Raw genomic sequence first — 54,567 nt, forward strand, 5'->3', positions numbered from 1 at the left:
AATCCGCGAGGCGCTCTCGATGGCCGGCGCGATGGAGTTCGTCACCGAATTACCGGAGGAAATCGACACGATGGTCGGCGAACGCGGCGTGAAACTCTCGGGCGGGCAGCGCCAGCGTGTCGCCATCGCGAGAGCGATCCTCGAAGATCCGGAGATCCTGATTCTCGACGAGGCGACCTCCCACGTCGACAACGAGACCGAGGTCCTGATCCAGCGCTCCCTGGAGACGCTGACGGCCGACCGAACGACCTTCGCCATCGCTCACCGCCTCTCGACGGTCCGGGACGCCGACACCATCCTCGTGATGGACGAGGGGCGGGTCGTCGAGCGCGGGACACACGAGGACCTCCTCGCCGCCGATGGGCTCTATGCCAACCTCTGGAGTGTCCAGGTCGGCGAGATGGAGGCCCTCCCCGAGGAGTTCATCGAGCGCACGGCCGAGCGCGAACGGGCGGGGACCGGCGATGACGACTGAGACGGAGTGCTTGTTTAGATGTTCGAGTTCGGGCGAATCGAAGCCGCACTATTGGTTTGGTATGTATCGGTGAAAGCCCTCGGCTGCGTGCCGGCAAGCCGGCACGCCCAATCGAGACCGGTGAACCGGCCTCGCGGCTCGCGCACGCTCAGCAGGATATCCTCGCTCGCTCTGCTCGCTCGGATAGGGCCTGCGTGGGCGGCAATCGCCGCCCACGTTATAGGCGGTCGGCACCGCCGACCGCCCTGCTGAGATTCACACGACCGGCCCTCATCTTTTCGATCCGCCAGGCGAATATCGTGCATAGACAGCTATACAACCGAATGCCTGGTGGAATGAAAGGGCGAATCCGCTTCGCGCGTCGCTGCATGACCCCTATCTGAGCGAGCAGAGCGAGCGAAGATATGTCAGGCAGCGGCCGCGAACGGGTGAGGGCTTTCTACCGCTTTTTCGATACTGGTGTTGATCCTGATGAATATGGGCGCGTAGACAGATCTAAGCGGAGTGCTTTCCGAAATCCGTTCTGACCGGCTACTGGTCAGCCGTCGAGTGCTCGGAGACGACCGTCTCGTGTTCGATCTCGACCGCCGATTCCGCGAGACCGAGACGGCCGAACTGGGTCCGGACGTGCTCCTCGGCGGCCGCGATGGCGCGGTCTCGATCCGCGAACCCGCGGGGGGCGGGCGACTCGAAAGCGACATTGATGTCCTTGCCGTCGACATGCTGGACGGTTCCGCCGCTCTCGACCGCGTAGAAGGCATCACACACCCAGACGAACGGCGCGTCGGCGTCGGGCGCGCCCTCGTAGCTCGGGGACTCCTCGCCAGGTTCGTACAGCGTCCCCGTCAGCGCCGTCCCGCCGGCCCGTCCACGGATGAGTCGCATACCGATCGTAGGTGATCAGCGAGTAAAAACGAGTCGGCCGGCGAGGATGGAGAAACGACACTGTCGCAGAAAGGCAGTCTCTGTCGTTCAGCGCGATCGGGTACCGCGCTCGTCAGTGCTCGAGGAACACGAGGTGACCCTGCTCGTCCTCGTGAACGCGCTTTGCATGTTCGGCCATCTCGCGCTTGGGCATCGGTCGTTCCCACTCACAGTCCTGGCAGACAGCCACGTACTCGGTCATACCGATACTACTGGTTCAACGCGGATAATACTGAGTCCCGCCATTGACAGCCGCCCACGGCTGAACCCCGCTCCTCGGTCTGCTGGTGGCGACCCCGATACGAACGCCGCGATCTCCAGAGCGTCACAGCGTGATGGGATTCGACCCGCTACCCCTCACCCGGACCGAGTTCGACCAGCACCGGCAGATGATCGGAGGGGAACCGGCCGTCGTCGTAGACGTCGCTGCAGACGCCGTGAGTGCCGACAGTCACGTCGGGCGTCGTGAAGACGTGGTCGATCTTGCGATTCGGCACCAGATTCTCGAAGTCCGTCACGGATGTCGGCGGGCCGTGAGCGGGTTCGGCCGATCGTTCTTGTTCGCCACTGAGGGCGAGCGGGCTGTCCTCGCCGGTCAGAATCTCGTAGGGCTCTTCGCCCGCCACGCAGTTGAAATCGCCCGTGAGAACCACGGGCTCGTCATCCCGCAGGTCAGCGAGTCGGTCGAGCAAGAGATGGGCGCTCTTCCGGCGGGCCCGCGGGCCGTCGTGCGAGAAGTGCGTGTTCGCGAACAGCAGGGTGGCGTCGGTCCGGCGGTCACGCAGGCGCGCCCAGGTCACGATTCGGGGATAGCGGGCGTCCCAGCCGACAGATCCAGGCTCCTCAGGGGCCTCCGAGAGCCAGAAGGTGTCGCCATCGACGTATTCGATCCGGTCGGTCCGGTAGCCGATCGGGGTGTGTTCACCTTCCGATTCGCCGTCGACGCGGCCACTACCGATCCACTCGAAACTGGGGAGGCGATCGGCGACGTCTGCGAGTTGGTGATCGAGTGGTTCCTGAAGGCCGACGACATCGGGCGCGTGAAACCGGATCGTGCTCGAAACAGCCTCGCGACGGTTCGCCCAGCGGTGCTCGCCGTCCTCGGGGTTGTCGTAGCGGACGTTGTACGTCATGGCGCGAGGCCACGCGGTCATCGGGAGTGGCTTCGGATGCCAGGGTAAGGACGTTTGGGGTCGAACTCATACGGGCCGATGCTCGGGGGAAACCGGTTTGTCCGTCGGCCCACACTGGACGGATATGTCCGACCTCGGGGATTTCACGGAGTTCGATAACGACGACGCCGGCGAGCAGGCGTCCGAGGGGAGTGACGCCCCCGAACGAGCGTCGACCGACGACTTCGAGCCGGTCGAAACCACGCCGACCGGCGAGGAGCGCGGCATCGGCGTCCTCTCGGCGGCGGAGGGCCTGACCATCAGCGAGGACGGCGAGGACACCCGACTGCGAGCGTACGTCACCGTCGGCAACCGCGCCGACGTTCGGATCGGCACCTATCTCCTCGCGCCGTATCCCGACAGCACGACCGAGGAGCGTCTCTTCTGTCGGATCACCGCCCTGGAGTACGTCCGGGAGTTCCGGGCCGACGACGCGACCGAGATCCACGCCCGCCGGGCGATGCGCGCCGAAGGTATCGACGAACAGGACTTCAAGTTCATGGCGACGCTGGAGCCGGTCGCCATCTTGTATAATGATGATGGCGAGCTCCAGCGCCGGATGACCGACCGCGTCCCCAAGCCCGAGACGCCCGTCAGCCACGCCGACGAGCGGTCGGCGATCAAGACCGGGCTGAAGATCCCCGAGGACGGTGTCTTCCTCGGTCACCTCTCGGTCGGGGGCGAAAAGGTCCGGACGGCGGCCCAGCCCCCCACCATCGACTACCGGCTGAAGGACGCTTACGACGCCGGCGACCCGCTGGTCTTCCGGCACACGCTCGTCGCCGGCGGGACGGGTTCCGGGAAGACTCATCTCGCGAAGAACGTCCTCCGGCAGTTCCTCGCCGAGGAGCGGTCCTACCCCGTCGAGACCGGCAGCGACCGCACGGTTAGCCCCGCCGTCGTCCAGTTCGACCCCCAGGACGAGTACGCCCAGATGCACGACGACGGCGATCTCTCGGCGGACTTTCGGCGGCGGTGTGAACGCGAGGGCATCGCCTGCGGTGGTCACGAGGACACCGTCGCGTTCGTCCCCGAGGTCGGCGGCGCGACGTACTCCGCCGAGCACCATCGCGCCGAGCAGGTCGCCTTCACCATCCCGTTCTCGCTGGTCTACGACAACCCGTGGCTGATCGCCGGCAGCGGCCTCAACGACAACCAGTACAACGCGCTGGTGAGCGTCCTCCTCAAGCGGTTCAAAAAGCAGTACGGCCGCGAGGGCACCTACGATCAGTTCACATCCTTCCTCGACGATCCCGCGCTGAAGGAAGAACTCGACGAGACCGGCCGGGTCCATGAAGCGACCTACGACGCCGTCAAGCGTCGGGCGCTGGGCTTTGGCAACGTCTTCGATCAGGACGCCCGCCCGATCACGGACCTCGTCCACGAGTTCGTCCGTCCGGGCGGGCTGACCGTCGTCCCGACGTACCACGTCAACGACTCGCGAGCGACTGAGACGGTCGTGCTCGCGCTGTCGTCGCTGCTCGTCGACGAGAAACTCTCGAACGACCCGACCTACGAGCGCATCGGGGAGACGCCGCTGGTCGTCGGCATGGACGAGGCCCACAACTTCCTGACCGACGCCGACAGCGTCCAGGCCCGAAAGGTCATCGGGAAGTTCACCGACGCCGCCAAGCAGGGCCGCAAGGAGCGACTCGGCCTCTTTCTCATCACCCAGGACCCCCAGGACATCGCCGACCCCGTCTTCAAGCAGATCAATACGACGGTCGTCCTGAATCTCGGCGACGAGGACGCCATCTCGGCGGTGAATATTCCGAGCCATCTAGAGGCGAAAGTGCCCTACATGGAGCAGGGCCAGCTGGTCGTCTACTCGCCGGACAACTCCGAGCCCGTCGAACTGATCGGCCTCCCGGAGTGTGTGACGAGACACGGGCGTGACTGAGAGCGGCCAAACGACTACCGGGAACCGATTGTGTGTACCAGTACGAGTTATCAGATGCTATCCTGACACTCACACACCCACTTCGTATGACACGAAAGATAACCGGGACACACAGTCACCTTCTGACACGCACAGTCATAGCAATATGCTCCACAGGGACCCCCAACTCCATTCGCAATTGTCTCAGTCTCCCCGTCGGCGGAGTGAACCACCGCGAAGGCCTTCTCTTCTTCGGGATGGGCCTGGATCGAGAGCGTCTTCTCACCAAGATCCTTCCGCGCGGTGACCGCCGCAACCTGTCCATCGGTCCCCGCCACTGGCGCGGCGAACACCTCTGTATCAGCAAGATTGCTGACTTCGTCCTCGGAAAGGCCAGTCTTCTCCGCGATGTCAGCCACCAGTCCGTCCTGGTTCTGCAGTACCTCACTGACGGTTGCTGCATCCTCGTGCCGCTTGGCGATCTTGTACGCCTTGTCCCACCTGCGAGAGGCACTGACACTGCCAGCAATACCACTCAAGCCGAGCGTTGCGGCGGCCGCTGTGGCCACCCCTTTCAGGAATCCGCGACGATCGGATTGGCCGGCCACCGTTTCGTGTGCTGACGCACTCGCATCCTTTGCGATCTCTGTACGACGCACTGAACTGTCAGAATCTTCGGACATTACAACTAGGAATATATGCAACTTTCATTTAAATATTTTCAATTTCAATTGTGAGATGGGTATAGCACCATCAATATTAGCAGCGTCAATATCTGACCCTTGGATTGGGGGCGCAAATGGCTATGGTCCGGAAGCCAAGCTTGCCAATCACGTCGGAGAAACCGACTTGGCGTGAAAAGTTGTCGGAGTGGTTCTGTCGATTGCGTTGGAGGGATGCAGTTCCCTCAGCGGAGCCTGCAGCGGCTTTGTTTAGCAGAGCCAATCAACCCAGCAGCCGTCATAGCATTTACACTTTATTCCCTCATGGCAACAGGTCGATCTATGACTACAATTACAAACAGTTGCTTCGCGACACCGACAGTCATCACAATCCAATTCGCAGCCAGGACCGATTATGTCTACGTCAGAAGTCTCCACTAACTCGGATTCCCCGTCAGCCGACTGGATCAGCGCAAAAGCCTCGTTTTCTTCGGGATGAGTCTGGATCAAGAGCGACTCGTCACCGATATCCTTTTTTGCGGTTACCGCCGCCACGTGACCGTCGGCACTTTCCATTGACGCAGCAGACACCACTGCACTATCGAGATCGGTGACCTCATTTTCGGAAAGACCCGTCTCCTCCGCAATGTCAGCCACCAGTTCGTCCTGGTTCTGCAGTACCCCAGTGACGGTGGCTGTACTTTCGTGCTGTTTGGCGACCTTGTACGCCTGGCCCCAGCTGCGGGAGGCACTGACGCTGCCAGCGATGCTCCCCAGCCCGAGCGTTGCGGCGGCCGCCGCAGCCACACCCTTCAGGAACCCACGACGATCGGATTGGCCGGCCACCGTTTCGTGTGCTGACGCACTCGCATCCTTTGCGATCTCTGTACGACTCACCGAATTGTCGGAATCGGCTGACATTGCAAACTGACATATTTACCACTTTCACTTAAATATATCTAATTACATTAATAGAATTGCTATCTAAAAATCAAAATGGGGAGGGTGGTGGTGTGATTTCAACATGAGCCGTCGAAATGAGCGCTCCACCCCACAGTTTCCGATCACGCAGTGGGAGCGCTACATAAGGGGTGCATCGACGGCCCTACGGTCCGAGACGGAGAGGTACGACGAATCGAAACGGCGTGGTCGGTGGGAGAGTTGCCAGACAGCTTCGTTCGTGTCTACGATGCGACTTCGAGAATATCCGTCTGACACTCCTCACAGCCGAGCACCGTCACGGTCGCCGTCGAACAACAGGACTCGACCGACTCCTGAGTCACTGATATCGGAGTCTCACACGCCGGGCAATGCTCGACGAACGAACGGAACGAAGCCAGGATAGCAAACTGCTCTGAGACATCTTCAGCGTGAAAATTATCGGCCCGGCGCTCCAAAATAGGGAGTGCGGCTAGCTCAACCTGGAGCGCCAGGCGTGATTCCCGACGGAGGAGTGGCTCGCCATCGCCGAGGACGATACACGCCCCGGGTGCCTCGTCGATCTCGATCGAGTCGACCTGGAACACGTTCCGAAGCCGTTCTTTCTCCGTGGTATCGGTCAGGGAATCGAACTCCGACTGGAACTCATCGCGGACCGTATCGGTTAGCGACAGATCGTTCTCACCAGGTTTCTCTTCAACGACATCCAGTTCCGTGAGAACGGAGACACCATCAACACCAGCTTTCCCGAAGAGTGCCAAAAGCGAGTCCGGAAAGTATCGCTTGGTCAGCGTGGGCGTTCCGGGAATGAGATACCCGCGGAAGTATATCATCGCAATACTGACCAGAAACGCGAAAGCCCCAACGGGGAGGGAGATGGTGGCCAGCGCACTGGCAACAGCTACTGCCAGAACGGTGTTAACTGCGGTACACCGACTACAGCGGTTTGGGCCCGTATACGCCGGTTGACGGAGTCTATCGAGGAGTGACCGGTACGTATTTCCCATATTGCTCATACGGATTAGATGATACGTAGATAAGTTAAAAATTTTGAATCGAGCGTCTCGGTACTGACCGGTAGATCCAGTGGAACCGAAGACAGGAGAAGACTCAAGTCCACATGTGTGGTAACAGTAAGCATGGGAAAGCGCATTCTGGTGCCGGTCGACGGCAGCGACCAGTCGAAGGCGGCGATCGAGTTCGCCATCGCGGAGTTCCCCGACGCGGAGTTACAGTTGCTGCACGTCATCAACCCGGCCGATGCGGGCTACAGCGTCCAGGCGTCGATGCCGACGTTCTCCGAGGAGTGGTACAGCCGCCAGAAGGAGCAAGCCAAAAGCCTCTTCAGCGAGATCGAATCCGGCGCTGGCGACTTCGACGGCCGCTTCGAGGAGTTCATCAAGGTCGGCAAGCCGACGCATACGATCGTCCAGCACGCCGAAGAGCACGACGTCGATCAGATCGTGATGGGGAGCCACGGCCGTTCGGGCGTCACACGCATCCTGCTCGGCAGCGTCGCCGAGACCGTCGTCCGGCGCTCGCCCGTCCCGATCACGGTCGTCCGGTGACCCGTCGCGGCTGTTGTCGCTATCAGGCGACAGCGTCGACGGCTTCTTTGACGGTCTCGCGGACCTCTTCGAGCAGCGCCGTCGCGTCGTCGCTCTCGGCGTAGACCCGGATGTACGGTTCCGTGCCGCTCGGCCGGACGAGGAACCACGACCCGTCGGGGAGTTCGATCCGGACGCCGTATTCCAGCGAGACCGTCCCGTCCGGGAACTGCTCGGGCAGCGCGGTCGCCAGGCGCTCCATCGCGTCGGCCTTTGCCCCCTCCGGGCAGTCGACCGGCTTTTTCTCCAGCGGGCGCTCGGTGACGGGTTCGAGCAGCGAATCGAGTCCGTCGGCGGCGATGAGTCGCGTCAGGACGCCGGCGCTCGCGATGCCGTCAGTCCAGATCCCCAGGTCGGGGTGGATGCACTTCCAGGGTTCACCCGCGAAGGCGATCGTCGTCTCGTCGTCGCCGGCTTCGAGGACGTCGGCGATGCCCTCGTGGAGCAGTCCAAGTGCGGTGCGTTCGACACGACCGCCGGCCGTCCGGACCGCCTCGTCGACGCGACCGGAGACGTTCGGCGTGGTCACGACGACCGGGTCGTCCACGTCGGCCTGCTCAACGAAGTACGACGAGAGCACGGCCAGGATCGTGTCCTCGTGGACGATCATGCCGTCTTCGTCGACGACGACGATTCGGTCGGCGTCGCCGTCGTGGGCGATACCCAGATCGACGGCGTCGCGCTCGCGAACGTACTGGGTTAGATCGGTGATATTCTCCGGCGTGGGTTTACTCGGCCGGCCGGGGAAGTGGCCGGTGACGTTGGCGTGCAGCGTGTGGACGCTCGCACCGAGTCGCCGGAGGACTTCGGGCGTGCCCAGCGCGGCGACGCCGTTGCCGGCGTCGACCGCGATCGTCATGCCGTCGAGTGGGTTACCGTGCTCGCGGGCATATTCGACCACGGCGTCCAGATAGGCGTCGAGTGGTTCCTCGCTCCGCTGTCGGCCCCACTCGTCCCAGGTGGCCGGCTGGGCGTCGTTCGCGACCCGTTCCTCGATGCGTTCCTCGTCGGCGGTCGTGTACTCCTCGCCGTCGACGAAGAACTTGATACCGTTGTCGGGCGAGGGGTTGTGGCTGGCGGTGATCATCACGCCGTGACGGCCGTAGGAGGCAAACCCGAGCGCCGGGGTCGGCAACATCCCGGCTCGGACGACGTCCGCGCCGGCGCTTTCGAGTCCCGCTTCGAGTGCGGCGGCGATAGCGACCCCGGTCTCCCGGCCGTCGCGAGCGATCACGAACTCCGCGCCGTACTGGCCGGCCGCGCGGCCGACCGACAGCGCGAGTTCGGGGGTGACTTTTGTCGCGACCGGCCCTCTGATTCCCGTCGTCCCGAATAGATCCATGGTCATAGGTTTGGCTCGTGTCCGAAATACCCTACAGTTCCAGGCCCGGATGCCAGTGGTCGACCCCGGCCTCGGCCTTCACTTCGTCCATGCGCGCGAGGAGCTTCGTGGCGAGGGAAGCGACCTCGCTGGCGCGCTGATCGCTCTCGGTCCGGAACTCGCCGGTCACGCGGTTGGCATAGACGGCACAGACCGCGCCGGCCCGCAGGCCGTAGACGTTGGCGATCGTCAGGATGGCGCTCGCCTCCATCTCGATGTTGGTGACGTTGACCTCCTGAAGGTCCTCGACGAGTGTGTCGCTCCCGGGGGCCTCGAAGCCCTCGAACCCGGGACGACCCTGCCCGGAGTAGAAGCTGTCGGCGCTCATCGTGGTTCCGAGGTGATACTCGTAGTCCAGACGCTCGGCCGCGGCCGTGAGCGCGGAGACGACCTCGTGGTCGGCGGTCGCGGGGTAGTCCTCCCGGACGTACTCCTTGCTGGTGCCCTCCTGGCGGACCGCGCCGGTCGTGATCACGAGGTCGCCGACCGAGACCCCCTCGCGGATCGACCCACACGAGCCGACCCGGATGAACGTGTCAGAACCTGCCCGGGCGAGTTCCTCGACCGCGATAGCCGCGCCGGGCCCGCCGATCCCGGTCGACGTCACCGAGATGGGCGTCCCGTCGTAGGTGCCGGAGACGGTCCGGTACTCCCGGTGGTGGGCCTTCTCCTCACTCTCGTCCCAGAAGCGGGTGATCTTCTCGATACGCTCGGGGTTGCCGGGGAGCAAGACGATGTCAGCGACATCCTCGGGTGTCACGGCGAGGTGATACTGTTCGTCTTCGTTGGGGTCCTCACTGTCTCCGGGCATGTACGTGGTGTTTTCACGGAACCGATTTAGTTCCCTTCCCGTCCACTCGACGGGGACGAACACGGCGGATCACGCGGGCGGGTGGTCACGGGAGAGCTATGACCGGTCCTGTAGGTTGCCGGGCTTCATCGCGGCGGGGAGGAGGTCACCCAACGTATAGTGGGTGATCTCGCCGTCGTCCTCCGTGAGGATTTCGAAGGAGTCGGCACAGAACTCCGCGAGCGTCTGGCGACACATCCCACAGGGAGTGAGGCCGTCGTGTTCGGCCGAGACGACCGCCACCCGCTCGAAGTCGCTCTCGCCGGCACGTAACGCGCCGGTAAGGGCGACCTCCTCGGCGTGGAGGCTGTTGGAATAGTTGACGACCTCGACGTTGAACCCGCGGTAGACCTCCCCCGCGGTCGTCTCGAGTGCGGCGCCGACCGGGTATTCGGAGTACGGGACGTAAGCGTCCTCGAGGGCGTCCGTTGCGGCGTCGAGGAGTGCACGTTCGTCCATACGGCCCCTGTGTCGGCGAGGCACTTACGTGTACGGCTGCGGCGGACGCGACTCCGCACGACCGCTCAGAGGCCCAGCGCATCCAGGAGGTTGACGCCGACCCCGAGGTGGTCGACGGCGCGATACCCGACGAAAATGCCGACGATCCCCATGATCCCCGCGGCGTTCGGCGGGGCGGGGATCGGGACGTCGAAGAACCCAAAGATCACACCGGCCACGAGGCCGGTCACCGTTGCGAGGACGATTACCTGGACGTTCATACCGGACGCACGGCCACTGTCGTCGAAACCGTTTCGGCTCCGGTGGGATTAATCCGATCACCGACCTACGGCCTCGCATGGACGACATCCTTTCGCGGATCGAACACACCGTCCTCGGCCCGGAAACGACACCGGCAGACGTCGAGGCTGTCCTCGACGACGCCAGCGAATACGGCCTGCGCGCGTGCATCCCGCCCTGTTATCTCGAACTCGCCGGCGAGTACGCGCCTGACGTCGAAGTAGCGACCGTAATCGGGTTCCCGCACGGCAACCACACCACGGCGGCGAAAGTCGCGGAAGCCGAGGACGCTGTCGAGGCCGGCGCGGACGAACTCGACATGGTCTGTAACGTCGGCCTCCTCAAGGCCGGTGAAGACGACGCCGTCCGCGAGGACATCGAGTCCGTGGTCGCTGCGACCCGCAAGCCGGTGAAAGTCATCATCGAGACGCCGCTTTTGACCGACGAGGAGAAGCACCGCGCCAGTCAACTGGTCGCCGACGCGGGCGCTGACTTCGTGAAGACAGCGACGGGCTTCGGCGGCGGCGGTGCCACGGTGCCTGACGTCGAACTCATGAGCGAGTACGCACCCGTGAAAGCCAGCGGCGGCGTCGGTTCCTGGGCGGACGCAAAAGCGATGTTCGACGCCGGTGCTGACCGAATCGGAGCCTCAAGCGGCGACGTGATCGCCGAAGAATATTTCGAAGCGCAGGAAGCCTGAAAGCGGCTTAAAAGATACTGGCCTGCTGGTAGACGTCGATGCCGTCGAGGGTGATCGCGTAGGGTTTCGTGGCGCGCGAGTGGTTGGCGTTGCGGATCTTCTGGATCTCGACGGCCAGGCGGGTCTCCTGGGTGTCCCCACGGACGTACTGGAGGACGAAGACGGCGTCCGTCAGGTACTCGATGATGCCGTGTCTGGAGGCGTATGGGTTGTCCTCGTTGGCCTCGCTGGTGAACATCGTCGTGACACCGGCCTCCTTCAGCGAGCGCGTGAAGTCAAAGACCTCCGTCCGGCGGCGGGCCTGGTCATCGTACATCATCTCCAGCAGCGACACCGAGTCGAGCACCAGTCGGTCGGCACCGAACTCCCTGACAAGTTGGGGGAACTCCCCCCGGATGTTCTCTAAACTGTTTGCCATCTCGACGGGATCGAGGTCGACGATCGCGAGTCGATCCTCGCGCTCGTAGCGGTCGAACTCCCAGCCGCGCTCGTCGGCGGTGTCGAGGATGCTCTCGCGGCTCTGCTCGAGCGTGATGAACACCGCGTTCTCGCCCTGCTGGAGTCCGTGATGGAGAAACTGGAGGCCGAACGTGGTCTTGCCGGTCCCCGGCGACCCGATGACAACCATCAAGTGGCGGCTGGGAACGCCGCCCTGAATCATCTCGTCGAGCCCCTCGATCCCGAGATCGATCCGCGGGATCTCAGATTCGAAGGAGTCGTCGTCGAATTCGGTTTCGGATGGATCGGACCCGCCACCTGCGTCGTCACCACCGGGTCCGCCGGCGGACTCCAGCGCACTCCCGAAGTCCTCGTCGAACAACGAGCCGCCGCTGTCCGCGGCCTCGAAGTCCGGCGCTTCCTCCGTGATGGCAGTCTCCGGTTCTCCATCTGGGGCGACCGTCCCGGTTTCTCCGTCCCGTGTGGCCGTTTCCGACTCTCCGCCCGGTGTGGCCGTCTCGGCTTCAGCCTCCGCGGACGTCGAAGATGTCGTCGACTGGTCAAAAGCGTCGGTCTCGTCGGATGGATCGACCGTTTGGGCCTCGGGAGTGTCCCGGTCGTCCTCGGTGGAATGCTCCTCGTCCCCCTCGAACCAATCGTCGGGCGTTTCCTCAGTCGGGGAGTCCTCGTCAGTCCGCGTGGGGAGACCGTCATCAACGTCACGGTCTCCGCTGATCGCCTGTTCGAACCAGTCCTCGTCTGATTCGTCGTCGCTCATTCAGAGGCTCCCCGACTGGACCGACCAGTCTGTCCTGTTTTTGGGTACACTCCTCAATAACTCTGTCCGTCGGCAAGCGAATAGTGGCGGGGGTCGAAACTCGCGTGGCGACAGGCGTGGGCCGACGGTTCGGGACAGTACCGGCAAGAGATGAGACGATTTTATCAGGGCCGGTGAGCAACGTCGAGTTATGGAACTCGGACTCGTCGGACAGAAGGACAATCCGCGTGCCCGATCGCTCGTCGAGGCGATCCGAATGGATCTGGAGGACGAAGACGTCTCGATCGTCGTCGACGAAGTGACGGCCGCGGCGCTCGCCGATGACCGCCACGACACCTACGGCGGCGTCGCCACGCCGGAGCTTGATCCGCCGGCGAGCGTATCGATCGAAGAGATCGACGATACCGACCTGATCGTCTCGATCGGCGGCGACGGGACGTTCCTGTACGCCGCACGCGGCGCCAACGGCACGCCGATCATGGGCGTCAACCTGGGCGAGGTCGGCTTTCTGAACGCCGTCTCCCCGAACGACGCGATCGACGCCATCCGTGATGTCGTCACAGACATCCAGGAAGACGGCGAGACACCGACCCGCGACCTCCCCCGCCTCCAGGTCAGCGGCGACGGGTGGGAACTTCCCCCGGCGCTGAACGAGGTTGTGATTCAGGGGCCCCAGCGTGGGCACGGCAACGGCGTGGGCACGACAGTCCGGATCGACGACGCACTCTACACCAGCGGCCACGCCGACGGCGTCCTGATCGCGACGCCGACCGGCTCCACGGCCTACAACTTAAGCGAGGACGGCCCGCTCGTCCACCCTGCCGTCCCGGTGTTCGTCGTCACGGAGATGGCCGCCGAGCGCCCGATGCCGCCGCTGGTTGTCGACGAGGACACCACGATCACCGTGCGCGTCGAGGACGCCGAGACGGCTTCGATCGTCAGCGACGGGCGGACCACCGAGGAGATCGAACCGCCCGCCCAGATCACGGTCGAGCAGGCCGATCAGCCGGTCCACGTCGCCGGCCCACCGCTGGAGTTCTTCACGGCCCTCGGGAAACTCGAGTAGGGAGCGGCGAAAACGGTCGGTCGGAGTTGGCCGCGAGAAGTCTGACTCAACTCGGCGTCGCCGACCGTTTGGCGGTCGTATACAGAACAGGTCCGGCCAGCAACAGCACTAGCCCGAAGAACTTGTACTGCATGACCGACCCGAGGAGACTGCCATCGCCGGGCTGGAGGGCACTCCCTGGCGTCATCACCAGAATGAGGCCGAAGCCGATTATCTGCGAGGCGAGCGCCTTCCGTGATCGCAATGCGAGCGCAGCAAGGATCGACAGACCCAGTAACAGCAACAGGACGTCCCCCACGTTGTAATTGAGGAGGACGCTGTCGACGAGTTGCAACGGCACCAGTGTCCCGGTCATTGCCAGATACTCGCCCCGACGCGGGCTTGAACGTTCCGCTACCATTCGTATTGGCCGCCACCGCGCGGCACCGCAGGTCATGCTTCGACCGCGTCGGTCCTTCTATATCCCCGTCATGTCAAGCGGGCGGACCCAGCCGTACCACAGAACGAACATCGTCGCGAGGTAGCCGCCACCCCAGACGAGCATCCCGAGCCGGTCGTAGCCCGCACTGGCGAGGGCGTGATCCGCCAGCCCGAAGCCGATGACGCCGCCGACCAGAATCGCCATGAACGTGAGTCTCCGGTCCATTCAATTACCCCATCCTTGGGTCGCCAGTGTCCTGAACCTCACGATTCCGGTACCCCAGTCGCCTACCAATCCTTGCAGGCTGCACAGACGAGGTCACCGTCCTGGTACCACCGGCGGTCGATACTCGCGCCACAGGCGTCACACTCGGCCCCGGCAGGTGCGAACTCGGAGGTCGTCGTCGCCGGCTCGACGGCCTCCTCGGACGCTTCGTCGGCGCGTTGAGTCTGGGTCGCCGCCTCGTCGTCGGCGGATTCGGACTCGGTCGCCGTCTCGGCGGGAAGCTCGGACCCACTCGCCGCCTCGTCGTCGGCGGATTCGGTCGCGGTCGCCGACTCCCCCTCGTCGCCCAGAAATTCGTTTAGGGAGGCATCGTCGCCCATACCGAAGCGAGTTCGCCGACGCTCTTAGCCCTGACGCCGCACGGGCCCTTCGCCGCCCCGCGGGGAGCCCCCGATAGATCGCCGCCGTCCAAGCACCCAAGTACCGGGCGTGTGAACTGCCACCATGATCGTCCTGTCACTCGTCTCGTTTCTGAACCGACTCGTCGGCAGTATCGGTGAGATGCCGTTTCGATTCGCCGACGTCGTGACGCACGACCCGATCAGCGCCGTGCTGGTCGGGATGGGCGCGCTGGTGATCGGGCTGACCGTCGGGGCCAGTGCGTATCTGACCCTCGGCGCAGTTGTCGATCTCGTCTCACCGGCGTAGCGCCGAAAAACGACGACAGCGGTACTTTTTCTGGCAGTTACGTCGCCGTCGCATCTTCGAGCGCCTCGGCCGCGAGCTCGATCGCCGTCTCCAGATCGGGGCCGAGCGGCGACGCGGCGACGAAGCTGTCGACATGGTTCATCGCCTCCTCGATCCGATCGGCGACTGTCGCTTTCGTCCCGGCGATCGCGAAGGCGTCGATCATCTCGGGCGTGACAGCCTCGAAAGCCGTCTCGAAGTCCCCGTGTTGCACGGCATTGCCGATCGCTTCGGCCCGATCGTGGTCCAGCCCGTGTCGATCCAACACCGGCGGCGCGGTGCTCCCGACGATGAACGCCACCGGCGGTCGAGCGGCCTCCCGGGCGCGGTCCTCGCTCTCGGCGACGCTGACACTCGCGTAGGCGGCAACGTCGAGATCGCCACGGTCGTCCGGTCGCTCGGATCGGCCCTCTTCGATCCGGTCGGCCGACCACGAGAGGTCCGCCGGGTGGGACGCGTTGACGAGGACGCCGTCGGCGTGTTTCCCGCTCATCCGGAGCATGTGTGGGCCCTGTGCACCCACGTATACCGGGATCTCGCCCACCGCGTAGTTCAGGCTGGCGTCCGTCGCCCGGAAGGTCCCGTCGTGATCGACGGTGTCGCCCGTCCAGAGCTGCTGGGCGACCTTGAACGTCTCGAGGACGCGCCGCAGGGGCGAGTCGCGCTCGACGCCGAGGTTGGCGAGCGTCGAGGCGTCACCGGCCCCGATCCCGAAGACGCCGCGGCCGTCGCTGGACTCGTCGAGGGTGGCCATCCGCGAGGCCAACCGGACGGGATGGGTCTCGTAGGGATTGACCACGCCGGGGCCAAGTTGAACCGAGTCCGTCGCCGCCGCGATCGACGAGAGGGTCTGGAACGGATCGCGGTTGTTGTAGTGATTGCTCGCGAAGATGGTGTCGAAGCCGGTGCGCTCGGCGCGCTCGGCCAGTCGTCGTACCTCTTCGACCGGGTGTTCGGGAGTGAGTTCGATGGCTTTCATTGGTCTGTGAATTGTGAGTGCCGTGCTGTGAGTTCGTCGTCAGTCGGTGTCGTCCCGTTTCTCATCTCCGGTCACGCGGGGTCGTACTCGAAGTCGGCGAGTGCCTGCCGGACGAGATCGCCATCACGATCCCGGAACAGATCGTCGTGGCTGTCGTGGTCGCCGAAGTCCCAGTCGCGGACGACCGCCACTGGCCGGCCGTCGTCGCCCTCGCCCGTGACGAGGTTGGTCGCCGCGGCGAGTTCGTCGACGACGGCCTCGACGGTCGCCGTGAGTTCGCGTCCTTCGCGGTCGTGTTCGCCCCGCCAGTCCCGCATTGCCGAAATTCCGGCCCAGCCAAGTGCGACGCCGCGCTGGCCCTGCCGAAAGGGGCGTCCCGACGTATCTGTCACGACGACGGGGACACCGAGCGCGTCGGACAGTCGCTGCGCGCTCGCCGATGGATCCTCGGGCAACAGGAGCAGGTCCGCGCCGGGGACGTTCGAGCGGTCGATGCCCGCGTTGACGGTGATGTGGCCAAAGTGAGTCACCGCGAGGATAAACGGGGCCTCCATGACGAGTTCCTCGCTCTCCTCGAGGACCGCCTGGGCGAACCGCGGATCCTTCCGTTCGCCGGCGATCTCGCTGATCCGCTCGGCGATGTCGTGGGCGCGCGCCCCGGGCTCGAAGTCCGACAGATCCGCCCCCCTGCCTTCGGCCTTCGAGACGACTGTACTGGCGACCGTGAGGACATCGCCCTCCCGTAGGTCGACGCGCTCGTCGATCAGCGCCGCCAGGTCGTCACCCGGCTCGATTTCCGGAATATCCGGGACCGCGAAGACCTCCATACCCCGAGTCGGCCCGGAACCGCCAAAAGTCGCCCGGTAGCGTCGCGTTCGTCCGGCGTCGAAAGCAATCGAGGAGGCGGTGTTTAGTTAAGCGATTCCTGGGTGAGATAGCCAGAAAGCCCCGAGTGGCTCCGGTTGAGGGCCTCGCTGCGCTCCTCACTCCGTTGCGGTGCTTACTTCGGCCGTCTTCCCGGAGCCACTCGCCCCTTTCAGTCCCGCCCATGCCGGCTGACCAACCGGCCTCGGGTGGGACTGAAAGGGGCCGCGTTCTCAGCAAGCCCCGACGACGCAAGCACCTGCCGGAGCGCAGCGAGTCGCGGCAGCTGAGAGCGCGGGGGCTTTCTGGCTGTTGCAAGCGATTCCCGCTAAACTAAACACGACCATCGAGGACGGCCGCCCCTACTCGGACTCGCGGTGGACAGTCACCGAGAGGTCGCCGTCGTTGACCGTCGCCGTCAGCATCGTGGCCTCGCTGGCCGGTGATGCCCCGGTGACGCTACCGGGATTGAGCAGCCGAACGCCATCGACGGTCGTATCCAGGCACTCGTGAGTGTGACCCGCGACGCCGACGGTCGGCCCCTCGCTCCCCTCCTCGGCGACGATGCTCGCGACACGCTGTTCGTAATCGTGGCGCGATCCCGTGCCGTGAGTCACGACGAACTCGACACCGCCGAGCGTGACGCGTTCGATCTCGGGCAGACCGAGCGCCCGTGGATCCATGTTCCCGGCGACGGCGGTGAGTCGACTCGCCGCGCCGCGGACGTCCGCCAGCGCCGCCGATGCGTCGAAGTCACCGGCGTGGATGACGTGATCGGCCGCGCGGATGCGGTCGAGCGCCCAGTCGGGGATCGCCGGTTCGCGTGACGGCACGTGTGAGTCGCTGATGATCGCGACGTCCATGCCAGGTGACAGGGACTCGATCGGTTTTGCATTGTCGGCTCGCCGCCCCCACGCTTCATTGGGTGGGGGTGCATACGTCGCGACATGGACGAGGTCGACATCGTCACCTGCTTCCTCCGGAACCGCGGCCAGGTCCTCCTCCTGCGCCGGAGCGACGCCGTCGGCTCGTACGCGGGGCGATGGGCGGCCGTGTCAGGGCACGCCGAGGGCGACCCCGACGCCATGGCGCGAGAAGAAATCGCCGAGGAGACCGGACTCGGCGACGCCGTGACGCTCCGACGGCAGGGCGATCCCTTCGATGTCGTCGACGCCGAGCGCGGAACGCGATGGGTCGTCCACCCCTTCCTCTTCGAAGCCCAGAGCAGAGGGGTCGAACCCAACGACGAGACGGCCGAGCACGAGTGGGTCCACCCGACGGCGATCCGCCGCCGGGAGACCGTCCCCGACCTCTGGCGATCTTACGATCGGGTGCGGCCGACCGTCAAGACCATCCGCGAAGATCGCGACCACGGCTCGGCGTGGCTGTCGCTCCGGGCACTGGAAGTGCTTCGCGACGAAGCGGGCGTCCGGGCGTGGGGTGGAGAAGACGAGGGCTGGGATGACCTCGCCGTCGTCGCCCGTGATCTTCGGGACGCCCGCCCCTCGATGCCCGTCGTCGCCAACCGGGTGAACCGGGTGCTGGCCCGCGCGGACCGATCGCCGGAGGGAGTCGAGGAGGTGGCTCGCGAGGAGATCGAAACCGCCATCTCGGCCGACGACGAGGCGGCCGAAACCGCTGCCGAGCGGCTCCCGGATCGGATCGCGACGCTCTCGCGCTCGGGAACCGTCTGCAAGGCGATCGAACGAGCCGATCCCGACGCAGTGTTGGTCGCCAAATCGCGACCGGGCGGTGAAGGGGTCGGTGTGGCCGAAGAGTTGGCCGAGGAGCGAGACGTGACCCTCGCCGGTGACGCCGATCTGGCGTGGGCGATCCACGAATGGGAGCCGAAAGCGGTCATCGTCGGGGCCGACGCGATCCGACCCGACGGCGCACTCGTGAACAAGGTCGGCACCCGCGGCGCGGCGCTGGCTGCAGCCCACGAGGGCGTGCCCGTCCTCGTCGCCGCGGCAGCCGACAAGGTGCGTGTCGATGCAGAGGCCGAGATCGAATCCGTCGATCCGGAGACGATCTACGACGGGCCGGCCGATCTGACCGTTCGATCACCGCTGTTCGACGTGACGCCGCCGAACCTGATCGACGCAATCTGTACGGACCAGGGCGTGCTTGAACCGGAGGACATCGGGGCGATCGCTGCTGAGCACCGGGCGAACGCCGAGTGGGCGGACTGAATGGCGAAACACACAGGTGGATGGACACCTGACAGAGAGACGGTGGCGATGATTATAGACATCGGTTACTGCAGTACTGATAAATTCAATTAGAATCCCTGTGTTGTGGCTATATGGGAAATCGAGACGAACCGTCCCGACGGTACGAACGGGCGCGAGAGAAACTTGATGACGATCACGAGAGCGGGGAACTAACAGACGATGAATACAGCCACATCACCGAATTTCTCGATGCAAAAGACCCCGACGTATTGAACGGTCACGGCGACACATTGTCGTATCAGACGTTGCGGGGCTATTGTCGTTTACTCGCCTGTGCAGCCCGACGGCTACCCGAAGATACCACACTGACGACAGCGACAGAAGACGACATCAATGGACTCATTTCCCGCTTTGCCAAGGGAAACCACCCCGCGGTCAAAGACGACGGTGTATCACACGCGACGCAACGACAGTATCAGGCAACGCTTCGAGCGTTCTACAACTACCACGAGGAGCTACCTGCCGATCCCGACGGGATCACACTGAAACAGATAGATGATTCACCCGTCGATGAGCGGGACATTTTCGACCATGATGATGTGGAAGCGATGCGTGAGGCCTGTTCAAATACCCGTGATCGGGCCATACTGGAATTGCTTTTGAACACGGGCCAACGCATTCGTGCGATTCAAACGCTCCGTGTGAAGGACGTGAACCTTGATGAAGGTGTGTTCTGGTTGAACGATGAGGCCGACGGACTCAAACACGCAGAGGGGAAACGACCGTTGCTCGGCGCGAAAGCCCCTGTCCGTCGGTGGTTGGATAATCACCCGGCACCCGAAAACCCGGATGCCTATCTTATCACTCATCTCCCGTCATACCGCAATACGGATGCGACGACGCCACTGAATCAAAACTCGATACGGAAGCGCCTTCGGAAGATCGGGAACGAGGCAGGGGTTGATAAGCCGACGAATCCTCACAACTTCCGACACTTCGCGGTGACGACGATGTACCGCGATTACGACATGGACGCGGACACGATTCGGTTCATCATTGGTCATGGCGAGGACAGCCGAATCATGGAAACGACATACCGTCACTTGACCGACGATGATTACATCAAGAAAGCTGAAATTGCGGCAGAGATTCGAGAACCCGACGACGATAGTCCGCTATCCCCCAACCGTTGTTTGACCTGTGACGAACCTCTTGCCAAAGACGCGAAGGCCTGTCCAAACTGTGGCCATGTGTATACGCCCGATGCGAAGGCGGTTCAGGATACGATTGGCGAGAGTATGAAAGAGTCCTACAAGGACACCGAACCGGGGAGTGACACCCAGGCGAAGGTCGAACAACTTGATGACTTGTTAGACGATCCGGATGTGAAGGCCGCGCTCTTGGAGAAATTGGCCGACGAGTGAGGCTATGTGTGGGTGGTCAGACGAGAGACTGGGTTGTCGTGATCACAGAGCGGGTGACTGTTTTGAATAATCACATTCTGTCTTTCTTGAAGCGACGTATGTAGGTCAGGTAGATAGAAACGTTATTAGTTGCAGACGTGGAATAATTGTATAGTCACGATGTTCGGGTTACGCATCCCGAATTTATCGTGATGATGGTGCGCGATGACGAGCAGTTACCCCCACTGAGTCCCTTCTGATGAGACGTTCACCCGAGCCACCATCTCACGAGACGGATACGGACTCGTGTCGCGGTCAGTGCTCGTGACGGCAGTTCGTCGCCGACCGCAAGGACTTATGAGCGACGGCCGCGAGCCCTCGGGTATGCAGTATTCGAATCCAGTGCTTCCGGGCATGCATCCCGATCCGACGATCGCGCGCGCCGGCGAGGACTTCTACCTCGCCATCTCCTCGTTCGAGTACTTCCCGGGCGTCCCGCTGTTTCACAGCACGGACCTGGTCTCCTGGGAGCGGGTCGGCCACTGTCTCACCCGCGACAGCCAGCTTGACCTCCGCGGTCGCGAGGCTTCCGACGGGATCTACGCCCCGACCTTGCGCCACCACGACGGCACCTTCTACATGGTCACGACCGACGTCGGCGGCGACAACGGTGGCCACTTCATCGTGACCGCCGACGATCCCGCCGGCGAGTGGTCCGATCCGCTGTACGTCGACGCGGGCGGGATCGATCCCGATCTCTTCTTCGACGACGATGGGACGGCCTACTTCCAGTACACCGACGGCGAGTCCTTGCCGGAGTACCGGGTCCGACAGGCCGAGATCGACCTCGACACCGGTGAACTCGGCGACGTCCGCCAGCTCTGGCGGGGCATCGAAGGCGGGTTCGCCGAAGCGCCCCACATCTACGAACGCGACGGGACCTACTACCTCATCACCGCCGAGGGCGGGACCCACACGGATCACATGGTCACCGTCGGCCGGAGCGACGACCCGACGGGCCCGTTCGAACCCCATCCCGACAACCCCGTGCTCTCCCATCGCGGTCGGCCGATGCACCCGCTCAGCGCGATGGGCCACGCCGACATGGTCCAGGCCCCGGACGGCTCGTGGTGGATGGTGTTCCTCGGGATCCGCCAGTACGGCCCGAACCCTGGCGTCCACCACCTGGGCCGGGAGACGTTCCTCGCACCCGTCACCTGGGAGGACGGCTGGCCGATCGTCAACGACGGCGAGCCGATCGACCCCGAGATGACCGTCGAGTCGCTGCCCGGCGATTCACCCGGCGGGCTGTCGAGTCCGGCCCGACCGTTCGAGACGACCTTCGACGGCGAACTCGACGACAGCTGGCAGTTCCGACGGAACCCGGACCCGGCGACGTATTCACTTTCGGACGACGGACTGTCACTCGTGGGCAAAACCGACAGCCTCGACGAGTTGGATGCGACGTTCGTCGGCCGCCCGCAGTCCCACTTCGATTGCCGAGCCGAGATCGATCTCGGGTTCGATCCCGACGACGGCGAGGAGGCCGGTCTCGCGCTCGTGATGAACGAGTCCCACCACTACGAGATCGGCGTGGGTCGTGAGGGTGGCGAGACGGTCGCCCGCGTCCGACTCCGGATCGGCGAGGTTGCTGACGAGGTCGCAGCTGTCCCCGTCGGGGGCGAGGACCACCGGCTGGTCGTCGACGCGACGACTGAGGAATACACGTTCCGCTACGCCGACGGCGACGGCGAACCGACCGAACTCGCCACGGCGGCCACACGGTACCTGTCGACGGAAGTCGCGGGCGGGTTCACCGGCGTCTATATCGGTCCGTACGCACTTGGAGCAGGAACAGAAACGGCAACGCCGGCCCAGGTCCAGCGCTTCGTATACGAGCCGGCGGAGTGATCGCCGCCGCGGTGGACGATCCCGACGTCAGCGACCGTCGCCCATTTCCAGGTTACCGTCCCACCCGTCGACGCCACACGAGAGACTTTCGACTGGACCATCAATACCTTCGTAGGCAGAGACCAGTCGAGCAGCCTGGATGCTCGCCTGGCCGTGCGCACAGACAGTGACGACCCGATCGGCCCCGTCGAAGCGGTCGACCTCGTTCGTGAGCGTTGCCAGCGGAACGTTCTCGCTGCCGGGAATGTGACCGCGTTCGAAGGCCGCCGGTGGTCGAACGTCCACGATGCGTACGTCCTGCTCGCCATCCAGCAGCGACCTGAGATCCGCCGCCGAGCACTCGCCGTCCATGGGAGTCCGTCACATATCCATCCTCATAACCGCACCGATCGACACTGTACTACACGATCTATCCTGGCGATCCAAGCGCGGCCGGTCTGTGGCCCATCCGGCCTCCAGCCAGTGACAGCCCGATCAAAGCAACCCGTCTTCCCGGGCAAGCAACAGCGCCTCGATCGTCGCGTCGTTGGCCGGGTCAGCCCGTGCGCGATCGAGCGCATCTTCAGCTGGGACCGTCGTCACCGAGAGGAACTCGTTGTCGTCGAGATCGGTCTCGACGGGTTCGAGTCCCTCGGCGAAGACGATCCCGCGCTGGTGGCGCATCGCCCCCGTCGCGACCCAGAAATCCTCCAGCAGGGAGACGCCAGCAGGATCGAATCCGGTCTCCTCGCGGAGTTCCCGCGCGCCCGCCTCGGTGTAGGATTCGCCGTCCTCGACGATCCCGGCCGGGAATTCGAGGCAGTGCTCCCGGATCGCCGGTCGATACTGCTCGACCATCACGACGTCGCCGTCGATCACCGGAACGACGACGACCGCGTCCGGCAGTGCGGCCCAGTAGTAGCGCTTCTCGGTCCCGTCAGGCTGTTCGACCAGATCGTAGCCCCCATCGTACCACCCGGTTTCGTACTCGACGTGGGATTCGAGAATCGGCCACGCGTGTCGCTCGGATCTCTCAGTCATTATCGTTCAGTTTCACTCGCCCGTTGATACGTGCATTGGCTCCGAACAGTGCTGGCAGCGATCAACTGAGCTGGGATATCGTCAGTCGGTAATACCCGTCACCGACCCGGACGAACACCGCGTCCGGGCCGTCGACCGCCGCGGTCGAGCGCTGCTGAAGTGCGGTGAGTTCGTCGAACGGCGAGTGGGTAAAGGCCTCCTTGAAGCCGACGTAGCCCTTCCAGTACGGCGCGGATTCGCCCACCTCGTCGGTGGTGGCCGCCGCGACGGCAGCCGACGTGTACGGAAACCGCCGGTCGTCGAGATCGGTCGCGTTGACCGCCGCGTGTTCCTCGACCGGCGTCGCAGTCATGTAATAGGGGTCGCCCGCCTTGATGAATCCCGGCAGTGCGCCCAGTGCGAGCAGGAGGGTCACGACGCCGAAAATGGCGAGGACGGCGAGTTTCGTCCGTCTGCGCATTCAGGTCGCCCCCGGCCGATCGCCGTCCTCGTCAGTTTCAGTCGGCCCCTCGCCGTGCTCGTCCGCGCTTGTCTCGAGGATGTCCCGGTACAGTCGACCGTACGCCTGCCGTCGGAGCGTCGCGACGGCCGCGTCCTCGGCGTCCTGGAACGTCGTCGCGACGATCGTCTCGGCAAAGGGCGGCGCGTGCCAGACCACGCCCTCGACGTGTTCGCTGCCGGTCTGGATCACCTCGCCACCGTGGTCGGCACAGAACGAATCGAACGCCTCGTGGGTACCGACGTGGACACGAAGCAGCGACGCAAACATCGCATCCTGGGCCGTCAGGACGACGTCGTCGGTGACTCGGCGGTCGTACTCCGGGCCGTCGAGATCCATCGCTCGGGCGACCTCCCGGACGACGACTCCGGCAGTTGCGGCGAGAGCGTCGTATCGCTCGCGGGCCGCAGTAGGCGTCTCGGGTTCGAGCAGCCCCTCAGTATGCATAGGCCGTGATTGGATCTCCGTCCACTATTCCGTTTCGTCCGCGTCAGCGTCGGCCGGCTCCTCGCGAGCGGGGTCGCGTTCGGCATGCCCGCCATTCGAGTCGTCGCTACGGGACTCCGAAGGGCCGTCCTCGGCTTCGGCGGCCCGCTCGCGGCGCTTGCGCGTCATCTCGTAGGCCTCCCGGAGAACCTCTTTGGCGTCGGCGTCCAGCGCCGGATCGGACCGCGCCGTCGGACCGCCCCCGAAGTCATCGAACGTCACACCGGGGTCGTGGTCGTCGGTCGTATGCTGACCCCCACCAGCCAGCTCGCCAGGGTGGTCACCCTCGCCGGTGTGGCCGCGATCAGTGCGGTCTCCGTTGGTTGGAAGGTCCGTCGTTCCGTGGTCGTGCTCGACCCTGTCCCCGGGAAGCGCAGCGTTCTCAGCGTCCTCGACGATACGCTCGGCGAGCGCCTCGTCGTCCGCCTGCTCCCACTCCGGCGCGTGTTCGTCGAGCCAGGTCTCGTGCTCGGCGTCACCCAGCAGCGCGGTAAAGGCCAGGTGGTTTGCCAGGTGTTTTGCGTCGACCTGGGGGGTCTCACACACCGGACACGCGTATCCCATACCTCGATCCACGCACTCGTGCGTGAAAGGTGTTCGCCGAGCGCCCAGGGGATCCAGAAGCTGCTGGTCGGCTACGGCGACCGGAACAACACCAGGGCGTTCTCGCCGTCGTCGTAGTACCCCGGGATCGTCCGCCGGTGGACGAACCCCTCGCTCCGGTAGAGGTGTCTGGCGGCCGCGTTGCTCTCCCGAACTTCGAGTTTGACCGTGGTAATGCCGCTGGCCCCCAGCATGAGGATGGCACGCTGAAGCAACTGGCGACCGACGCCGGCGTTCCGGCGGTCGGGATGGACAGCGAGGTCCTTGACGTGGCCGATCGGCGTCCCGTCGTTCGGGACCGCGTCCGCCACGACGTAGCCGATCACGGACCCCGCCGTCGGTGGCGTCCGGTCGATCGCGACGAGAAACGCCGGGGCGTCGAGAAAGCGCTCGAACGCGCCAACGGGCCAGGGCTGGGGAAAGGACTGCTGTTCGATCTCCAGGACACCCAGGAGGTCCTCCCTGGTCGCGGGTCGAACGAGCGGCCGGCCCCCCGGTTCGGACGCGACGGTCGTCACAGGTGTCAATACGTGCCCCTGACACATACGCGTGGCGGCGCGAGATCACCCGAAGGCACAAGATTGATACCAGCCCATGGGCAAGGATTCACTGCACCCGTTAGGGTGCCACCCCACCCCCCATCCCCCACTTTGTTTCGGCGCGGGCAGCCAGGGTTCTGGCTGCTCGCGCGTTTTCGAGCCCGCCAGGGCGACCTGTCTCATCATGCTTCGAGAACGACGTGACGTCTCCCTTCGAGAGAGCAGCGTGATGTCACCCTTCGAGAGAACGGCGTGTCTTCCCAGTGGACGTGTCCTGAGCGGCTACTCCTCGTCGTCGGACTCGTCAACGCTGAGCGCCGAGCCGACGAGTCGACTCGCGATCACTCGCGGGATCTCGCTCGGCGTGATGACGTAGCGTTCGACGGCGAGAATGAGACCGACGATCCCCAGGAACGCGAGTCCGCCAACGAGTTCGCCCCGGACCAGGAGATCCAGGCTGAGCAACGCGATCGGCGCAACGACGACGACCGTTCCGACTCGGCCGATCAGCTCGAGGATCCCGGCGGCCATGGACGCTACTACGCGTGAAGCCTCATAAATGCACGCCGTTGAGTCGCCGAGGCTACGGGTCGAATTCAGTCAGCTCAGGCTGGAGAGAGCGATCCTTCCGGACAGTGGTGCGCTGGTAGGCCCGGCGATAGGCGCGGAGTTTTCGAACGAGCACGTAGCCGAACACCCCGTCGTAGACGATCACGAAGCCGACAAAGGCGAAGAAGGGCGAGATCCCTACTACGTCCGCGAGGAACGCCGGGAGCACGGAGACGAGCGCGTTGTAGGTCCCGTGGACGAACGCGGCGATCAGCAATCCCTTGACGACGATGGGGCCGGCCTGGACCGGGTTGAATTTCGCCAGCCCGAGGTAATACCCGGCGAACGCCGAGTAGATGACGTGGCCCGGCCCGGCCAGCGCCCGCACGGTGACGACACTCCCACCGGCTGCGAACACACCGACGCCGACGTCACCGGTCGTCTCGGTGATGTACAGCGCGTTCTCGATGGTCGCAAACCCGAGCCCGGCGATGGCTCCGTAGACGGCCCCGTCGACGACGGCATCGAAACGGACGTCACGGAAGGCGTGCAGTCGGACTGCCAGAAGCTTGACGCCTTCCTCGACCGGGCCGACGATCACGTAAAAGACGACCACCAGGCCGAGTGCCTCGACGCCGGCGGCCTCGGTGAGCACGAACGCGGCAGGGGCGAACATCGCGTTGATGACGGCCGCGAAGCCGGCGAAGAGGACGCCGAGGAGAAAGGTTGCGACTAGGAGGCCCAACGGCTCGCGGGCGGTGGCGTCAGCCCGCCAGACGTATCCCGCCAGCCCGACAGCGGGCACGACCGAGAGGGCAGTCACCGCGCCGACGGTCGGATCCGTGATTGCACCCAGTCCGCCGAGGACGAACTGCGAGAGCAGGATCGAGATCGCAACCAGGACGATCGTCACCCGGGCGAGCGTGAGCGCACTCGCGTGGAGTATCACCGCGAGCCGATCGAGCCGCCCGCGGACCTCCCAGTCGGCGATATCGTACAGGTCGAGCGAGCCGTCGGCGGCAGTCTCGACGGGATCGCGCTGTCGCATGGGCGTCACTCCGGCGGCTGTCGTCAAGGGCCTGTCGCCGGCCACGGCGGCGGGCAGACCTCGATATCACCCACCCTCGCCACGGAAGGGAGCGTTTTTCGCGCTCGATCGACTAGGGCCCACCATGACGATTACCGCCGGCGTGATCGCCGTCCAGGGGGATGTGAGCGAACACGCGACCGCCGTCGAGGCGGCCGCAGCGGCCCACGACCAGACCACCGAGATCGTCGAGATACGCGATTCAGGCCGCGTACCTGACTGTGACGTCCTGCTTGTTCCCGGTGGGGAGTCGACGACGATCTCCCGGCTGCTCGCCGAGGAGGGGATCGCCCCGGAGATCCGCGACCACGTCGCGGCCGGCAAGCCCATGCTCGCAACGTGTGCCGGCCTGATCGTGGCGGCCCGGGACGCCGGGGACGACCGCGTCGAGACGCTGGACGTTCTGGACGTCGCCGTCGAGCGCAACGCCTTCGGGCGGCAAAAGGACAGCTTCGAGGCCCCGCTGGACGTCGACGGGCTCGACGATCCCTTCCACGCAGTGTTCATCCGTGCGCCGGTCATCGAGGAGGTCGGCGACGCCGACGTCCTCGCCACCTGGGAGGGTCGCCCGGTCGCAGTCCGTGACGGTCCCGTCGTTGGGACGGCGTTCCACCCAGAGTTGACGGGCGATCACCGGATCCACGACCTCGCGTTCTTCGAGTGAGGCGAGGATGAACCAAGATTTGCTGCTTTCGCAAAAATAGTTCTCGAACCTATAAAATACGTTCGGCTGTTTCCAGCATGCAGGAGGAAGACCGGTACTTATGCACTCGGCATCCGAAGCGCGCGACAACGAATGCAGCCACCCACTCACTTCCTCGACGGCGCGCTCGGGGCGGCGGCGATGCTGGATGGGACAGTCCTGTTCCTTCCCGCCGAGTTCGCGAGCCGGGTACAGTTCGGCTGGACGATCAGCGTCCACATCCTGTTTGCCGCCCTCTCGATCGGGCTGGCACCCTTCATCATCTACTTCACCTGGAAGGATATCCGAACCGGCAGCGAGCGCTACGCCAGGCTACGGTCGTTCTGGCTGAAGGTCTTCGCGGTTGGATTCGTGATGGGAACGGTCACCGGAATCCCGATGAGCTTCCAGTTCGGGACGAACTTCCCGGGCTTTTCGGCACTCGCGGGTGAGTTGATCGGCGGGCCGCTGGCTTTCGAGGCGAAGATGGCGTTCTTCCTTGAAGCCGTCTTCCTCGGCGTGTTGCTGTTCGGCCGCGAGAAGGTGAGCGATCGGACGTATTTCCTCTCGTCGGTGCTGACCGGCTTCGGGGCCTGGCTTTCGGGCTTCTGGATTCTGGTCGTCAACGCCTGGATGCAGACCCCCCAGGGGTACGAGATGATCACGCGAAACGGCATGGAAGTCGCCAAGCTGACCGACCCGATTGCCGCCTTTTTCACGCCGCGGATGACCTGGATGTACGTCCATATGATCAACGCGTCAGTGATCTCCGTGGCGCTGTTGGTCGCCGGCGTCGCGGCGTACATCGTCTGGAAGAAACGCGACGCCAAAGCCTGGCACACGGCACTGAAGATAGCTGTCCTCCTCCTGATCGTCGCCGCGCCGCTGCAGGCAGTCCACGGTGATGCGTATGGCCGCCACGTCGAGGACACCCAGCCACAGAAGTTCGCCGCGATGGAGGCCCACTACGAGACGGGAACCGCCGATCTGCACCTCTTTGCGATCCCGACGAGCCCTGACGCGATCATGAATCCCAGCGAGGAGAATCTCTTTGCGATCAGTCTTCCCAGGGTCGGGTCGTTTCTCGCAAGCGGGGGTGACTTCGACGCGGTCGTGAAAGGCCTCGACGAGTACGAACAGAACCCGCCAGTTCCGCTCGTGTTCTGGTCGTTCCGCATCATGGTCGGACTCGGGTTCCTGTTCATCGGGCTGGCCTTCTGGGGTGGCTATCTCATCTATCGCGATCGATTGTCCGACAGCAGCCTGTATCTGCGAGCGATGATCGCCGCCTCGCCGCTTGGGTACGCCGCCCTGCTCACGGGGTGGTACGTCACCGAGATCGGCCGCCAGCCCTGGGTCGTCCAGGGTGAACTCAAGACCGGCGAGGCCGTCTCCTCGACGCTGTCCTCGACGGAGGCGACCCTGAGTCTGGCGGCATTCGTGGTCATCTATATCGGCCTCGTCGTGGCCGCGCTGTACACCCTCCGGTGGCTGATCGAGGACGAACTCGACGAATTGGGTGCCGAACCGGCCCCGGACGATCACTGGTACGGACCGATCCCGGGGGTGACCAGCGATGACTAACCCGCTCCTGTTGCCGGTCGATACCTACCTCGTCGACTCGCTACCGGAGATCTGGTTCGGCGTCATCATGTTCGCGCTGGCGATGTACATCGTCCTCGACGGCTTCGACTTCGGGATCGGGATGCTGTATGCGACCCGCGAGGACGATCACGACCGGGAGACGTTACTCGCGGCGTTCGGGCCGATCTGGGACGCCAACGAAGTGTGGCTGATCGCGTTCGGGACGATGTTGCTCGCGGCGTTCCCGGACGTCTACTCGCGACTGCTCGCCGACAACTACCTGATCGCACTCGGGTTCGTGCTCGCCCTCCTGTTCCGCGGCGTCGGCCCGGAACTGCGCGAACAGCGTGAAGACGAGTCCTGGCAGCGGGCCTGTGACTGGTCGTTCGTCGGTGGCAGCGCGCTCGCGCCGTTCCTCTTCGGCGTCCTGGCCGGCTCGTGGGTGTTCAGCGTGGGCGCGGTCTCGCTGCCCGCCATCCTGACGGGCGTCGGCCTGGTCGCCGTCTCGGCCGTCACCGGCGCGGCGTTCCTGGCCGCCAAAACCGGCCCCGCCCTCGCCGGCGAGATGCGCGACCTCGGCATCCTTGCGACAGTCGCATACCTCGCCGGCGTGGTCGTCCTGCTCGCAGTCGTCATCGTGACCGACGCCGGCGGGACTGCCGGGACGATCCTCTCGATCCCCGGGATCGCCATCGTCGGCCTCTCCGTGGTCGCGGGCCTCGGCGGGATCGTGCTCGCGCTCCGTGACAGTTACCGGGCGTGGCTCGTGAGCGCGCTTGCCCTCCCCACACTGTTGAGCGCGCTGGTCGCACTCCTGCTGTACCCCGCGATCTATCCGGCGACGGCATCGGGGGCGGAGCTGACCGTCGAGACGGCCGTGGTCTCGCCGCTGGCGCTCAATCTCACGACCGTCCTCGGGTTCCCGGTGCTCGTCGTCGTGCTGTGGTACTTCAAGTTCCTCTACGGCGTCTTCAGCGGGCCGATCGAGGCTGAAGGGTACGGCGCGTAGCTCGGGGGCGTCACAGTCGCCGAACCGCCGGGTTCGAAACGGCCATTTATCCCCCGCCCGAGGATGTCGAACATCCGATGGTAACCGCGTCGGCCCGCACGTACGTCGATTACCGGGTGAGCGTCGCCTATGTCGGGACCGTTCTGAAGTTCATCGGCATCACCCCGGCGTTCCCGTTCGTCCTGTCGCTGTTCTACGGCGAGGATCCCCTTCCGTTCGTCGTCGCGTGCGTCGTCATGGTACTGGGCGGCGGGCTACTCGAAGCGGTCGACTCAGGGGGAGACCTCGGCAATCGCGAGGCGTTCCTGCTGGTGAGTCTCGCGTGGCTCGTCGTCCCGCTCGCGGGAACGATCCCCTATCTCGTCGCGGGGACGGGATCGGTTGCGGGCCCCGTCAACGCCCTCTTCGAGAGCATGAGTGGCTTCACCACGACCGGCGCGACCGTCCTCGAAAAGATCTCGGTCGATCGCCACGGCCACGCCATGATGCTGTGGCGACAGCTCACCCAGTGGCTCGGCGGCATGGGTATCCTCGTCCTGATGGTCGCGATCCTCCCCGAACTGTCGGTCGGTGGCGCGCAGGTTATCGACCAGGAAGCGCCCGGCCTCTCCCTGGAGAAGCTGACGCCACGGATCCAGGTGACGGCCCGGGCGCTGTGGGGGATCTACGCCGGGTTCACCGTCCTCGCGGCGCTCGTCTACTACGGGCTCAACGTCGCGGGGATCGCCCCCAACATGGGCCTCTACAACGCGGTCGCCCACGCACTGACGACGCTGCCGACCGGCGGGTTCTCGCCGGAAGCCAGGAGCATGGAGGCGTTCGTCCCCGCCGTCCAGTGGGCGGTGATGGTGTTCATGCTCGTCGCCGGGACCAACTTCGCGCTGTTCTGGTACGTCCTCCGTGGCGATCCGCGGGAACTGATCGACAACACCGAGTTCCGGTCGTACCTGCTCGCCGCCGCCGGGGTGGGAGCCCTCATCTCGGCGCTGCTGTTCGCCGGCGTCGGGCTCAGCGGGACGCCCGAAAACGTCGGGACGATCGTCGGCAACGTCGAGAACTCCCTCCGGCAGGGGCTGTTCCAGGCGATCGCCGTCGTGACGACCACCGGCTACGCCAGCATGGACGTCAACACCTGGCACCCCGTCGCCCAAACGACCCTGCTGTTCGCGTACTTCCTCGGCGGGTCGGCGGGCTCGGCCGCCGGCTCGATCAAGATCGTCCGGTGGGTGTTGGTCACGAAGGGGATCGACCGGTCGCTGTTCACGTCGATTCACCCCGAGGCAGTCCGGCCGATCCGGCTTGGCAAGGAGATCGTCGACGACGAGACCGTCCGGGACGTCTTCGCGTTCATCGCGCTGTTTCTCGGGATCTTCGTCGTCTCGACGGTCCTGTTGTATCTGGACAGCCTCCGGACGCCCGCGGTGACGCTGTCGGGGCTGGACGCGATGAGCGTCGCCATCGCGACGCTTGGCAACGTCGGTCCCGGGTTTGGTGACGTCGGCCCGATGGACAGCTTTCTGCAATTCTCCGACCTCGGGAAGCTCTACATGACGTTCCTGATGTGGATCGGCCGCCTGGAGGTGCTCTCGGTGCTGGTGATCTTCACGCCGTCGTTCTGGCGGAGTTGAACGAGTGGAGTGGTTGTGCTGACCCGACGGCCGCTTCGACGCGCTTAGGGGCCAGCCCCGCGTGAACTCGGGCATGACCGACGACGAGGCGATACTCGACGAACTGTTCGCGGTGATCGAGGACCGCAAGGAGAATTTGCCCGAGGACTCCTACACCGCATCGCTGTTCACCCACGAGAAAGGTGAGAACGCCGTTCTGGAGAAGTTGGGCGAGGAGTCGACCGAGTTATTGCTTGCGGCCAAGGACGACGACCGTGAGGAGATCGCCCACGAGAGTGCCGACATCGTCTATCACTTGTTGGTGCTGCTCGCGATGAAGGATATGGATCTGGAGGACTTGCGAGCGGCGTTGCGGGAAAGACGGTGATCGTACGGCGCGAAGCGCCGTTTCGCTGCTCGCTCGCCTTGCTTGCGAGCAGGAAGTTTTTGGTCCAGCTTTTGCGACGAGTGGGTCGCAAGCGACCCCGAGGAGTAAAAGGTGGAAGCGATATGGATCTGGAGGACTTGCGGGCCGCGTTGCGGGAAAGACGGTGATCGTACGGCGCGAAGCGCCGTTTCGCTGCTCGCTCGCCTTGCTTGCGAGCAGGAAGTTTTTGGTCCACCGGTAGAGCAAGCTCTACCGAGCCTTGTCACCGAAAATCGGAGATTTTCGGGATGACGAGAGAGCTTCGCTCTCTCGAACCAACTCGCTTCGCTTGCCAAGACAGCTTTTGCGACGAGCGGGTCGCTTGCGACCCCGAGGAGTAAACGGTGGCCAGTCTACTGCTCGGCGAGCCACTCGCGGGCTTCGTCCATGTCGTCGGTCATGAAGTTCTCGAACGGTTCGTCTTCGAGCGGATCGACAGTCTCCTGCATGTCCATCTCCGCGATGACACTTTCTCGGTGAACGTTGACGGAGGCGGCGAGACCAACATCGATCATGTTGGGGAGCCAGACTTCCTGCAGCCACTGCTTGTCCTCCTCGTCGTGGGCTTTGACTTCGGTCGTGTCGATGATCAGTTTCGAAACGTCGCGCTCCGTAAAGACGGAAAGCAACTCGTTGGCACCCTCACGGAACGTCTCACCGCTCGAAAACGTGTTCCAGGTGTGGATGAGTGCATTCAGTTCATCGTCGTATTCGATCGTGTGCGTATCCTCATCTCTGAGTGTCTCTACCGACATAATCTAACCATCCTATATTCAAGTATTAAATCCACCCCCCAAAATATCGTATCTGATATTCGGGTGATATCTCACCCGATACGTCCGAAGAATATCGATTCACCTGCCGGTTGCGTATCCCAAGGAGAAGACCACCCGGTCGAACGCGTCCCGACCTTCACACGGAGTAGACTCATCGAGAAGGGGCGATCCATGGGCGAGGTCACGCGGGTGGATCTGACTACTGCTCGGCGATCCACTCGCGGGCTTCGGCCATGTCGTCGGTCATCATGTTCTCGAACGGGAGGTCTTCGAGTGGATCAACGGTCTCCTGCATGTCCATCTCGGCGATGACGCTCTCGCGGTGCACGTTCGCGGAGTACTCCATGCCGGCATCAACCATCTTCGGGATCCACTCCTCCTGGAGCCACTGCTTGTCCTCCTCGTCGTGTGCCTTGACCTCCCGGGTGTCGATGATCTCCTTCGAGACGTCGTACGCTTTGAGGGCCTCGTACAGCGCGTTCGCACCTTTCCGGAACTGCTCGCCGCTCGAAAACATCGTCCAGGTGTGGATGAGCGCGTCAATGTCGTCGTCGTATTCGATCCGGTACCAGTCCGCTTCTTCAACCACTTCTGTAGCCATAGTCGACAGTTCCCAGAGTGCTTCAATAAGCGTTCGGGCGGGAGTATCTTGGCTGATAATCGGACTGGCCGAATAGGATCAACCGGAAACCATTGAGCGAACGCTTTTGGCCCCCAGCGACCAAGCACTGCCCGTGGCGTCCGATCCCGACTACGCACGGTTCTTCCCCTACGAGGAGCCATACGACCACCAGCGTGAGGCCATCGAGGGCATCGGGGACGCACTCGAAGATGGATCGGACGTCTTGCTTGAGGGGGCGACAGGGACGGGCAAGACCCTCGCGGCCCTGACGCCGGCCCTGGAGTTCGCCCGCCGGACGGACAAGACAGTCGTGATCACGACCAACGTCCACCAGCAGATGCGTCAGTTCGTGGCGGACGCGCGCCAGATCACGGAACAAGAGCCGATCCGCGCGGCCGTCTTCCGCGGGAAAGGCTCGATGTGTCACATCGACGTGGGCTACGAGGAGTGTCAAGCGTTGCGGGAGACGACCCGCGATCTCGTCGACAGCGAAGCCGAACAGGCCGAGCTGGAGCGTCGCCAGCGCGAACTTCTGGACGCGAGTCAAGAAGGGGACAGCGAGGCTGCCGAAGCACGCTCAGCGGTCATGGACGAACTCGACGCGGTCGCCGAGGAGATCGAGACGCTCAAAGAGGAGCAGGCGACCTGTGACCACTACTATCGGAATCTCACGACCGATACCGACGAGTTCTACGCGTGGCTGTACGACGACGTTCGCACGCCCGATCAGGTCTATGAGTACGCCGAACGCCAGGGGCTCTGTGGGTACGAACTCTTGAAAGAGGGGATCGACGGCGTCGATCTGGTCATCTGTAACTACCATCACCTGCTGGATCCGTTCATCCGCGAGCAGTTCTTCCGGTGGCTCGGCCGGGATCCCGAGGACGTGATCGCCGTCTTCGACGAGGCCCACAACGTCGAGGACGCAGCCCGCGAACACGCCCGCCGGACGCTGGCCGAACCGACGCTCGAACGTGCACTCGATGAACTCGGGGAAGTCGACGATCCCCGCGCCGGCCCGGCGGGAAACGTCCTCGAGACGATCCTGACCGCACTCCGGGAGACCTACGACGACGCGCTCGGGTTCGGCGAGCGCGAGACGGTCGAGGAAGACTGGACCGACCTCGCGATCGACAACGACGACCGCCGGGACGACCTCACGCTCTCGATCCTGCAAAATTACACCGGACAAGGCGTCCACGAGGACTTAGAGGAAGCCGTCGCGCTCGGGCAGGCGCTCGACCAGCAGTACGACGAGGCCTACAAGGACGGCGAAACGAGTGTCCGCAAGGAGTGTCCCACCCTCCAGGCGGCCACCTTTTTCGACGGGTGGTTCGAAGACGGCGAGCAGACCGGCCTGTATCCAGTCGTCAGTGTCCGGCGGGAGGACGGGGACGGCGATCTTTACGGCAGGGCCGAACTCTATACCGCCATCCCCGAACGCGTGACGCGGACACTGTTCGACGATCTCTACGCCTCGGTGCTGATGAGCGCAACCCTACGCCCCTTCGACGTGACCGAGGACGTCCTGGGCCTCAAGGAACCGGAGACGATGGCCTACGGCCCACAGTTCCCCGAGGAGCGCCGTCGGACTTACACCGTCGATGTCCCGTCGCTGTTCGCCAGCCGGCGGGACGACCCCGAACTCCAGGACACCGTCGCGAGTGTCGTCGAGGACGCCGTCCGATTGACGCCCGGGAACACGCTCGCGTTTTTCCCCAGCTATGCGGAGGCCGAGCGCTACCACGATCGGGTCGACGTCGAGGCGACGAAATATCTTGACGAACCGGGCACACGCGCCCAAGAACTGCGCGAGACCTTCACCGACGGCGACGACGGCGTCCTCTTTACGTCGCTGTGGGGCACCCTCGGCGAGGGCGTGAGTTACGACGGTGACGACGCCCGGACGGTCCTTGTCGTCGGCGTCCCGTATCCCTACCTCGACGACCGGATGGATGCCGTCCAGGACGCCTACGACGCGGCCTTCGACGCCGAGGAGGCCGGGTGGCGCTACGCCGTCGAGATCCCGACGATCCGCAAGACGCGCCAGGCGATGGGACGGGTCGTCCGCTCGCCCGATGACTTCGGTGCGCGGGTACTGGTCGATCGGCGCTACACCGAAAAAGCCGAGATCGAGTCCCCGGAGTACGCCGTCCGGGGCACCTTCCCGCCGGTCGAGCGCGGCGAGATGATCGACGTCGATCCGGACAAACTCAAGTTCGGATTGCTCAACTTCTACGCCGACATGGACGCCTACGACGGCGATCCACCGGCTCCCTGACGCGGAGAGACTGGATCCAGACGGTTTCGACAGTCCGGGATCACTCGATCGGGATCGTCCGAGAGTCACCGGCGTCGGGTTGCTCCTTCGGGAGTTCGACCGTGAGAACCCCGTGCTGATAGCTCGCCGCCGTGCCGTCTTCGTCGACTGGTTCGGGCAGCGAGACCGCCCGGCTCGTCGCCGTCCGGCGACGCTCGCGTCGGATAAACACGCCGTCATCGGGATCGCTGTGCTCGGATTCGGTCGCGTCGGTGCGCTCGGCACTGATTCGCACCGTCGTCGGGTCAGGCAGTGTCACGTCGATGTCGTCGCTGTCGTAGCCCGGCACGTCGGCCGTGAGGACGAACCGGTCGCCCTCGTCGACGACGTCGACGGCGATCCCGCCGGCCGAACCGGTGACCGCGCCGGCGACCTCTGTCGGATCCAGGGCCTCGAACTGGTCGCTCATCCGGTCGAACATCCGCTCGATCTCGTCGAAGGGGTTGGGTTTCGAAGGCATCGTCTCACCGACAGTACGTCGCCGGCGGACTTAACGTTCACTTCGAGTGTCGTATGTTCGACAGCGTCAGGAGATGACAACAGATCTCGCCGAAACGTGCGAAGAGACAGTTCAACAGGCATAATCCATTTGAACTGCCCGCTCATATTCCAGAGGGCATGGAATACACCACACTCGGCTCGACGGGGATGGAGGTCAGTCAGCTCTGTCTCGGGGCCATGAGCTTCGGCAGCGAGGAGCCCTGGATGCTCGGGAAAGAGGAAAGCCGCGAGATTATCGAGCGGGCGATCGATCTGGGCGTGAACTTCTTCGACACCGCAAACGCCTACTCAGCGGGCGAGAGCGAGGAGATCTTGGGGGACGTCCTTTCGGAGTACGACCGGGACGAGCAGGTCGTCGCCACGAAGGTCCGCTTCCCGGTCGGCGAGGATACGCCCAACGCCTCGGGGCTCTCCCGAAAGACGATCCAGCAGGAACTCGACGCGTCCCTGGATCGGCTCGGCATGGACACGATCGACCTGTATCAGACCCACCGGGTCGATCCGAACACCCCGCCGGAGACGACCTTGCGGGCGCTTTCCGATGCCGTTCGCGCCGGCAAGGTTCGCCACGTCGGCACCTCCTCGATGTTCGCCCACCAGCTCTCCGATCGACTCCGGACCAGCGAGCGCGAGGACCTCGTGAGTTACGAGACGATGCAGAACCACTATCACCTGGCGTATCGCGAGGAGGAACGCGAAATGCTCCCCCTCACCGAGAAAGAGGACATGGGCGTCATCCCGTGGGGGCCGCTGGGCCAGGGCTTCCTGACGCGCCCGATCGACGAACTCGAATCGACCGCGCGTGGCGATCCCGAGAACTTCCACAACCCGACCGACGAGTACACTCGCGGCGGCGGTCGCGAGATCAACGAGCGCGTCGAGGAACTCGCCGACGATTACGGCGTGACGATGGCCCAGATCGCGCTGGCCTGGCAGTATCAAAACGAGTACGTCACCGCACCGATCGTCGGTACGACCAGCGTCGAGCACTTGGAGGATGCCGTCGAAGCCATGGAGATCGACCTCTCGGATTCTGACGTCGAGTACCTCGAAGCCCCCTACGAGCCACAGCCGATCGTCGGCCACGAGTGACGCCTCGACGTGCTGAACGGTTCCGGTGATGGGAGCGGCCGAACTTCGAGATTTTCAAGTCCCCGCTCGGCAAACCGCCGGTGTGGACCGGACGCAACTCGAATCCCAACTGGTCGAGACCTTCGACGCCGAGTCGGAAATCGCCCGGATCGTCGCCCGCCAGGCGACTGATCTTGGTGACTCCGCGCAGTACGCAGCCGACTTCGAGGGGCCGCTGACCGTCGAAATCGTCGTCGACAACCTGCGTGACGCACCCGAGGACTCCGATCTGATCGAACGCTGGAACTGGTGGCTCGGGGCGCTCGAACTCTCTCACGGCGGCTACCAGCGATTTCGCGTGCGACCGGACGTGGTCTGACTCGTTTTCTCCCTGCCGCGTGCCACAACCGGCGGCACCTGAGGAAACCGAAATCATCATCTGGTATTGGTGTAACGTACCGAGCGATGGCAGAACCAGCGGTGACGGTCTCCGCCTTGGAGAAACGATACGGCGACGTACAGGCCCTCCGCGGCGTCTCCTTTACCGTCGAGCCCGGCGAGATCTACGGGCTCGTCGGGCCGAACGGCGCGGGCAAAACCACGACCCTCCGGACGCTCTCGACGCTGTTGACTGTCGGCGACGGCGACGTGACCGTCTTCGGTGCCGACGTCGAGGCCGAACCCAACGAGGTCCGCAAGCGCATCCGGTATCTCCCCGAGGACGCCGGGTCCTACGACAACCTCTCCGGCCGACAGTACCTGGAATTTGTGGCGGACTTCTACGACGGCGATCCCGACGCGACCGTCGAGCGGGGCGTCGAAATCGCCGATCTGGCCGACCGGATCGAGAGCAAGACCAGCGAGTACTCCAAGGGGATGACCCGCAAGCTCTTGCTGGCGAGTACAATCATGACCGAACCCGACCTGGCGATCTTGGACGAGCCAACCTCGGGGCTGGACGTCGAAAACGCCCGGGCGATCCGGGACATCATCAAGGATTTCCCCGGCGCGAACCGGAGCGTCCTGCTTTCGAGTCACAACATGCTCGAAGTCCAGTATCTGTGTGACCGGATCGGGCTGCTCAACGAGGGCGAGATCGTGGCCGAAGGCCCGCCAGAGGAGATCATCGAGCGCTACGACGCCGAAAACTTGGAGGAGGCCTTCCTGGAGGCGGTCGCATGAATCAGTTCTGGCGACTCCTCTGGAAGGAGACCCGGGAGTTACTCCGACCGCGGTATCTCCTGCCGATCCTGATGATCCCCATCATCTTCGTCGCGATGGGGCAAGGGATCGGCGGGATCGAAGACAGCGCCGGCGAACAACCGTCGATCGGGATCATCAACGAGGACGGCGGGGAGTACGGCGATCTCGTCAACGCGTCGATCTCACACAATGCCTCAGTCGTCTACTACGCCGAGTCAGGTGATCCCGCAACGGCGATGGAAACCGTTTCCGAAGCGGGTGGAGACGCCCTGATCGTCATTCCCGACGGCTTCACCGAACGGATCCAACAGCGGACGGCCGGCAGCGTCAACGTCCATTCAGTCGTTCGCTCGCTCAGCCTCTCGGGGATCACCTCCTCGGCACAGATCGACCAACAGATCGGGCGAGCGGGGACCGTCCTGACGCTGAACGTCACCGGCACGACCCCGGCGATGCTCAATCCGATCCAGTCCGAGCACACGACCTACCTGCAGGACAAGACCCTCAACGGGACGTCACCCGGTGCACTCTCGGGGAGCTTCGCCACGCAGTTCATCTTCATCCCCGTCGTCATCATGTTCGTCATCCTCTTCTCGGGCCAGATGGTGATCAACTCGATGGGTGGCGAAAAGGAGAACAAGACCCTCGAAACCCTGCTGACGATGCCGGTCAAGCGCTCGACGATCGTCGCCGCGAAGCTGATCGGCAGTGCCTCGATCGGGTTGCTCGGCGCAGCGCTGTACACCGTCTCCATCTACTACTACCAGTCGTCGTTCACCGACGGCGGAGCGAGTGCGGCGCTGAGCCTGGGAATCGTCGACTACGCGATCGTCGGCGTCTCGTTGTTCCTCTCGCTGGTCGGCGTCCTGGCGCTGGCGCTCATCCTGGGCGTGTTCGCCGGCGACCGCCAGGGGGCCCAGATGCTGCTGTTCCCCATCTCGATTCTGGCGGTGGTCCCGATGCTCGCGACGATGTTCACTGACGTCGCCCAGCTCTCGCTGCCGCTCCGGGCAGTACTGCTCGCGATCCCATTCACCCACCCCGCGATCGCCCCCAAGCGACTGCTGTTGAACGACACGGCGATGGTCTTCGGCGGGATCGTCTACCAGGCGATCTTCGCCGTCGGCATGATCTGGCTGGCGATCCGCGTGTTCAACTCCGACCGGCTGGTCACGGGCAGTTCCGGCCGCGTCGGTCGGTGGCTGAGTCGCCTCCAGCAGTAGCGTGGCGACCAGTTCCTGCATCTGGCCACGACCGGACATCGCACGACAGCATCGGTGTTGTCGAGGGTACGCAATACTGTTATGTGTCCCCCCGTCCAACCCTCGAACGATGACAGATCAGGACTACGCCGAGCGGATCCGCGAGCAGCGAGACGAGAAAGAGACGTATTTCGCCGAACATCCCCGATCACCCATCCCGCAACACGCTGAGTTCGCCGGGCTGGACTTTTTCGCGGTCGACCCCGACTATCGGTACGAACTGTCCCTGGACGAACACGACGACAAGGAGTCGGTGACCGTCGAGACGACCGCCGACGGGAGTCAGGAATACGTCCGCTGGGGGGAGTTTTCCGTCGAGATAGCAGGCCAAGACGTGACGCTACAGGCGTACAAGCCGGCGTCGGGCGAGGAGCGCTTGTGGGTCCCGTTCCGCGATAAGACCTGTGGCGAGGAGACCTACGGGGCCGGGCGGTATCTCGACCTCGAACCCGACCGGCATCAGACGGGCGACGAAACCTGGATACTCGATCTCAACCTGGCGTACAACCCGACGTGTGCGTACAACGAAGCCTACGAGTGTCCGCTGATTCCGATGGAAAACTGGCTCGACATCCGGGTCGAGGCCGGCGAAAAGGCGTATCCGGGCGAGACCATCGGTCACGATACCGATCACTGATCGGCGAAGACGGTCCTGACCGTCTGAGCCTGCTGAAGGGACCGACACGCATTTGAAGGCAGTCCTGTCAGTACCGTGCATGGACCTCGACCGTAGCGACCTTACCGTCTTCGTGTACAACTGGGGCGTCGTGCTTTCGGGCGGGTACATCGCCCTCACCTACGACATGACGACCACGGACCTCGGACTGTTCTCGCTAGTGCTGGGCGTCCTCTGGACGATCTACTACCGGCTTGTAATGGAGGACAAACTCCCGCCGTTCGACGAGCAAACGCAAGAGATCGACGAACGGGAACTGCCGAACCGGGAGGACGAACCGATCGACCACGACGAACCGCCGGAACAGGGGGGCCCGGACGCGCCCTGGGAGTGACCCCTCGCTCGGCCCCTACTCGGTAAGGATCGCTTTGGCTTCCCCGTCGTAGGCTTCGGTCAACAGCGGCAGATCGGTGACGCGGGCGGTCTCTTCGTTTGCAGCCATGAGGTCGTCGCGTTCGAGCGCGTCGATGTTGAACGTCCGGGCCCCGGCCATGAGCTGTTTGAGCCCGGCACCGAGCTTGTCGGTGAGGTTCCACAGCGCGACTGCGCCGTAGGGGATGTCCGCGACGTCACGCGCCTCAAGTTCGTCCTGGACGTCCTGCCAGCCGGCGAAGATTTCCTCGGGGCTGTCGCCGTATTCGGTGACCGTGGGGGGCAGTTCCTCCCAGTTGCCGTTGATCGCCTCGCGACGCTCGGGTTCGAGCGCGCCCTCGATGTTCGTCCCGACGAACCCGGGGATCATCAGCGCCCGACCCATACAGACCAGCTTGACGTACGGCGAACCGATCGCGAGCGCCTTGAAGATCTGGTCCTCGGTGGCGATTCCGCCGGCGAAGGCCAGGTCGGGCACGGTCAATCCCTCCTCGTCCATCAGTTCGGCGTATTCGAGGGCCTTGCTGTGGAGGTGGACCGACGGCGTGCCCCACTCGTTCATCATGTTCCAGGGGGACATGCCCGTGCCGCCACCGGCCCCGTCGATGGTGAGGAGATCGAGGTCCGCCTCGCTGGCACACCGCATCGCCAGCGCGAGATCCTTGTTGGCGTACGCGCCGGTCTTGAGCGTGATCCGCTCGAAGCCGAGTTCCCGGAGGTACTCGACGGTCTCGAGGAAGCCGGCTTTGACGTCTTCGGGTTCGGGTGCGCTGGTCGCGCCCAGACGACTGTGGCGGGCGAAGCTCTCGATGTTCCCGGCCTCGTAGGCGTCCTGGACCGCCTCGTCGTAGGGATCGGGATCGACGACGTAGTCCCGGTCGGCGAGGAACTGGGCGTACTCGATGGAGTCGACCTGGATCTCGCCGCCGATGTCTTTCGCGCCCTGGCCCCACTTGAGTTCGATGATGACGTCGTTACCGTGCTCCTCGGCGACGTACTCGGCGACGCCGTTTCGCTGGTCCTCGACGTTCATCTGGACGATGATCGCCCCGTATTCGTCGTCAGCGTACTCCTGATATGTCTCGATGCGGCGATCGAGTTCCGGCGCGTCGACGACGCGGCCGTCCGCCATCGTCGATTCCTGGTCGACGGCGACGACGTTCTCGCCGATCACGATCGGGAACCCGCGCAGGGCCGCGCCCACCGCGAAGGACTCCCAGTACTTCTCGGCGATGAACGTCGAGCCGAGCGCACCGGTCATCAGGGGCATTTTGCACTTGGTCGTCCGTTCGGCCCCGAACTCGGTCTCGAGGTCGACGTTCGTATAGAGGGCGTCGTCGGGATCGGCCGAGACATCCTCGGGAAGGCCCTCCGCGCCGTGTGCGTACCCCTGGATACGGAGTGACTCGTAGCTCACACCCTCGGGCGTCGCGTTTCGTGCGCCCGCCGTGATGTCCCCGTATCGACGGGGATAGAGCATCTCGCGGCCGCGAAGCGACGACTGCCACGTCTCACACTTCCCGACACAGTCGGACGTACACAGCGTACAGAGTCCCGACTCGGCCGGGTCCCCGCGGTTGCTGGTGTCCAGTACGTCGTCCCGTGACTCGTATTCCGGCATATTTTGCTGTTTGTGAACCTCTGCTTATAAATTATCCGGTATTTGTTGCTGGTTCCCTCGTTTTACCACCCAAAATTGGCCAATCATCCATACTGTCTCGGTAGGTTGCCTGGAGCGCCGCCGATAGACAGTCAAAACGCCGTCTTTGGTATTTCTGGGTGTGAAAACCGGATATACGTCAATCCAATCTCGCCGCAGGACAGTTCAGTGGGTTGGAGCGTGATAATCCACACTGAGGAGATACCCCGGAGTTGTGCGGCCACCACAATTCTTTACGGAGTCGGCGTCAAAGCTTCCCTATGTCCGAGCGATTTCTCGTCATCGGCGGCGACGCGGCGGGGATGAGCGCGGCCAGCAAGGCCAAGCGGGAGGATCCGGACCGCGAGGTCGTCGTCCTCGAACGGAGCGAATGGGTGTCCTACGGGGCCTGTGGCCTTCCATACTACGTCAAGGGGGAGATCGACTCTCTCGACGATCTCATCGCGATCCCGGCCGATCGCTTCCGGGAGGAGCGGAACATCGACCTCCGGACCGGTCACGAAGCGATCGGGATCGACCGGAGCCGAAAGGAAGTCACGGTCGAGACCGACGCTGGTGAGGAATACGGGATCGGCTACGACGATATGCTGATCGCGACCGGCGCAGGCGCGCTTGAACCACCGATCGATGGCCTGGACGCCGAGAACGTCTTCACCCTCCAGGAGATGAACGCAGGGCGAACGCTCAAGGAGGCTATCGAGACCGGCGCGTACGACCGCTTCGGCATCATCGGCGGTGGATACATCGGCATCGAGATGGCCGAGGCATTCCGGGGCCGGAGCATCGACGTGACGTTGTTCGAGATGCGCGACCACGTCCTCCCGCCGTTCGGCGCGTCGGCCGCCGAGACCGTCGCAGGCGAACTCGAAGACAACGGTGTCGACGTGCGGACGAGCACGCGCGTACAGGCCCTGGAAGGCAAGAACGCCGTCGAGCGGATCGTCACCGACGATGGCGCGGTCGAGGTGGACGCAGTGCTGGTCGCGGCCGGCGTCGACCCGAACGTCGAACTGGCCGAACAAGCGGGGATCGACCTGGGACCGACGGGCGCGATCGCCACCGACGCGTACGGCCGGACCAGCGACGACGCCGTCTACGCGGCGGGCGATTGCGCGGAGATGACCCACGCCGTGACGGACGAGCCAGCCCACGTCCCGCTGGCGCTGACGGCCAACCGGGCCGGGCGCGCCGTCGGCGCGACGGTCGGCGGCGACCCGACGCCGGTCGGCGACATCGCCGGGACGGCCGTGCTCAAGGCGTTCGATCTTGCCGTCGCCCGGACGGGGATGCTGGACGAGGAGGAACTCCGTGACGCCGGTTTCGACCCCGTGTCGGTGACGATCACGTCAGCCTCGCGGGCCCACTACTACCCCGGCGGCTCGGAGATCGAGGTCACGCTGGTCGGCGACGCCGAGTCGGGCCGCGTCCTGGGAGCGAGCATCGTCGGGCACGAGGGCGTCGCCAAGCGGATCGACCCCATCGCGACGGCGATCCAGTCCGACCTGACCGTCGAGGACGTCGAATATCTCGATCTCTCGTACGCGCCGCCCTTTGGGCCGACCTGGGATCCGATACTCACGGCGGCGAAGGTTCTCAACGGGAAACTCGACTGAGACCGTGGGGCTCACGCCGGCCAGCGTTCACCGCTCGCGTTCGACGACGAAGTTCGCCAGGTCACGGAGATACTCGACCGCCTGTTCGTTTTCGACCGGGACGGTCTCCAGTTGGTCGAGGGCGGCGTCGGCCTCACTGCGAGCACGTTCGGTGGCCTCCGCCGGCGAAAGATCGGTGACCTGGACGATCGATGGACGGTCCATTTCGGCGTCGTGGCCGGCGGGCTTCCCGAGTTGTTCGGCGTCACCCGTCGCGTCGAGGACGTCGTCACGGATCTGGAAGGCAATGCCGACCTGTTCGGCGTACTGCCCGAACGCCTCGACCGTGCGTGCGTCGGCGTCGGCCGCAATCGCGCCGAGTTCGGCCGCGGCCCGAAACAGCGCGCCGGTCTTTCGTCGGGCGAGTTGTCGGTAGGCGTCCTCGGAGTCGGGCATCGCGGCGAGTTCGGTGGCTTCGCCCTCGCCGAGTTCGACCATCGCCTCGGAAACGGCTCGCATCGCACGCTCGTCGGTCGAGAACAGGGCGAACGCCTCGCCGATCAGGCCGTCACTGGCGATGAGTGCCGGCCCGTGGCCAAAGGCCGACCAGGCACTGGGTGAGTCACGCCGGCGGTCGGACTCGTCGATGATGTCGTCGACGACCAGCGACGCGTTGTGGACGAGTTCGACGCCGACCGCGAAGTCGACGGCGTCCTCCGGTTCCGCGCCGACGGCTTCACAGACCAGCAACGACACGGTCGGTCGAACCCGCTTGCCGCCCGCCAGGACGACGTTTTCGAGTTCGCTCGACAGTTCGGCCGGGTCGACCGACGCCAGGACGTCTTCGAGTCGGGTTTCGATGAGGTCCCGCCGTCGCTCCAGGTACTCCATCGGGCGTTCTAGGTGTCGGTGAGACAAGTACGTGACGACCGCGGATGGCTGTCGACGCCGCCGATCGGCGTCGACGAATCAGTCGCCGTCACCGTCATCGTCCGGGAGCGAAATCAGGTTTTCCCGACCGATGCGGAGTTTCTCGACGCGGCCCGCCTCGGCCATCGCCGAAAGCAACTGCGAGACTTTCGCGTTCGACCACCCGGTCTCGGTGACGATGTTCGCCTGTTTCATCCGGCCGCCGTTCCGGTCGATGAGCGCCTCGACGTACTCCTCGTCGCTCAGCAACTCCCCATCGAGCGGCGGCTGGTCGTCCTCGGTCCCACTCGTCTCCGAGTCAACATCCCCGCCGGACTCAGTGGCTGTATCCCCGCCGGCCTCAGTGGTTGCATCCCCGCCGGACTCAGTGGCTGTATCCCCGCCGGACTCAGTGGCTGTATCCTCACCGGACTCAGCGGTGGTACCCGAGTCGCCGGGCGGCGAACCGTCCGGCTGGTCGTCACCGTCCGTCCGGGCCGTCGCTCCGTCGTCATCGGCAGCTGAACTCGACGGGAGCAGATCGCCATGACGGGAGAGATACACGCCGCCCGCAATCACGGCGACCAGGGCGACGATGATCGCCACCGGGGATATTCCACCACCCTGAGACGGGCCTGTCACCGTCGTCTCGGTCGACGTGGTCGGCTCAGTCGTCGGCGTGGTCGGCGTCGGGGTCGCCGTGGGTGTCGTCGGCCCGGCCGTCCGGGTGGGCGTGTCCGGCGGGGTGGGGTTGACGTCGTAGGTGATCTCGAAGTCGGCTGGTTGGAACGTCGTCGGTCCGTCCCACCGTATCGTCCGATTCGTGTACCCCTTGGGCGCGCTCGTGATGTCGAAAGACTCGGGGACGGCAACGACGAGCTGTTGATCGGCAGTCAGCCCCTTGAGCCACAGGCCGTCGGGCCCGGTGAACGCCGCTGCAACGTGGACCGTCGATCCGTCACGTCGGCCGAATTTCTCCCAGGTGAATGATAGTTCGAGACGCCCAGTCCCGTTTCCCAGCGTGGCGTTGCGTTCCACGTCGGTCAGTTGCATGTCTCGACTGGTCGAGTTGTCCGCGAGTCGGACGTACCGGCGGAACGTCGCCGTCGGCAGGACGTCACTCTCGTTTGCCCGGAAGGACGTGGCGAGGTCCCGGAAGGAATCAACTGCCGCCTGGTCGGGCAGCGTGGCGACCATCGACACGTTCCAGTGAGCGTCACCCCCTTCACCGAGTTCGATCCAGATCGTGGTCGAGGCGTTGAGCGTCTCGGCGGTCGAAACGTCTGCCATCGAGCCGCTGGCGGGACCACCCGGTTGGGCGACGACGACAGCACTACCCCCGAAGATCGTCAGGAGGGCGAGGAGTGCGGCGACGACTCGCACAGACGGGGACATGTCGTTTCGGTCTCGACGTGCCGGGTGCAAAACGCTTTCCATCCACAAATAAAACGTTAGCGGCGGGGATGAAAGATATCGGCGCGTCTCAGGTCGTCAGACGCACGTCATAACCGGAGGTAGATGGCTTTTTGTGTTTGCCTCTCCAACACTTCGCCGATGCGCAGGCCCCCGTCTATCGTCACGCTCCTCTCGACCCTCCTCGTCGTCGTGGCTATCTTCGGGGCCGGTTCCGCACTGGCCGCGACAGCCGGCGACGATCCGGGCACCCCCCACGCAGTGACGACCGAGAACGATACCGTCGGACGGCTCACCGTCCCGGACGGGGCGGCGACCGGCGAGTCCGCCACAGCAGATCTGTCGAGCGCGCTGTCCGGCCAACAGGAACGGCTGCAATCGACCCTCCAAACAGGACAGTTCAGGAGCGCCTTCGAGTCCGCCCGGAACGAGTCCGCAAAGTCCGCAGTCATCGACGCGACGCTCGATCGCCTCGAAGCGCGAGCAATGACGCTACGAGATCAACGCCAGACTGCAATCCAGTCTTTCACCCGGGACGAGATGACCAGTTCCGAACTGTTCCGTGAGCTTGCCCGGATTCGGATCGCGTCCGAGGAGATCAACCAACAGGTCGCTGTCCTCGAAACAGTCGTTCAGGAGTCCTCGGTGGTCTCACTCTCCGACGACGCCACGGCAACCCTAGCCGCCATCGATGGCGAAGTTATCACGTTGCAGGGGCCGATCACAGCGCGACTCACAGCAAGTCTCCGAGGGATCGCACCCCCACGATCGATCGGCGTCATCAGTAGCGAGTCGGGTGCCGTCCTCACGGCAATCGACGGCGGAACGTTCCTGCGTGAGGCGACGCTCTGGAGCGAGCGTCTCGATTCCGGAGCCAACCAGTTCGAGCAGGGAGACACGGCCCCACTTTCGAGAGCTTACCAGCAGGTCCAGGGCGCGTATCCGTGGGCCGTCGAGAACCTGGTCTCGGGGCTGAGTGTCACCGGCTTCGGCGAGTCGACGGTCTACGCCGTCGAACTCACCCACAGCCACGGCGACCTCCAGACGTATCTCGACGGCCGGACGACGAACGTCTTCTATGAGGTTCAACAGCTGCAGTTATCGAGTCTGCCCACGGGGACAGTCGCGGCGAACACGACCGACGGAGTCCTGCTGGAAGTGAATGCGACCGCAGTCGGACCCAGCGCGGTCACGGTACGGAACGCAACGACCGGCAAGCGAGTGATCGCCGAGATCACCGTCGAGACCGCGACACGGAACCGATCGACGATCGGAAGTCGGCTCTGGCTCCTCGAAACGGACGAAACACGGACTATCACGGCTCGTCGCCCTGATGGAACGACGGTGGCAGTCACAGTCGGTTCGTGAGTGACTCCGCCTGTCCTGCGGGTCGCAGGTTTATATACGATCCCGCGACCAGCCCATCGCGATGGCTGACCGTGCCGTCTCCCCCGTCGTCGGCGTCATCCTGATGGTGGCCCTGACCGTGCTGTTCGGGGCGACCGTCGGGACCATGGTACTCGGGACGGCCACGCCCGACCGCGGGACGACAGTTCGACTCTCGGCGAATGCCGACGCGGCGGGGAACACGATCGCACTCACGCACGAGGGCGGTGACCCGATCGACGTCTCGACGATCGACGTGGCGATCACCGTCGACGGAACGCCTCTCGACGACCAGCCGCCGGTCCCGTTCTTCGCGGCGACGGGGTTCGTGAGCGGCCCGACCGGCCCGTTCAACAGCAGGTCGACGGGCGAGTGGACTGCCGGCGAGACCGCGACCCTCGAACTCGCCACGACGAACGACCCACTACTCACAGAAGACGTGCGCGTGACGGTCACCGTCTCAGAGGCGGACACCGTACTCGCCAGACTCGAAACGACCGCAGCGTAGCCGGTGAGTCGATCAGGCCGGGACGCGCGCGACAGTCGTGATCGCGATCTCCGGATTGTAGCCCGGCCCCATGGTGACGTGTTCGACATCGTCGAAGCCAGCCTCGGCGAACATCCGGTCGGCGTCCTCGGCGTCGTAAAACAGCATGATCGCGTCCGCGAGTTTCTGGAAGATTGACGACCGCGGGTAGTTCGGGCCGACGACGAGCACCTGCCCGCCGGGTCGGGCGACGCGGCGACACTCCCGGAGTGCACTGACAGGGTTGGGCCAATATTCGATCGACCCCGATGACCAGACCACGTCGAAAGAATCGTCCGCGAACGGCAGGCGTTCGGCATCACCGAAACAGAACTGGACGGGATCGTCACCGAGTTTCGTCGTGGCTTTCTCGAGCTGGTGGGGACTCTGATCGAGCCCGTAGACGTCGTCGGTGTGTTCGAGAATGCCTTCGGTCCCGAACCCGGTTCCACACCCGACGTCGAGGACGCGATCGTCGGCGTCGATGTCGAGGAGGTCCAGTGCCTCGGTGCGCATCCGTTCGTTCCAGATGAAGGGGTTTACGCGGTCGTAGACCCGCGAGAGGTACTTATAAAACAGCCGTGCCCGCGACTTGTCTTCGAGGATGCCCATCGTGGGCGTATTGGACCTTCGTCGGCATAACTCCCCGGATCAGGCAGGGGTTGCCGCGAGCGCGTGAGTACTTCGCAACGCCCATATAGGCGGTGTCGCAAATCACGATTGACAAATGCCCAGGCCCGAGGTTCTCGACCGCATCAAGGAGGCCGAGCGGGAAGCTGACGAAATCGTCGCCGAGGCCGAAGAGGAGCGTGAACAGCGCCTCGAGGAGGCGCGCGAACGGGCCGAGGAGATCCGTGAGCAGGCCCACACAGACGCAGACGAGTTAGCAGAGGAGCGACTCGCAGACGCGCGCGAGGAGATCGATGCCGAACGCGAGGCGATCCTCGAGGACGGAACCGAACAACGGGAGCGACTCGAATCCCAGGCCGAGGACCGCGTCGACGACGTCGTCGACGACGTCCTCGAGGCCTTCGCGGAGGAGGTACATGCTCAGACCTGAGCGGATGAGCCGGGTCTCGGTCGCCGGCGCAAAGCGCGTGATGACCGACGTCATCGAGACCGTCCACGACCTCGATGTCCTCCACATCACGGAGTACGACGGTTCCTTCGAGGGGTTCGACCCTGGCGACCCGACCGACGGGGCCGACGACGCCTCGGACAAGCTCGTGACGGTCCGGGCGCTCGAATCGACGCTCGGGGTCGAACCCGAGGACGCCGGCCCGACCCGGCTGGTGACCGACGAAGCCCTCGAATCGGACCTCGAGGAGATCCGCCAGGAAGTCAACGAACTCGACGACCGGCGCGACGCGCTCCGAAACGACATCCGGGACGTCGCGGAGGACATCGAGCGAATGGAGTTCTTCGTCGACCTCGGCATCGACCTGGATCTGCTCGCCGGGTACGACTCGCTGTCGGTCGCCGTCGGCAACGGGGATCCGGACAGTGTCGAAGCGGCGCTCGAATCGGCCGACGCCTTCGACGCCACCGAGGTGTTCGGCGAGGGCACGACGCTCGCGGCGTTCGCCTATCCGGCCGACGACGAGGCGCTCGAAGACGCACTCGTCGGGACCGACTTCGCGGCCGTCGAGGTTCCCGACGGCGACGGGGATCCCGAGACGTATCTCAGCGAACTACGACATCGCCGCCAGCAACTCAACTCGCGGCTCTCGACGGTCGAAAACGAGTTCGAGGAACTCAAACTCGACGTGGGCGGGTTCCTGCTGGCGGCCGAGGAGAAACTCACCGTCGAGGTCCAAAAGCGGGAAGCGCCGCTGACGTTCGCGACGACGGACAACGCCTTCGTCGCCGAGGGCTGGATCCCGACAGAGGACGTCGACCGCTTCGAGTCGGAACTCCGGTCGGCTGTCGGCGATCATCTCGAGATCGACGAGCTCGAGCGCGCCGACTACGATGACGAGGGCCATCCCACCGAGCGAGAGCCGGTCGAGGGCGCTGGTGGGCAAGAGGCGGACGAGTCGGCCGAGGAGGTCGCCGCGGACGGCGGCCAGACTGTCGGCCCGCTCACGATGAGCGAGGGACACCCGCCCGTCGTCCAGGACAATCCCGGCGGGATCAAGCCCTTCGAGTCGCTGGTCGAGGTCATCAACCGGCCGAAGTACAGCGAGCTCGACCCGACGCTCGCGCTGTTTCTCTCGTTCCCACTGTTCTTCGGGTTCATGATCGGCGACCTCGGGTACGGAGTCCTGTACTTCATCGCGGGGTATGGCATCTGGAGCCGACTGGACAATCCGACACTGAAGAGTCTCGGTGGCGTCGGCATGTGGGCCGGCGGCTTCACTGCCGTCTTTGGCGTGCTGTACGGCGAGATCTTCGGGCTCCACCAGCTCGGCGAGATCGTCTGGAACGGCCACCCGCCGATCCACAAGGGCCTCCAGCCCCACTACGTCGCCTTCGCCCAGGCGTGGCTGGTGGCGAGTCTCGTCGCCGGCGTACTCCACCTGATCGTCGGCCGGGTCATCGACTTCGCGAACAATCTCCACCACGGGCTGTGGGAGGCCTTCGCCGAGAGCGGCTCCTGGATCATGCTCACCGCCGGGCTCTGGCTGTGGGTGTTCAGCACGCAGGCCAGTGGCCCCAAGCCCGACTTCATGTTCAGTGCCTTCGGCAGCGGCGAGGCGGCGGCCATCCCGCTCGGGTTCACCGGGTTCTCGCCGACCGTCGGGACGGTCGGACTGGTGTTGGCTGTCGTCGGGTTCGCGCTGGCGATCTACGCCGAGGGCGGGATCGCCCTGGTCGAGAGCATCACGCAGGCGTTCGGTCACGTGGTGTCCTACACCCGGCTGGCGGCCGTCCTGCTGGCGAAAGCCGGCATGGCGCTGGTCGTCAACCTGCTGGTGTTCGGTGCGACGCTGCACAACGGTGAGTTTCACTTCATCTTCTTCATGGAGGGCGCGCCCAATCCCGACTACGTCGTCTTCGCGGGTCTGGTCAACGGGAGCGAGCCCGTGATGATCGCGCTTGGCTGGATCGCCGGCATCGTCGTCCTGGTGGCCGGCCACCTGGTCGTGCTGGTGCTCGGCGTCTCCTCGGCCGGCCTCCAGGCCGTCCGTCTCGAATACGTGGAGTTCTTCGGGAAGTTCTACGAGGGCGGCGGGACGGCGTATCGGCCGTTCGGGCACGAGCGCGAGTACACGGCTGCGGATTGAGCGAGCCGCGGAGGCGTTCGGCTGGGGAGTGGGCCACCCGCGGAAGGTTGTGATTTTTGCCGCGAACCTTCGTTCGCGTCTAACCCCCATCAGCCGGCCGAATTCGACCACCCGAGTGTCTGGCCACTCGACTGCTTTGAGAAGCTTTATGATGGTTGTGATCTGAATCCCAGATGCTCGAAAACCAATGTTCCTGAACCGAACAGGAGCTATTCGCAAACCCATGAGTGAAACACTACTGTCGACCGACGGTGACACCGTATCGCGTTCCGAACTAGCTGGCCGGTTCACGGAGGGGTACTGAACATGGTCGTTCTCGAACCGCTTTCGGCTGCGGCACTTGGCGTCGGCTTTGCGGCACTCGCAGCGGGGTATGCCGAGCGAGGCATCGGATCGGCGGCCGTCGGCGCGCTCGCCGAGGACGACAGTCTGTTCGGACAGGTGCTGATCCTGACCGTCCTCCCGGAGACGCTCGTCATCCTGGCACTGGTCGTCGTGTTCCTGACGCTGTAATCGGGGTTCTCGATATTCATGAGCCTCGAAACGGTCGTCGAAGACATCCGGGAGCAAGCCCGTTCGCGTGCGAGAGAGATCACGGAGGCCGCTGACGAGCAAGCCGAATCGATCGTCAGCGAGGCCGAGGACGACGCCGAGTCGATCGTCGCCGACCGTGAGCGCGAGATCGAACGCCAGATCGCCCAGGAGCGCGAGCGCCGGCTCTCCAGTGCCAAACTCGAAGCCAAACAGGAGCGGCTCAACGCACGCCGGGAAGTCCTCGAAACGGTTCGCGACCAGGTCGAAGACGGGCTCGCAACCCTCGAGGGGGACCGACGCGAGACGTTGACCCGCGAGCTCCTCGAGGACGCGCTCGAAGAGTTCGAGGGGAGCGAGGTGCGCGTCTTCGGACGGTCCGAGGACGCCGAGTTGCTCGAATCGATCCTCGCGGACTACGACGCGTCCCTGGCAGGCGACGTGGACTGTCTCGGCGGCGTGGTCGTCGAGAGTGACCAGTCCAGGGTCAGGGTGAACAACACGTTCGACTCGGTACTCGAGGACGTCTGGGAGGATCAGATCAAGGCGATCAGCGATCGCCTCTTCGAAGACACCGACGTCGACGGCGACCTCGCCGCCGACGCCGAGACAACCGAGCAATGAGTCCCATGAGAAACCCCAGCGGAGCGAAAAGCAACTACGAGTACGTGGTCGCTCGGGTTCGCTCCCGGCGAGCCTCGCTGTTCGACGAGGACGATTACCGCAAGCTCGTCCGGATGGGGACCGGGGAGATCGCCCGGTTCATGGAGGAAAGCGAGTACGAACGCGAGATGAACGCCCTGGGCTCGCGCCACTCCGGGGTCGACCTCATCGAGTACGCGTTGACCCGGAACATGGCGAAGCACTTCGAGGACCTGCTGTCGTGGTCGGAGGGGCAACTCTACGATTACGTCGCCAGGTACCTCCGGAAGTTCGACGCCTGGAACGTCAAGACGGCGCTTCGGGGGATCTACTCCGAGGCGGACGCCGAGGCCATCGAGGCCGACTTCATCCGGGCGGGCGAACTCACCGAGGAGGATCTCGATCAGCTGGCGACGGCGGAGTCGATCGAGGGCGTCATCGAACGACTGGAAGGGACGATCTTCCAGGAGCCCCTCGAGGATGCATTCGAGGAGTTCGAGGGGACGGGACTGCTGGTTCCCCTGGAGAACGCCGTCGACCGGACGTTCTACGAGGCGCTGCTCGCCGGACTTCCGGACACCGCAGAGACGGGCAGTGCGATCGGCTACTATCTCGAGTTCCTCCGGGCCGAGATCGACTTCCGGAACCTCCGGAACGCGTTGCGACTGGTCCGGACTGGCGCGGACATGGATCCCGCCGAGTACTACATCGAGGGTGGCCAACTCTTCGATGCGGCGGAGGTTCGCCAGCTCGTCGAGAACGAGGAGCAGTTGCTCGATCACATTCGTGAGAGTCAGTACGGTAGCGAGCTGTCGTCGGCGCTCGATGCGCTGGATTCGGCGGAGGAGTTGATCGGCTTCGAGCACGCCATCGACGCGGCGTTGCTCGAATACGCCGACCGGCTGTCCTATCGGTATCCGGTGTCGATCACGGCGGTGCTTTCGTACGTCCTCGCGAAGGAACGTGAGATAGACAACATCCGGGCGATCGCCCGCGGCACCGAGAGTGGCCTCTCGCCCGAGGAGATCCAGCGGGAGCTGGTGATGCTATGAGCAAAGAGATCGCAGTCATCGGCAGTGCGGATTTCACGACCGGGTTCCAGCTGGCTGGCATCCGGACGTTCGCCACCATCTCCGAGGATCCCGAGACCGAGGAGGTCGACGAGGCGGTCACGACGATGCTCGAAGACGACGACGTCGGCATCGTCGTGATGCACGATCCGGACCTGGAACACCTCTCGCGGTCCGTCCGCGAGCGCGTCGAGACGAGTGTCGATCCGGTGTTGGTGACGCTCGGCGGCGGAGCCGGGAGTGGCGGATTGCGCGACCAGATCAAACGTGCGGTCGGTATCGACCTGATGGAGGAAGACTAACGTATGAGTCAAGCGACAACGTCCGACGTCCGTGAAGACGGCGTCATCGAGAGCGTGAGCGGTCCCGTCGTCACGGCGACG

At 64.4% G+C, this 54,567-nt stretch carries 63 protein-coding genes (2 of these 63 cut by a window edge); 31 read left to right on the forward strand and 32 right to left on the reverse strand.

Annotated elements, in window-relative coordinates; genetic code table 11:
• Positions 1-475, forward strand: partial view of an ABC transporter ATP-binding protein gene (locus tag HUTA_RS06715; protein ID WP_015789125.1) — the final stretch only. It extends 1,481 nt beyond the left edge of the window; the window shows 475 of its 1,956 coding nt (coding positions 1,482-1,956); its start codon lies beyond the left edge, outside the window; its stop codon occupies positions 473-475.
• Between the two features lie 531 nt (positions 476-1,006).
• Here HUTA_RS06715 and HUTA_RS06720 read toward each other — a convergent pair.
• The 3 genes from HUTA_RS06720 to HUTA_RS06725 all read right to left on the reverse strand — a co-directional run bounded on the left by HUTA_RS06720 (position 1,007) and on the right by HUTA_RS06725 (position 2,553).
• The gene (locus tag HUTA_RS06720) at positions 1,007-1,360 is read right to left on the reverse strand and encodes a DUF7113 family protein (RefSeq protein ID WP_015789126.1); all 354 of its coding nucleotides are present in this window, start codon (positions 1,358-1,360) and stop codon (positions 1,007-1,009) included.
• 112 nt (positions 1,361-1,472) lie between these two features.
• On the reverse strand, positions 1,473-1,601 hold the full coding sequence (locus HUTA_RS15990; RefSeq protein ID WP_015789127.1) for a hypothetical protein: 129 nt from the start codon (positions 1,599-1,601) through the stop codon (positions 1,473-1,475).
• Positions 1,602-1,749: 148 nt separating this feature from the next.
• Positions 1,750-2,553, reverse strand: coding sequence for an endonuclease/exonuclease/phosphatase family protein (locus HUTA_RS06725; protein WP_049941225.1), 804 nt, complete (start codon positions 2,551-2,553; stop codon positions 1,750-1,752).
• Between the two features lie 103 nt (positions 2,554-2,656).
• Here HUTA_RS06725 and HUTA_RS06730 point away from each other — a divergent pair, with 103 nt between their 5' ends.
• Positions 2,657-4,471, forward strand: a complete 1,815-nt coding sequence (locus tag HUTA_RS06730; RefSeq protein WP_015789129.1) for an ATP-binding protein — start codon at positions 2,657-2,659, stop codon at positions 4,469-4,471.
• 50 nt (positions 4,472-4,521) lie between these two features.
• On the opposite strand, the gene HUTA_RS06735 is transcribed toward HUTA_RS06730, so the two are convergent.
• The 3 genes from HUTA_RS06735 to HUTA_RS06745 form a co-directional block, all read right to left on the reverse strand.
• Positions 4,522-5,133 carry a twin-arginine translocation signal domain-containing protein gene (locus HUTA_RS06735; RefSeq protein ID WP_015789130.1) on the reverse strand — a complete coding sequence of 204 codons (612 nt, stop codon included), beginning with the start codon at positions 5,131-5,133 and terminating at the stop codon, positions 4,522-4,524.
• Positions 5,134-5,382: 249 nt separating this feature from the next.
• Positions 5,383-6,033, reverse strand: coding sequence for a twin-arginine translocation signal domain-containing protein (locus HUTA_RS06740; protein ID WP_015789131.1), 651 nt, complete (start codon positions 6,031-6,033; stop codon positions 5,383-5,385).
• 263 nt (positions 6,034-6,296) lie between these two features.
• Positions 6,297-6,884: a hypothetical protein gene (locus HUTA_RS06745; protein WP_049941226.1), complete on the reverse strand. Its 588-nt coding sequence runs from the start codon at positions 6,882-6,884 to the stop codon at positions 6,297-6,299.
• Positions 6,885-7,190: 306 nt separating this feature from the next.
• Between HUTA_RS06745 and HUTA_RS06750 the strand changes: the two genes are divergently transcribed.
• Positions 7,191-7,619: a universal stress protein gene (locus HUTA_RS06750; RefSeq protein WP_015789133.1), complete on the forward strand. Its 429-nt coding sequence runs from the start codon at positions 7,191-7,193 to the stop codon at positions 7,617-7,619.
• Between the two features lie 22 nt (positions 7,620-7,641).
• Here the strand turns inward: HUTA_RS06750 and HUTA_RS06755 are convergent, their stop codons facing one another.
• From HUTA_RS06755 to HUTA_RS06770, 4 genes are all read right to left on the reverse strand, one after another.
• Positions 7,642-9,000 (reverse strand): phosphohexomutase domain-containing protein, encoded by a 1,359-nt coding sequence (locus tag HUTA_RS06755; RefSeq protein ID WP_049941227.1) that lies wholly within the window; start codon positions 8,998-9,000, stop codon positions 7,642-7,644.
• A 31-nt stretch (positions 9,001-9,031) separates the two neighbouring features.
• Entirely contained in the window at positions 9,032-9,850 is an 819-nt protein-coding gene (locus HUTA_RS06760; RefSeq protein WP_049941430.1) for a nucleoside phosphorylase, read from the reverse strand.
• Between the two features lie 96 nt (positions 9,851-9,946).
• A complete protein-coding gene (cdd, locus tag HUTA_RS06765) occupies positions 9,947-10,348 on the reverse strand; it encodes a cytidine deaminase (protein ID WP_015789136.1) in 402 nt (133 codons plus the stop codon).
• Between the two features lie 65 nt (positions 10,349-10,413).
• Positions 10,414-10,608, reverse strand: coding sequence for a XapX domain-containing protein (locus tag HUTA_RS06770; RefSeq protein WP_015789137.1), 195 nt, complete (start codon positions 10,606-10,608; stop codon positions 10,414-10,416).
• Between the two features lie 77 nt (positions 10,609-10,685).
• Here HUTA_RS06770 and deoC point away from each other — a divergent pair, with 77 nt between their 5' ends.
• Complete coding sequence (gene deoC / locus HUTA_RS06775; RefSeq protein ID WP_015789138.1) at positions 10,686-11,327, forward strand: deoxyribose-phosphate aldolase; 642 nt, start codon at positions 10,686-10,688, stop codon at positions 11,325-11,327.
• Positions 11,328-11,334: 7 nt separating this feature from the next.
• On the opposite strand, the gene HUTA_RS06780 is transcribed toward deoC, so the two are convergent.
• On the reverse strand, positions 11,335-12,543 hold the full coding sequence (locus HUTA_RS06780; protein WP_015789139.1) for a KaiC domain-containing protein: 1,209 nt from the start codon (positions 12,541-12,543) through the stop codon (positions 11,335-11,337).
• A gap of 190 nt (positions 12,544-12,733) precedes the next feature.
• On the opposite strand from HUTA_RS06780, the gene HUTA_RS06785 reads away from it, so the two are divergent.
• Positions 12,734-13,609: an NAD(+)/NADH kinase gene (locus HUTA_RS06785; RefSeq protein WP_015789140.1), complete on the forward strand. Its 876-nt coding sequence runs from the start codon at positions 12,734-12,736 to the stop codon at positions 13,607-13,609.
• A gap of 46 nt (positions 13,610-13,655) precedes the next feature.
• Here HUTA_RS06785 and HUTA_RS06790 read toward each other — a convergent pair whose 3' ends face one another.
• The 3 genes from HUTA_RS06790 to HUTA_RS06800 form a co-directional block, all read right to left on the reverse strand.
• On the reverse strand, positions 13,656-13,964 hold the full coding sequence (locus tag HUTA_RS06790; RefSeq protein ID WP_015789141.1) for a hypothetical protein: 309 nt from the start codon (positions 13,962-13,964) through the stop codon (positions 13,656-13,658).
• Between the two features lie 102 nt (positions 13,965-14,066).
• Positions 14,067-14,255 (reverse strand): hypothetical protein, encoded by a 189-nt coding sequence (locus HUTA_RS06795; protein WP_015789142.1) that lies wholly within the window; start codon positions 14,253-14,255, stop codon positions 14,067-14,069.
• A gap of 62 nt (positions 14,256-14,317) precedes the next feature.
• Positions 14,318-14,635, reverse strand: a complete 318-nt coding sequence (locus tag HUTA_RS06800) for a DUF7573 domain-containing protein (RefSeq protein WP_015789143.1) — start codon at positions 14,633-14,635, stop codon at positions 14,318-14,320.
• A gap of 124 nt (positions 14,636-14,759) precedes the next feature.
• On the opposite strand from HUTA_RS06800, the gene HUTA_RS06805 reads away from it, so the two are divergent.
• Positions 14,760-14,963, forward strand: a complete 204-nt coding sequence (locus tag HUTA_RS06805; RefSeq protein ID WP_015789144.1) for a hypothetical protein — start codon at positions 14,760-14,762, stop codon at positions 14,961-14,963.
• Between the two features lie 37 nt (positions 14,964-15,000).
• Here the strand turns inward: HUTA_RS06805 and HUTA_RS06810 are convergent, their stop codons facing one another.
• The 3 genes from HUTA_RS06810 to HUTA_RS06820 form a co-directional block, all read right to left on the reverse strand.
• Positions 15,001-15,981, reverse strand: a complete 981-nt coding sequence (locus HUTA_RS06810; protein WP_015789145.1) for a 5,10-methylenetetrahydromethanopterin reductase — start codon at positions 15,979-15,981, stop codon at positions 15,001-15,003.
• Positions 15,982-16,052: 71 nt separating this feature from the next.
• The gene (locus tag HUTA_RS06815; RefSeq protein WP_015789146.1) at positions 16,053-16,808 is read right to left on the reverse strand and encodes a coenzyme F420-0:L-glutamate ligase; all 756 of its coding nucleotides are present in this window, start codon (positions 16,806-16,808) and stop codon (positions 16,053-16,055) included.
• 399 nt (positions 16,809-17,207) lie between these two features.
• The gene (locus tag HUTA_RS06820) at positions 17,208-17,708 is read right to left on the reverse strand and encodes a metallophosphoesterase family protein (RefSeq protein WP_015789147.1); all 501 of its coding nucleotides are present in this window, start codon (positions 17,706-17,708) and stop codon (positions 17,208-17,210) included.
• A gap of 84 nt (positions 17,709-17,792) precedes the next feature.
• Between HUTA_RS06820 and HUTA_RS06825 the strand changes: the two genes are divergently transcribed.
• The 3 genes from HUTA_RS06825 (at position 17,793) to HUTA_RS06835 (ending at position 22,333) form a co-directional block, all read left to right on the forward strand.
• A complete protein-coding gene (locus HUTA_RS06825; protein ID WP_015789148.1) occupies positions 17,793-19,037 on the forward strand; it encodes an NUDIX domain-containing protein in 1,245 nt (414 codons plus the stop codon).
• Positions 19,038-19,150: 113 nt separating this feature from the next.
• Positions 19,151-20,443, forward strand: a complete 1,293-nt coding sequence (locus HUTA_RS06830) for a site-specific integrase (RefSeq protein WP_015789149.1) — start codon at positions 19,151-19,153, stop codon at positions 20,441-20,443.
• Between the two features lie 363 nt (positions 20,444-20,806).
• Complete coding sequence (locus HUTA_RS06835; protein ID WP_049941228.1) at positions 20,807-22,333, forward strand: glycoside hydrolase family 43 protein; 1,527 nt, start codon at positions 20,807-20,809, stop codon at positions 22,331-22,333.
• 27 nt (positions 22,334-22,360) lie between these two features.
• Here HUTA_RS06835 and HUTA_RS06840 read toward each other — a convergent pair whose 3' ends face one another.
• From HUTA_RS06840 to HUTA_RS06875, 8 genes are all read right to left on the reverse strand, one after another.
• Positions 22,361-22,684, reverse strand: a complete 324-nt coding sequence (locus HUTA_RS06840) for a rhodanese-like domain-containing protein (protein ID WP_015789151.1) — start codon at positions 22,682-22,684, stop codon at positions 22,361-22,363.
• Between the two features lie 123 nt (positions 22,685-22,807).
• The gene (locus HUTA_RS06845) at positions 22,808-23,353 is read right to left on the reverse strand and encodes an NUDIX hydrolase (RefSeq protein ID WP_015789152.1); all 546 of its coding nucleotides are present in this window, start codon (positions 23,351-23,353) and stop codon (positions 22,808-22,810) included.
• A 61-nt stretch (positions 23,354-23,414) separates the two neighbouring features.
• Entirely contained in the window at positions 23,415-23,813 is a 399-nt protein-coding gene (locus tag HUTA_RS06850; protein WP_015789153.1) for a hypothetical protein, read from the reverse strand.
• Positions 23,814-24,299, reverse strand: coding sequence for a DUF5809 family protein (locus HUTA_RS06855; RefSeq protein ID WP_015789154.1), 486 nt, complete (start codon positions 24,297-24,299; stop codon positions 23,814-23,816).
• A 24-nt stretch (positions 24,300-24,323) separates the two neighbouring features.
• Entirely contained in the window at positions 24,324-24,902 is a 579-nt protein-coding gene (locus HUTA_RS15030; protein WP_015789155.1) for a DUF5810 domain-containing protein, read from the reverse strand.
• Between the two features lie 71 nt (positions 24,903-24,973).
• Positions 24,974-25,459, reverse strand: coding sequence for a ribosomal protein S18-alanine N-acetyltransferase (gene rimI / locus HUTA_RS06865; RefSeq protein ID WP_049941229.1), 486 nt, complete (start codon positions 25,457-25,459; stop codon positions 24,974-24,976).
• Positions 25,460-25,762: 303 nt separating this feature from the next.
• Positions 25,763-26,011 carry a DUF7533 family protein gene (locus HUTA_RS06870; protein WP_015789157.1) on the reverse strand — a complete coding sequence of 83 codons (249 nt, stop codon included), beginning with the start codon at positions 26,009-26,011 and terminating at the stop codon, positions 25,763-25,765.
• 52 nt (positions 26,012-26,063) lie between these two features.
• Positions 26,064-27,077, reverse strand: a complete 1,014-nt coding sequence (locus HUTA_RS06875) for a PrsW family intramembrane metalloprotease (RefSeq protein WP_015789158.1) — start codon at positions 27,075-27,077, stop codon at positions 26,064-26,066.
• 124 nt (positions 27,078-27,201) lie between these two features.
• On the opposite strand from HUTA_RS06875, the gene pdxT reads away from it, so the two are divergent.
• The 5 genes from pdxT to hisE all read left to right on the forward strand — a co-directional run bounded on the left by pdxT (position 27,202) and on the right by hisE (position 32,386).
• Entirely contained in the window at positions 27,202-27,780 is a 579-nt protein-coding gene (gene pdxT / locus HUTA_RS06880) for a pyridoxal 5'-phosphate synthase glutaminase subunit PdxT (protein ID WP_015789159.1), read from the forward strand.
• A gap of 180 nt (positions 27,781-27,960) precedes the next feature.
• Positions 27,961-29,382: a cytochrome ubiquinol oxidase subunit I gene (locus HUTA_RS06885; RefSeq protein WP_394295034.1), complete on the forward strand. Its 1,422-nt coding sequence runs from the start codon at positions 27,961-27,963 to the stop codon at positions 29,380-29,382.
• Positions 29,375-30,391: a cytochrome d ubiquinol oxidase subunit II gene (locus HUTA_RS06890; protein ID WP_015789161.1), complete on the forward strand. Its 1,017-nt coding sequence runs from the start codon at positions 29,375-29,377 to the stop codon at positions 30,389-30,391. Before HUTA_RS06885 ends, HUTA_RS06890 begins: the two co-directional genes overlap by 8 nt.
• Positions 30,392-30,468: 77 nt before the next feature.
• Complete coding sequence (locus HUTA_RS06895) at positions 30,469-32,019, forward strand: TrkH family potassium uptake protein (protein WP_015789162.1); 1,551 nt, start codon at positions 30,469-30,471, stop codon at positions 32,017-32,019.
• Between the two features lie 73 nt (positions 32,020-32,092).
• A complete protein-coding gene (gene hisE, locus HUTA_RS06900) occupies positions 32,093-32,386 on the forward strand; it encodes a phosphoribosyl-ATP diphosphatase (RefSeq protein WP_015789163.1) in 294 nt (97 codons plus the stop codon).
• A 392-nt stretch (positions 32,387-32,778) separates the two neighbouring features.
• Here the strand turns inward: hisE and HUTA_RS06905 are convergent, their stop codons facing one another.
• Together HUTA_RS06905 and HUTA_RS06910 are read right to left on the reverse strand one after the other, a co-directional pair.
• Positions 32,779-33,180 (reverse strand): hypothetical protein, encoded by a 402-nt coding sequence (locus tag HUTA_RS06905; RefSeq protein WP_015789164.1) that lies wholly within the window; start codon positions 33,178-33,180, stop codon positions 32,779-32,781.
• A gap of 220 nt (positions 33,181-33,400) precedes the next feature.
• Positions 33,401-33,802, reverse strand: coding sequence for a hypothetical protein (locus HUTA_RS06910; protein ID WP_015789165.1), 402 nt, complete (start codon positions 33,800-33,802; stop codon positions 33,401-33,403).
• Between the two features lie 133 nt (positions 33,803-33,935).
• Between HUTA_RS06910 and HUTA_RS06915 the strand changes: the two genes are divergently transcribed.
• Complete coding sequence (locus HUTA_RS06915) at positions 33,936-36,104, forward strand: ATP-dependent DNA helicase (RefSeq protein WP_015789166.1); 2,169 nt, start codon at positions 33,936-33,938, stop codon at positions 36,102-36,104.
• 40 nt (positions 36,105-36,144) lie between these two features.
• Here HUTA_RS06915 and HUTA_RS06920 read toward each other — a convergent pair whose 3' ends face one another.
• Positions 36,145-36,603: an Hsp20/alpha crystallin family protein gene (locus HUTA_RS06920; protein ID WP_015789167.1), complete on the reverse strand. Its 459-nt coding sequence runs from the start codon at positions 36,601-36,603 to the stop codon at positions 36,145-36,147.
• Between the two features lie 158 nt (positions 36,604-36,761).
• On the opposite strand from HUTA_RS06920, the gene HUTA_RS06925 reads away from it, so the two are divergent.
• The 6 genes from HUTA_RS06925 (at position 36,762) to HUTA_RS06950 (ending at position 41,190) form a co-directional block, all read left to right on the forward strand.
• On the forward strand, positions 36,762-37,736 hold the full coding sequence (locus HUTA_RS06925; protein WP_015789168.1) for an aldo/keto reductase: 975 nt from the start codon (positions 36,762-36,764) through the stop codon (positions 37,734-37,736).
• Positions 37,737-37,764: 28 nt separating this feature from the next.
• Entirely contained in the window at positions 37,765-38,094 is a 330-nt protein-coding gene (locus HUTA_RS06930) for a hypothetical protein (RefSeq protein ID WP_015789169.1), read from the forward strand.
• 86 nt (positions 38,095-38,180) lie between these two features.
• Positions 38,181-38,897, forward strand: coding sequence for an ABC transporter ATP-binding protein (locus tag HUTA_RS06935; protein WP_015789170.1), 717 nt, complete (start codon positions 38,181-38,183; stop codon positions 38,895-38,897).
• Entirely contained in the window at positions 38,894-40,141 is a 1,248-nt protein-coding gene (locus HUTA_RS06940; protein ID WP_015789171.1) for an ABC transporter permease, read from the forward strand. The genes HUTA_RS06935 and HUTA_RS06940 overlap by 4 nt, the downstream gene beginning before the upstream one ends.
• A 109-nt stretch (positions 40,142-40,250) precedes the next feature.
• Positions 40,251-40,817, forward strand: a complete 567-nt coding sequence (locus HUTA_RS06945) for a DUF1684 domain-containing protein (RefSeq protein ID WP_015789172.1) — start codon at positions 40,251-40,253, stop codon at positions 40,815-40,817.
• A 79-nt stretch (positions 40,818-40,896) separates the two neighbouring features.
• Positions 40,897-41,190 (forward strand): hypothetical protein, encoded by a 294-nt coding sequence (locus HUTA_RS06950; protein WP_015789173.1) that lies wholly within the window; start codon positions 40,897-40,899, stop codon positions 41,188-41,190.
• A 15-nt stretch (positions 41,191-41,205) separates the two neighbouring features.
• Here the strand turns inward: HUTA_RS06950 and HUTA_RS06955 are convergent, their stop codons facing one another.
• A complete protein-coding gene (locus HUTA_RS06955) occupies positions 41,206-42,849 on the reverse strand; it encodes a glutamate synthase-related protein (protein ID WP_015789174.1) in 1,644 nt (547 codons plus the stop codon).
• Between the two features lie 299 nt (positions 42,850-43,148).
• Here HUTA_RS06955 and HUTA_RS06960 point away from each other — a divergent pair, with 299 nt between their 5' ends.
• Positions 43,149-44,501, forward strand: a complete 1,353-nt coding sequence (locus HUTA_RS06960) for an FAD-dependent oxidoreductase (RefSeq protein ID WP_015789175.1) — start codon at positions 43,149-43,151, stop codon at positions 44,499-44,501.
• A gap of 27 nt (positions 44,502-44,528) precedes the next feature.
• On the opposite strand, the gene HUTA_RS06965 is transcribed toward HUTA_RS06960, so the two are convergent.
• Both HUTA_RS06965 and HUTA_RS06970 read right to left on the reverse strand, forming a co-directional pair.
• Positions 44,529-45,371 carry a polyprenyl synthetase family protein gene (locus HUTA_RS06965; protein WP_015789176.1) on the reverse strand — a complete coding sequence of 281 codons (843 nt, stop codon included), beginning with the start codon at positions 45,369-45,371 and terminating at the stop codon, positions 44,529-44,531.
• Between the two features lie 78 nt (positions 45,372-45,449).
• Positions 45,450-46,784, reverse strand: a complete 1,335-nt coding sequence (locus HUTA_RS06970; RefSeq protein WP_015789177.1) for a helix-turn-helix transcriptional regulator — start codon at positions 46,782-46,784, stop codon at positions 45,450-45,452.
• Between the two features lie 159 nt (positions 46,785-46,943).
• Here HUTA_RS06970 and HUTA_RS06975 point away from each other — a divergent pair, with 159 nt between their 5' ends.
• A complete protein-coding gene (locus HUTA_RS06975; protein ID WP_015789178.1) occupies positions 46,944-48,170 on the forward strand; it encodes a DUF7094 domain-containing protein in 1,227 nt (408 codons plus the stop codon).
• A 61-nt stretch (positions 48,171-48,231) separates the two neighbouring features.
• Positions 48,232-48,696 carry a DUF7266 family protein gene (locus HUTA_RS06980; protein WP_015789179.1) on the forward strand — a complete coding sequence of 155 codons (465 nt, stop codon included), beginning with the start codon at positions 48,232-48,234 and terminating at the stop codon, positions 48,694-48,696.
• 12 nt (positions 48,697-48,708) lie between these two features.
• Here HUTA_RS06980 and HUTA_RS06985 read toward each other — a convergent pair whose 3' ends face one another.
• The gene (locus HUTA_RS06985; protein ID WP_015789180.1) at positions 48,709-49,326 is read right to left on the reverse strand and encodes a methyltransferase domain-containing protein; all 618 of its coding nucleotides are present in this window, start codon (positions 49,324-49,326) and stop codon (positions 48,709-48,711) included.
• Positions 49,327-49,441: 115 nt separating this feature from the next.
• Between HUTA_RS06985 and ahaH the strand changes: the two genes are divergently transcribed.
• The 7 genes from ahaH to HUTA_RS07020 form a co-directional block, all read left to right on the forward strand.
• Positions 49,442-49,774, forward strand: a complete 333-nt coding sequence (gene ahaH / locus HUTA_RS06990; protein ID WP_015789181.1) for an ATP synthase archaeal subunit H — start codon at positions 49,442-49,444, stop codon at positions 49,772-49,774.
• On the forward strand, positions 49,761-51,941 hold the full coding sequence (locus tag HUTA_RS06995; RefSeq protein WP_015789182.1) for a V-type ATP synthase subunit I: 2,181 nt from the start codon (positions 49,761-49,763) through the stop codon (positions 51,939-51,941). Before ahaH ends, HUTA_RS06995 begins: the two co-directional genes overlap by 14 nt.
• Before the next feature lie 306 nt (positions 51,942-52,247).
• On the forward strand, positions 52,248-52,454 hold the full coding sequence (locus HUTA_RS07000; RefSeq protein WP_015789183.1) for a hypothetical protein: 207 nt from the start codon (positions 52,248-52,250) through the stop codon (positions 52,452-52,454).
• A gap of 18 nt (positions 52,455-52,472) precedes the next feature.
• The gene (locus HUTA_RS07005) at positions 52,473-53,096 is read left to right on the forward strand and encodes a V-type ATP synthase subunit E (protein ID WP_015789184.1); all 624 of its coding nucleotides are present in this window, start codon (positions 52,473-52,475) and stop codon (positions 53,094-53,096) included.
• Positions 53,093-54,166, forward strand: coding sequence for a V-type ATP synthase subunit C (locus tag HUTA_RS07010; protein WP_015789185.1), 1,074 nt, complete (start codon positions 53,093-53,095; stop codon positions 54,164-54,166). Before HUTA_RS07005 ends, HUTA_RS07010 begins: the two co-directional genes overlap by 4 nt.
• Complete coding sequence (locus HUTA_RS07015; protein WP_015789186.1) at positions 54,163-54,486, forward strand: V-type ATP synthase subunit F; 324 nt, start codon at positions 54,163-54,165, stop codon at positions 54,484-54,486. The genes HUTA_RS07010 and HUTA_RS07015 overlap by 4 nt, the downstream gene beginning before the upstream one ends.
• A 3-nt stretch (positions 54,487-54,489) precedes the next feature.
• Positions 54,490-54,567, forward strand: partial view of an ATP synthase subunit A gene (locus tag HUTA_RS07020; RefSeq protein WP_015789187.1) — the start only. The gene runs 1,686 nt beyond the window's last position; only the first 78 of its 1,764 coding nucleotides appear in the window; the start codon lies at positions 54,490-54,492; the stop codon falls past the right edge of the window.

Origin of the sequence: Halorhabdus utahensis DSM 12940 (genome assembly GCF_000023945.1) — an archaeon.
GTDB lineage: Archaea > Halobacteriota > Halobacteria > Halobacteriales > Haloarculaceae > Halorhabdus > Halorhabdus utahensis.

Coding starts and splice junctions, on each gene's coding strand:
- HUTA_RS06940 (WP_015789171.1), top strand. CDS start 38,894: ATGAATCAGTTCTGGCGACTCCTCTGGAAGGAGACCCGGGAGTTACTC.
- HUTA_RS06805 (WP_015789144.1), top strand. CDS start 14,760: ATGATCGTCCTGTCACTCGTCTCGTTTCTGAACCGACTCGTCGGCAGT.
- HUTA_RS06815 (WP_015789146.1), bottom strand. CDS start 16,808: ATGGAGGTCTTCGCGGTCCCGGATATTCCGGAAATCGAGCCGGGTGAC.
- HUTA_RS06735 (WP_015789130.1), bottom strand. CDS start 5,133: ATGTCCGAAGATTCTGACAGTTCAGTGCGTCGTACAGAGATCGCAAAG.
- HUTA_RS06780 (WP_015789139.1), bottom strand. CDS start 12,543: ATGAGCGACGACGAATCAGACGAGGACTGGTTCGAACAGGCGATCAGC.
- HUTA_RS06795 (WP_015789142.1), bottom strand. CDS start 14,255: ATGGACCGGAGACTCACGTTCATGGCGATTCTGGTCGGCGGCGTCATC.
- HUTA_RS06725 (WP_049941225.1), bottom strand. CDS start 2,553: ATGACCGCGTGGCCTCGCGCCATGACGTACAACGTCCGCTACGACAAC.
- HUTA_RS06850 (WP_015789153.1), bottom strand. CDS start 23,813: ATGCGCAGACGGACGAAACTCGCCGTCCTCGCCATTTTCGGCGTCGTG.
- HUTA_RS06770 (WP_015789137.1), bottom strand. CDS start 10,608: ATGAACGTCCAGGTAATCGTCCTCGCAACGGTGACCGGCCTCGTGGCC.
- HUTA_RS06720 (WP_015789126.1), bottom strand. CDS start 1,360: ATGCGACTCATCCGTGGACGGGCCGGCGGGACGGCGCTGACGGGGACG.
- HUTA_RS06960 (WP_015789175.1), top strand. CDS start 43,149: ATGTCCGAGCGATTTCTCGTCATCGGCGGCGACGCGGCGGGGATGAGC.
- HUTA_RS06730 (WP_015789129.1), top strand. CDS start 2,657: ATGTCCGACCTCGGGGATTTCACGGAGTTCGATAACGACGACGCCGGC.
- HUTA_RS06995 (WP_015789182.1), top strand. CDS start 49,761: ATGCTCAGACCTGAGCGGATGAGCCGGGTCTCGGTCGCCGGCGCAAAG.
- HUTA_RS15030 (WP_015789155.1), bottom strand. CDS start 24,902: ATGGGATACGCGTGTCCGGTGTGTGAGACCCCCCAGGTCGACGCAAAA.
- HUTA_RS06875 (WP_015789158.1), bottom strand. CDS start 27,077: ATGCGACAGCGCGATCCCGTCGAGACTGCCGCCGACGGCTCGCTCGAC.
- HUTA_RS06825 (WP_015789148.1), top strand. CDS start 17,793: ATGGACGAGGTCGACATCGTCACCTGCTTCCTCCGGAACCGCGGCCAG.
- HUTA_RS06800 (WP_015789143.1), bottom strand. CDS start 14,635: ATGGGCGACGATGCCTCCCTAAACGAATTTCTGGGCGACGAGGGGGAG.
- HUTA_RS06870 (WP_015789157.1), bottom strand. CDS start 26,011: ATGGCCGCCGGGATCCTCGAGCTGATCGGCCGAGTCGGAACGGTCGTC.
- HUTA_RS06840 (WP_015789151.1), bottom strand. CDS start 22,684: ATGGACGGCGAGTGCTCGGCGGCGGATCTCAGGTCGCTGCTGGATGGC.
- HUTA_RS06980 (WP_015789179.1), top strand. CDS start 48,232: ATGGCTGACCGTGCCGTCTCCCCCGTCGTCGGCGTCATCCTGATGGTG.
- HUTA_RS06890 (WP_015789161.1), top strand. CDS start 29,375: ATGACTAACCCGCTCCTGTTGCCGGTCGATACCTACCTCGTCGACTCG.
- HUTA_RS15990 (WP_015789127.1), bottom strand. CDS start 1,601: ATGACCGAGTACGTGGCTGTCTGCCAGGACTGTGAGTGGGAACGACCG.
- HUTA_RS06895 (WP_015789162.1), top strand. CDS start 30,469: ATGGTAACCGCGTCGGCCCGCACGTACGTCGATTACCGGGTGAGCGTC.
- HUTA_RS06950 (WP_015789173.1), top strand. CDS start 40,897: ATGGACCTCGACCGTAGCGACCTTACCGTCTTCGTGTACAACTGGGGC.
- HUTA_RS06820 (WP_015789147.1), bottom strand. CDS start 17,708: ATGGACGTCGCGATCATCAGCGACTCACACGTGCCGTCACGCGAACCG.
- HUTA_RS06830 (WP_015789149.1), top strand. CDS start 19,151: ATGGGAAATCGAGACGAACCGTCCCGACGGTACGAACGGGCGCGAGAG.
- HUTA_RS06760 (WP_049941430.1), bottom strand. CDS start 9,850: ATGCCCGGAGACAGTGAGGACCCCAACGAAGACGAACAGTATCACCTC.
- HUTA_RS06910 (WP_015789165.1), bottom strand. CDS start 33,802: ATGGCTACAGAAGTGGTTGAAGAAGCGGACTGGTACCGGATCGAATAC.
- HUTA_RS06845 (WP_015789152.1), bottom strand. CDS start 23,353: ATGACTGAGAGATCCGAGCGACACGCGTGGCCGATTCTCGAATCCCAC.
- deoC (WP_015789138.1), top strand. CDS start 10,686: ATGGACGACATCCTTTCGCGGATCGAACACACCGTCCTCGGCCCGGAA.
- cdd (WP_015789136.1), bottom strand. CDS start 10,348: ATGGACGAACGTGCACTCCTCGACGCCGCAACGGACGCCCTCGAGGAC.
- HUTA_RS06905 (WP_015789164.1), bottom strand. CDS start 33,180: ATGTCGGTAGAGACACTCAGAGATGAGGATACGCACACGATCGAATAC.
- HUTA_RS06885 (WP_394295034.1), top strand. CDS start 27,961: ATGCTGGATGGGACAGTCCTGTTCCTTCCCGCCGAGTTCGCGAGCCGG.
- HUTA_RS07010 (WP_015789185.1), top strand. CDS start 53,093: ATGAGTCCCATGAGAAACCCCAGCGGAGCGAAAAGCAACTACGAGTAC.
- HUTA_RS06925 (WP_015789168.1), top strand. CDS start 36,762: ATGGAATACACCACACTCGGCTCGACGGGGATGGAGGTCAGTCAGCTC.
- HUTA_RS06785 (WP_015789140.1), top strand. CDS start 12,734: ATGGAACTCGGACTCGTCGGACAGAAGGACAATCCGCGTGCCCGATCG.
- HUTA_RS07000 (WP_015789183.1), top strand. CDS start 52,248: ATGGTCGTTCTCGAACCGCTTTCGGCTGCGGCACTTGGCGTCGGCTTT.
- HUTA_RS06930 (WP_015789169.1), top strand. CDS start 37,765: ATGGGAGCGGCCGAACTTCGAGATTTTCAAGTCCCCGCTCGGCAAACC.
- HUTA_RS07015 (WP_015789186.1), top strand. CDS start 54,163: ATGAGCAAAGAGATCGCAGTCATCGGCAGTGCGGATTTCACGACCGGG.
- HUTA_RS06935 (WP_015789170.1), top strand. CDS start 38,181: ATGGCAGAACCAGCGGTGACGGTCTCCGCCTTGGAGAAACGATACGGC.
- hisE (WP_015789163.1), top strand. CDS start 32,093: ATGACCGACGACGAGGCGATACTCGACGAACTGTTCGCGGTGATCGAG.
- HUTA_RS06945 (WP_015789172.1), top strand. CDS start 40,251: ATGACAGATCAGGACTACGCCGAGCGGATCCGCGAGCAGCGAGACGAG.
- HUTA_RS06810 (WP_015789145.1), bottom strand. CDS start 15,981: ATGAAAGCCATCGAACTCACTCCCGAACACCCGGTCGAAGAGGTACGA.
- HUTA_RS06750 (WP_015789133.1), top strand. CDS start 7,191: ATGGGAAAGCGCATTCTGGTGCCGGTCGACGGCAGCGACCAGTCGAAG.
- pdxT (WP_015789159.1), top strand. CDS start 27,202: ATGACGATTACCGCCGGCGTGATCGCCGTCCAGGGGGATGTGAGCGAA.
- HUTA_RS06835 (WP_049941228.1), top strand. CDS start 20,807: ATGCAGTATTCGAATCCAGTGCTTCCGGGCATGCATCCCGATCCGACG.
- HUTA_RS06965 (WP_015789176.1), bottom strand. CDS start 45,371: ATGGAGTACCTGGAGCGACGGCGGGACCTCATCGAAACCCGACTCGAA.
- HUTA_RS07005 (WP_015789184.1), top strand. CDS start 52,473: ATGAGCCTCGAAACGGTCGTCGAAGACATCCGGGAGCAAGCCCGTTCG.
- HUTA_RS06970 (WP_015789177.1), bottom strand. CDS start 46,784: ATGTCCCCGTCTGTGCGAGTCGTCGCCGCACTCCTCGCCCTCCTGACG.
- HUTA_RS06975 (WP_015789178.1), top strand. CDS start 46,944: ATGCGCAGGCCCCCGTCTATCGTCACGCTCCTCTCGACCCTCCTCGTC.
- HUTA_RS06920 (WP_015789167.1), bottom strand. CDS start 36,603: ATGCCTTCGAAACCCAACCCCTTCGACGAGATCGAGCGGATGTTCGAC.
- HUTA_RS06740 (WP_015789131.1), bottom strand. CDS start 6,033: ATGTCAGCCGATTCCGACAATTCGGTGAGTCGTACAGAGATCGCAAAG.
- HUTA_RS06955 (WP_015789174.1), bottom strand. CDS start 42,849: ATGCCGGAATACGAGTCACGGGACGACGTACTGGACACCAGCAACCGC.
- HUTA_RS06755 (WP_049941227.1), bottom strand. CDS start 9,000: ATGGATCTATTCGGGACGACGGGAATCAGAGGGCCGGTCGCGACAAAA.
- HUTA_RS06985 (WP_015789180.1), bottom strand. CDS start 49,326: ATGGGCATCCTCGAAGACAAGTCGCGGGCACGGCTGTTTTATAAGTAC.
- HUTA_RS06855 (WP_015789154.1), bottom strand. CDS start 24,299: ATGCATACTGAGGGGCTGCTCGAACCCGAGACGCCTACTGCGGCCCGC.
- HUTA_RS06745 (WP_049941226.1), bottom strand. CDS start 6,884: ATGATATACTTCCGCGGGTATCTCATTCCCGGAACGCCCACGCTGACC.
- HUTA_RS06790 (WP_015789141.1), bottom strand. CDS start 13,964: ATGACCGGGACACTGGTGCCGTTGCAACTCGTCGACAGCGTCCTCCTC.
- ahaH (WP_015789181.1), top strand. CDS start 49,442: ATGCCCAGGCCCGAGGTTCTCGACCGCATCAAGGAGGCCGAGCGGGAA.